Raw genomic sequence first — 45437 nt, 5'->3', positions numbered from 1 at the left:
GGGCGCGGCACCGCCGGCGGCGGGCCCCGCGCCCGGGGACCCGCCCGCCGTGTCGGCGGCTTTCGGGGCCGGTTTCCCGCCCCCGCGGAAATCGGTCTCGTACCAGCCGGAGCCCTTGAGCCGGAAACCCGCGGCCGTCACCTGCTTTTCATAGGTGTCCTGGCCGCAGGCCGGGCAGGTCTTGAGCGGGGGGTCGGAAATTTTTCGCAGCACGTCCTGCTCGTGACCGCAGCGGCTGCAACGATAGGCGTAGATAGGCACAGCTTTTCATTCCGAAATGATCGACGGCCTGGATTTTAATCCTTTCAGCTGAACGAGTTGGGCAACAGGAACATCACGGCGGCGATCAGCGTCGGCGCGGCGGCCGCCCCCAGCAGTTTCAACGGCGAAATCGAGCCGTCGCCGAAGCAACCCTTCAGGATGGAGAAACCGGCGGGGTTCGGCGCGTTGGCGATCACGGTCAGGCCGCCGCCCGTCACGGCGCCAGCGACCAGCATGTAACGCCAGAGCTCGCCGGTGCCCTCGACCAGCGACCCCAGATAGGTCAGCGCGGCATTGTCGGTGACCGCCGTCAGGACCGTGGCCCCCAGGTACAGGACGTAAGGCGACAATCCGCCCAGCAGGTCCTGGAGCCACCATTGCTGCAGGCCGCCCAGCACCACCAGACCCGCGAGGAAGAAGCCCACCATCAGGCCTTCACGCAGCAGCAAGGGCGACTGGTGCCGCTTGTAGGCCTGCGCATAGCCGATGAACAGCACCAGCAGGGCCATGAAGATCTGCATGTGATGCGAGGCCAGCACGACGCCCAGCAGGAACAGCACGTGCACGGCCATGACGACCGGGGGAGCCGGCGGACGGCGTTCTCCCTCGTCCTCCGGGACGCCGATGCTGCCGTTGAGCAGGAAAGGCCGGCAGATCAGGGTCAGGACCAGGCCGTTGATCAGTACGGCGATCACCGCGCGCCAGCCGAAGTGGGTCGCCATGAAGGCCGTATCCCAGCCGAAGGTATGGGCCACCATCAGCACCGGCGGCGCGGCGTAGGCCGTCAGCACGCCGCCGATGGACACGTTGACGAACAGCACGCCGACGGTCAGGTATTTGAAGCCGTCCTGGCCGGGCCGGCGAAAATAGGCCTGGCGCAGCAGCAGGGCGGCCAGGGTCATGGCGGCGGGCTCCGTGATCAGCGAGCCCGCCAGCGGCACCAGGGTCATGATGACGAAGAAACGCGACAGCTCCCGGGCCACCGGCAACAGGCGCGACACCCCGTCGACCAGCAGGCGGACCAGCTCGATGATGGGCCGGCTGGCCGCCACCACCATGATGACGAAAACGAAGGCCGGCTCGGTGAAGTTGCGCGTGTCGAGGTATTCGACCGCCCCCTTCAGCCCCAGGGTCAGCCCCATCCACACGAACAGCGCACAGGCCCAGACGCCGAACACGGCCTCGACCTCGGACAGCAGGTGCCACAGCCCGGCGTGCGGTCCGCCCTTGTTCGCCAGACGGGCGAAGACGGGAACGGAAAAGGTGTGGATGATGGCGATGGCAAACAGAATGCTTGCCACGACCTCGGTGTGACTGACCATGTCCGGGTCCTGTGTGAGAGGCTGAAGAGGGGATTCAGGCGCCGCCCAGAATCAGGCGCGCGCCCTTTTCGGCAATCATGATCGTCGGCGAATTGGTGTTGCCCGAAGTGATGCGCGGCATGATGGACGCGTCGATCACCCGCAGGTTTTCGAGTCCCCGGACGCGCAGTTCCGGATCGACCACGGCCAACGGATCGACGCCCATTTTACATGTCCCCACCGGATGGAAGATGGTGGTGCCGATATCGCCCGCCGCAGCCTCCAGGGCTTCCTGGGTCTGGACGGCGTCACCCGGCAGGTATTCGCCGGGGTGATAGCGCGCCATCGCGGGCTGGGCCATGATGCGCCGCGTCAGGCGCAGTGCATCGGCCGCCACGGCCCGGTCTTCAGGCGTCTGCAGATAGTTGCAGAGAATGTCCGGCGCGTCGGCGGCGTTGGGCGAGACGATGCGCACATGGCCCCGGCTGCCGGGCTGCAGATTGCAGACCGAGGCCGTCAGGGCCGGGAAATCGTGCAGCGGATCGCCGAATTTGTCCAGCGACAGGGGCTGCACGTGATATTCCAGGTTCGGGCGGGCGCGCGACGGATCCGAACGCGCGAAGGCCCCCAGCTGCGAAGGCGCCATGGACAGCGGCCCGCTGCGGAACAGGGCATATTGCAGGCCCATCGACGCCTTGCCCCACCAGGAGTGCACCAGGGTGTTCAGGGTGCGAGCGCCCCGCAGGCGATAGATCGTACGCAACTGGAGGTGGTCCTGGAGATTCTCGCCCACGCCGGGCAGATCCAGCACCATCGGGATGCCGAGCTTGCGCAAGCGATCGGCGGGTCCGACGCCGGAGACCTGGAGCAGTTGGGGCGACCCGATCGCCCCGGCCGCCAGGATCAGTTCCCGACGCGCCACGGCATGCAGGCGGACGCCGTCGACCACGCAATCGACCCCGGTGGCGCGGCGCCCCGAGAAACGGATGCGCTCCACCAGGGCGCCGGTCATCACACGCAGCGTGTCCCGATGCAAGACGGGGCGCAGGAAGGCCTTGGCCGCGTTCCAGCGCACGCCCCGACGCTGGTTGACCTCGAAATAATTGCAGCCGGCGTTGTCGCCGCGATTGAAGTCGTCGGTGCGCTCGATGCCCGCCTGCGCCGCCGCGTCGCGGAAAGCGTCCAGCACGTCCCAGCGCAGGCGCTGGGGCTCGACCCGCCAGGTGCCCGAGGCGCCGTGGAATTCGCTGGAACCCGCGTGGTGGTCTTCCACGTCGCGGAACAACGGCAGCACATCGGCCCAGGCCCAGCCTGGATTGCCCATCGCCGCCCAGCCGTCGTAGTCGGCGGCCTGGCCGCGCAGATAGAGCATGCCGTTGATCGAGGACGAGCCGCCCAGCACCCGGCCGCGCGGATAGCCCAGGGAGCGATAGTTCAGGCCCGGGTCCGGCAGGGTGTGATAGCACCAGTCCGTGCGCGGATTGCCGATGCAATACAGGTAGCCGACAGGGATATGGATCCAGCGCCAGTCGTCGGCGCCGCCCGCCTCGAGCAGCAGGACGCGGTGTTCGCGCGACAGACGGTTGGCCAGCAGACAGCCCGCCGAGCCGGCTCCTACGATGACATAATCGAATTCCAGCGCGGCGGCGTCCGGCGCTCCCGAGGTCATGGCGTGCTGTCTCCCGCGGGGCCGTCGGGCGGCCTCGTCGTTCTTTGCGATGGGATTCAGTCTATCCGCAACGCCGGTCCGGCGCCAGGCGGGCCGGAATCGCCCGCGGACCGGCGGCTACAGCCAGGGGCGCAAGACGGTGCCGGCCAGGGCGGCGACGATCAACAGCACGCCCACCTGCATGTTGGAACGGAACAGCCGCAGGCCGCGTTCCGGATGGCGCACATCGAAGACGCGCATCTGCCAGACGAAATGGCCGGCGATGACGGCCATGACCAGGTAGTAGGGCCAGTCCATGCCCATTCCCCAGCCCGCCGAGGTCCATAAGGCCGCCGTGGCGGCATACAGGCCGCCGATCCAGGCCCGGCCCTGGTCGCCGAAGCGCATGGCGACCGACTTCAGGCCCAGCATGCGGTCGTCGCGCAGGTCGATGTAGGCGTAGATGGCGTCATAGCCGATCTGCCACAGCACCGCCCCCAGCCACATCGCCACGGCGGTCCAGGGCACGATGTCGCGCGTATCGGACCAGGCCATCAGCATGCCCCAGTTGAAAGCGACTCCCAGCACCGCTTGCGGCCAGTAGGTGTAGCGCTTGCACAGGGGGTAGATCACCACCAGCGGCAGCAGGGCCAGGGCCAGCCAGCGGCTGGTGGCGTTGATGGCCAGCAGCAGCGTGGCGCTGACCAGCAGTTGCGCGACGGCGAACCACAGCGCCGCGCGCAAGGTGAGCTGGCCGCTGGTCAGGGGCCGGAAACGCGTGCGCTCGACGCGGTGATCGAAATCCCGGTCGAAGATATCGTTGAAGGTGCAGCCCACGCCGCGCATCAGCAGCGCACCCAGGGAGAACACCACCAGGCGCCACAGGGTCGGCAGGCCATCGGCCGCCTGCACCAGCGCGGCCAGCGCCGGCAGCAGGGTCAGCCAGGTGCCGACGGGCCGGTCCAGCCGGCAAAGGCGCGCATAAGGCCCCCAGGATACGGGCAGCCAGCGGGCCACCCAGTCGTCGAAACGCATGTCCGACAGGTCGGGCCCGGCCCGGCCCGGGCCGACGGGAGTGCCGCCCGTCGTCATCCGCGCGCGGGCGCCGGACCGATGAGTTCGCCCAGCGTGCGCACGCCGGCGCGGATCCGTTCCTCGGGCACGGTGACGAAGCTCAGGCGCAGGGTGTTGACCGGCGCGTCGACGGCGTAGAACGGCGCGCCCGGCACGAAGGCCACGTTGCGCTGGATCGCCGCCTGCAGCAATTGCGTGGTGTCGATGGACTCACGCAGCCGGACCCAGATGAACATGCCGCCTTCCGGGCGCGTCCAGTGCGCGTCGGAGGGGAAATATTCCTGCAGGGCGTCGAGCATGTAGCCGCACTGGCGGCGGTAGAGTTCGCGCACTTTCGGCAGGTGTTCGCGCAGAAACCCGCCGCGCACGGCTTCGTACACCGCCATCTGGGTGACCGTGGCGGTGTGCAGGTCGGTGGCCTGCTTGATCTGCACCAGCTTGGAGATGATGTGGCGCGGGGCCACGACGTAGCCCAGCCGCATGCCGGGCGCCAGGACTTTGGAGAACGTGCCCAGGCGGATCACGGTGGCGCCCGCCGGCCGGCCCAGTTCGAGCAGGCCGGGCTGCGGCTCGCCCGCATAGCGCAATTCGCCGTAGGGGTCGTCCTCGATGATGGGCAGACCCAGGCGGGCGCAGCGTTCGACCAGAGCCTGGCGGCGCGCGCGGTCCAGCGTCAGGCCGGTGGGGTTCTGGAAATTGGGCAGCACGTAGACGAAACGCGCGTCCCGGGCGAGGTCGTCGTCCAGGGCCTCGGGCACGAGGCCGCGCTCGTCCGTGGGCACGGTCCGGTATTGCGGCTGGAACTGGGAGAACGACTGCAGCGCCCCGAGATAGCTGGGCGCCTCGACCAGCACGGGCGAGCCCTGGTCGATGAACAGTTTGCCGAGCATGTCCAGCGCCTGCTGCGAACCCGACACGATCAGGACTTCCTCGGGGTCGATGTCCAGCCCGGGGCGGGACAGATCCCGCGCCACCCATTCGCGCAGCGGCGTATAGCCTTCGGTGCGGCCGTACTGCAACGCCGTGGCGCCCTGGGTGGCGAGCACCCGGTCGAAGGCCGCGCGCAATTCGGCGATCGGGAATCCTTCGGGCGAAGGCAGGCCGCCGGCAAACGAAATGACCTCGGGCCGTTCGGTGATCTTGAGGATTTCGCGGATGGCCGAACTGGTGAGCTGGTTGGCGCGTTGGGAAAAAAGCGTGCTGGGAACGGACATGTCCATGATTGATTCCGAATGGGAGCCTGCCTTGTGGGCCGGTCGATTGGAAACGCCGGCCGGCCCGGGTCCGCGGGCGGTCGGCGCAGGAGAAGTTTCCTATATTAAATCAAGCGCGCCCGGACGGCCACGCGCGTCCAGGCGCGGCATCCGGGCCGGGCACGATGCCCTACTAAGGCCGCTTCGCCGCGCCGATGAAAAGGGCGGGATCCACCCGCGCGTCGTTCAGGCTGACATTCCAGTGCAGATGCGGCCCCGTGGCGCGCCCGGTGGCACCCACCTTGCCCACGACGGCGCCGCGCGCGACTTCGTCGCCGGGCTTCACGTCGATCGCCGACAGGTGGCAGAACATGCTGACGAAGCCCTGCCCATGGTCCAGGAACACGGTCTTGCCGTTGAAGAAGTAATCTCCCACCAGCGCCACGCGACCGGCGGCCGGGGCCTTGACGGGCGTACCGGCCGGGACGGCGAAATCCAGCCCCGAATGCGGATTGCGTGCTTCGCCATTGAAGAAACGCCGCAAGCCGAACGGGCTGGACAGCCGCCCGCCGACAGGGCGGTCGAGCATGACGTTGCTCGGCACGACGCCTTCCCGATAGGCGCGGTAAACGGCCAGTTGCTGATCGAGTTCGCGCTCGATCCGTTTCAGGTCCTCGGGATCGGGCGAGACTTGCCGGCGGTTCTTCAGGGTGATGTGCTGCGTCGCGTATTCTTTGGCGCGGACCTCGAATGCGGCCGCCGGCCCGCCTTGCACCCGCAAGGCCTGACGGCCCGGTTTGGTGCCCAGCGGAATGCCCACCAGCGCGATCCAGCGTCGGTCGCTGTCGCGGATCACCATGACGCGTCGGCCCGCGTAACTGACTTGCGGCGCCTGAGCGGCGTCCCCCAGGGGCACCACCGCCACGCCGCCCGGCACGGGCACATTGAGCGTACGGCCAATAAAGCCCTGGGCGAGCGCCGGCACGGCCGCCAGGGCCGAGGCCAGCGCCAGCGCCAGGCACGCGGCCAGGCGCCGCGGATTCGAGTTACTGATAAGCATGTGCGCGCGGTATACCCTCTTGGGTGGGCATTGTATCGATCTCGTCGCTCCGGGGTGCGATCCGCCGGGCGATATGGGCCAGCGCCTCCTCGACCTGATCGATCAGGACCAGGCACAGATCGCCCGGCTCCAGGCCGTCGAGCGCAGCGTCGATGGCCAGCAATTCGCCATGGATCTCCTCCAGGCGACTCATGCGCCGGGCAGCGTCCAGGCCTTCGCGCAGCAGTGCCAGGACCTCGCCGTCGCCGCGGCCGCGCTGGCACTGGTCCTGGTACAGGACGACCGTGTCGAACACATCGCCCAGGATTTCCGTCTGGCGGCGGATGTCCTGGTCGCGCCGGTCCCCCGCCCCGCTGATCACCACGGCGCGGCGCCGCGCGGGCATGGATTCGACGGCCTCCACCAGCGCCAGGATCGCGTCCGGATTGTGGCCATAGTCGGCGATCAGCGTCGCACCCCGATACTCGAACACATTGAAGCGGCCCGGCACGGTCCCGGCATCGTTGACGAACGTGGCCAGGCCCGCCTGGATGCCCACCCAGTCCACGCCCATGGCCCAGGCCGCAGCGGCGGCGGCCATGACGTTCTCGACCTGGAAACCAATGCTCCCCGCGCGGGTCAGCGGCACGGCGGCCAGCTCGACACGCGTCTCGGCGCCGGCTTGCGCGAACACCAGGTCGCCCTGATCCACGAACACCACCCGGCCGCCCTGCGCCCTGTGGGTTTCGATGACCGGATGGCGGCCGTCGCGGGCGAAAAAGGTGACCTGGCCGGGACAGCCGGACGCCATCTGGGCGACGATGGGGTCCTGGGCATTGAGGACGGCCATGCCCGTCGGCGCCACGTTCTCGACAATGACGCGCTTGACAATGGCCAGGTCTTCGACCGTGTTGATGTAGCTCAGCCCCAGATGGTCGCCGATCCCGATATTGGTCACCACGGCCACGTCACAGCGGTCGAAGCCCAGACCTTCGCGCAGAATGCCGCCACGCGCGGTCTCGAAGACCGCCATGTCCACGTCCGGATGCAACAGCACGTTGCGCGCGCTGCGCGGCCCGCTGCAGTCGCCCGTGTCGATGCGCCGGCCGTCGACGTAGACACCGTCGGAATTGGTCATGCCCACGCAAGCGCCCGACTGTGCGCACAAGTGCGCGAGCAGGCGCACGGTCGTGGTCTTGCCGTTGGTGCCGGTCACCGCCGCCACCGGTATCCGGCCAGTTTCGCCGGGAGGGTACATCATGTCGATGATGGCGGCGCCCACGTCGCGCCCGGTGCCGAAGGATGGATTCAGGTGCATGCGCAGACCGGGCGCCGCGTTGACTTCGACGAAACAGCCGGTCTCCGGCGTCAGCGGCTGGTAGACGTCCCGGCTCACCAGATCGATGCCGCAGACGTCCAGCCCCACCATGCGCGCCGCCATGACGGCGCTGGCGGCCAGATCCGGATGCACGTGATCGGTCACGTCCGTGGCGGTCCCGCCCGTGCTCAGGTTGGCGTTGTTGCGCAGCACCACGCAGACGCCGGGCTGCGGCACCGAATCGGGACCGCAGCCCTGGGCGGCCATCGTGTTCAGGGCGATCTCGTCGAGCCGGATGCGCGTCAGGGACGTGCCGTGGCCTTCGCCTCGCAGCGGATCCTGGTTGATCTGCTCGACCAGTTCCGCGATGGTGTGACGACCGTCGCCCACCACCTGGGGTGGATCGCGCCGCGCCGCTGCCACCAGGCGGTCGCCCACCACCAGCAGACGAAAGTCGTGGCCGGGGAAATAACGCTCCACCAGCACGCCCGACCCGTGGGCGCGGGCCACGGCGTAGGCGGTCATCACCGGCTCACGCCCCTGCACGTTCACCGCCACGCCCTTGCCCTGGTTGCCGTCCAGCGGCTTGACCACGACCGGCCCGCCGATTTCCTGGGCGGCGGCCCAGGCATCCTCGGCATCCTCCACACAGCGGCCCCGGGGCACGGACACGCCAGCCGAGGCGAGCAGCGACTTGGTCAGGGCCTTGTCCTGGGCGATGGCCTCGGCGATCGCGCCGCTGGCGTCGGTCTCGGCCGCCTGGATACGGCGCTGGTGACGTCCCCATCCGAACTGCACCAGGCTGCCCTCGGTCAGCCGTCTGTACGGAATGCCCCGGCGCACGGCGGCCTGGACGATGGCGCCGGTGCTTGGACCCAGCCGGACGTCCTCGTACAGGGACTTCAGCTCGGCGATCACCGGCCCCAGGTCGAAAGGCTCGTCCCGCAGCGTGGCCATGCACAGCGCCAGCGCCCGCTCGAACGCCAGGCGGCCGACGGCCTCTTCGGTGTACTCGATCACCACTTGGTAGATGCCGGGTTCCAGGGTCTGCGCGATGCGGCAGAAAGCCACCGGGCACCCCGCCTGGGTCTGCAGCCGCAGAGCCGCGACCGCCAGGATGTGCGCCAACGAATGCGTGCCCTCCAGGCCCGGCGGCCGCGGCAGGTCGATGTCCGGGAATCGCGCCCGCAGGCGCGTCTCGAACGCCTCCATGTCGTCGATCGCGCTCTCGCTTTCGGAGCAGGCGACGATGGCCTCGATCGCCGTCTGGCGCGACCACAGGTTGGGACCGCGCAGGGCCCGGACTCGGGAGACTTCCATGATGACCAATGTCCTTGGAGGGTGGAGGCCCGGCGGCCTTCCCGCCGGACAAGGAAGGGGTGTGGGAATGGACGCTAGGCGATGAGCGGCGACTCGTCCGGAATCCGTCGGGCGTTCCAGGTGCGCAGACCGATGCGCATGCGCTCGACGTCCAGCCCCAGCGCCCAGGCCACCGCCAACGCCGCAAGCACCGGCGCCGGGCCGTCGGCGTCGATGGCCGGCGCGAGCTCGTCCAGGCCGATCACCGGGATCTGGATCCCGCCCTCGACCAGCACCGCCATGCCCCCATGCACGGACACGGCGCGGCCGCCGCCGCCCAGATGGGCGCGCAGGGTGTCCGCGTCGGGGTCCAGGCCGTAGCACAGCACGGTCCCGTCGCACAGCGGCGCCAGTTCCGCCGTCAGGGGATCGTCCGCGTTCAGGACGGCCGCCCCGCCCGGCAGCACGACATCCACCTGGGTGCGGAAGATCCGCGCCAGGTGTTCCGGCGTTTCCATGTAGAACTCCGGCCAGGTCACGCCCGGATCAATGCCGGTGACCACGCCGACCTGGCAGCGGTCGTAGGCCAGGCCTTCGCCCAGGATGGTGCGGCCGCCGTTCTCGATCACGGCATACTCGACCGCCTGGTTCAGCAGGACGCGACGCGCGGCTTCCCAGTGGGCGGAATCCTTCGCCGTCACCTGGGCCGCCCCCATGAACAGCCCTTCGGACGACGCCAGACCCACCATATGCCCGGTCAGACGCAGCAGATGGGCGACCAGATGCGCGACCTGCGCGGTGTGCCGGCTGCCGCTGATGCCGACCACCGGAATGCGCCCGTCCTCGGGCTCGGGAAACAGGTCGTCGATGATCGCCCGGCCGACCGGCCGGGGCGTGCCCACGGCGGGCTTCAAATGCATCAGCAGGCCCGGGCCGGCGTTGACTTCGACGATGGCGCCGGCCTGCTCGGCCAGGGGCCTGGAAATGTCGCGCGCCACCAGATCGACGCCGGCGATATCCAGCCCGACCACGCGGACCGCCAGCGACACCTGCGCCGCGACATCGGGATGGACCTCGTCGGTGACGTCGATGGATACGTTGCCGCTGCGCTGCACGAGCACCGCGCGGCCGCGTTCGGGGACGGCGTCGCCGTGCAGGCCCTGGCGCTCCAGTTCCAGACTGGCCGCCGAGTCCAGGCGGATGAAGTTCAGGGGATGGTCCTCGTCGCGGCCGCGGCGGGGATCGGAATTGAGCTGGGCTTCGATCAGTTGCAGCACGGTGGACGTCCCGTCGCCCACCACCATCGCGGCCTCGCCGCGCGCGGCGGCCACCACGCGGCCGCCCACGACCAGCAGGCGATGCTCGTCGCCCTGGATGAAGCGCTCGACCATGACGCCGCTGCCTTCTTCCACGGCCACGGCATAGGCGGCCTCGATCTGTTCGCGCGTATTCAGGCAGGTGAAGACGCCGCGTCCATGATTGCCGTCCGATGGCTTGACCACCACCGGCAGTCCCAGTTCCAGCGCCATGTCCCAGGCATCGGCGGCGCTGTCGACCAGCCGGCCCTCGGGCACCGGCACGCCGCAGGCCTGCAACAGCCGGCGGGTCAGATCCTTGTCGCGCGAAATACTTTCCGCGATGGCGCTGGTGCGGCTGGTCTCCGCCGTCCAGATCCGCCGCTGGCGGGCGCCGTAGCCCAATTGCAGCAGGTTGGCGTCGCTCAGGCGGATCGCCGGGATGTCGCGGTCGTCGGCCGCGTCCACGATGCACGCCGTGCTGGGCCCGAGGCTCAGGGAATCGGCCAGGTCCTTCAACCGCTCGAGCGCGCCGGCCACGTCGAAGGGCCGATCCTCGACGGCGGCCATCACCAGGTCGCGGGCGACCTGCAGCGACTCGCGCGTCAGGGGTTCGTGCCAGGCGCGCACGATCACCTTGTAGACGCCGCGCAACGGCGTTTCACGCGCGCGGCCCAGCCCGCCCGGCATGCCCGCCAGACTCTGCAACTCCAGCGTGACGTGCTCCAGGATATGGGCCGGCCAGGTGCCTTCGCGCACCCGCTTGAGGAATCCGCCCCGTTCGCCCACGCTGCAGCGGTGCTCCACCAGGGAAGGCAGCCAGGCGCTCAGACGTTCGTAGAACCCGGGGATGAGATTGGAAGGGAAGTCCTCGAGATCGTGGATGTCCACCAGCGCCTCGATGACGGGCCGGTAGGCCCAGATGTTCGGCCCCCTCAGATGCACCATATTGAGAAACTCAATATTTTTATTGTTCATGATCGAACCATGCGTCAAGGGGGTGCCGGGATCGGCGAGAACGGGGGCATTTTTCGGCCGCCGCTGAAAAACATCGGCACACATATTAATCTCGCCGTTATTGCGCGGCACGAAAAAAACGTTGAAAATTGTGACGCGATTTCCTGCGCTGACAGTATCCTGAAAATGCGCTGACAGGTCCCTGAACACCGCACCGATCACACGCTTCCCCGATCCGCGACCTTTCCCCTCCCGACCATCCTCGTTCATGCAGGGCCTCCCCTCCGATTCCTTCCCGGCCGGTCCGTGTCCGCCGGACCTGCCCGAGCCGTGGCGCCTCGTCCTGGCCGCTCAACTGGCCGCCGATGAGCGCGTGCTGGGCTGGCTGCGCACCGACCTGGACGCACACTTGCGCTACGGCGACGGCCTGGTCGTCCTGACCGACCGCCGCTGGCTGGCCTGTGCGGCGGACGCCCAGGCCAGCCGGTCCTGGCCGCTGCGCCCCGACCTCGAGGCGAAGCTGCAGGACCACGCCGGGGTGGGCAGTCTGGAACTGGCGGACGGCCACGCCCGACTGTCGCGCTGGCGCTATACGCTGGAACGCCAGCCCGAGGCCCAGCGCCTGGCGGCCGCCTGGCAGGCCTTGCGCGAACCGACGTCATCCGGCGCGCCGCACGACGCGCCCGCCGTCGGTCCGGCCCCGGCCGCCCCGCGCGCCAGTTCCCTGTTCCGCCTGTGGCGCTTCGCCCGTCCCTACGGGCGGCAACTGGCGGCAGGCCTGGTTCTGACGCTGGCGGCCACGGCGGCCTCGCTGGTACCGCCCTATCTGACGATGCCGCTGATGGATGACGTGCTGATCCCGTTCCAGAATGGCGTGCCGATCGACTACCACCTGGTGACGCTCTACCTGGGCGGCCTGCTGGCCTCTTCGGTCCTCGCCTGGGGGCTGGGCTGGGCGCGCAGCGCCATCCTGGCCTGGGTCAGCGAACGCATCGGCGCCGACCTGCGCACCGCCACCTACCAGCACCTGCAGCAACTGTCCCTGCAGTATTTCGGCGGCAAGCGCACCGGCGACCTGATCGCCCGCATCGGCTCGGAGTCCGACCGCATCTGCCTGTTCCTGTCCCTGCACCTGCTGGACTTCGCCACCGATGTGCTGATGATCGCCATGACGGCGGCCGTGCTGCTGACGATCGACCCGCTGCTGGCGCTGGCGACCCTGGCGCCGCTGCCGCTGATCCTCTGGATGATCCACTGGGTGCGGGACCGCCTGCGCCACGGCTTCGAGAAGGCCGACCGGGTCTGGTCCGAGATCACCAACGTGCTGGCCGACACCATCCCCGGCATCCGGGTGGTCAAGGCCTTCGCCCAGGAACGCCGGGAAGTCGCGCGTTTCCGCGAGGCCAACGACCGCAACCTGGCCATCAACGACCGCGTCAACGCCCTCTGGTCGCTGTTCACGCCCACGGTCACGCTGCTGACGGAACTGGGCCTGCTGGTGGTATGGATCTTCGGCATCTGGCTGGTCTCCAAGGGCTCGATCACCGTCGGTGTGCTGACCGCGTTCCTGGCCTACATCAGCCGCTTCTACGTGCGCCTGGACTCCATGAGCCGCATCGTCTCGACCACCCAGCGGGCCGCGGCCGGCGCCAAGCGCATCTTCGACATCCTGGACCATGTCTCCAGCGTCCCGGAACCCGCCACGCCCCATCGCGCCGAGCACATCCAGGGCCGCATCGAGCTCAGCCATGTCAGCTTCCGCTACGGCAGCCGCACCGTGATCCACGACCTGAGCCTGGACATCGCGCCCGGCGAGATGGTCGGCCTGGTCGGCCACAGTGGCTCGGGAAAGAGCACCCTGGTCAATCTGATCTGCCGCTTCTACGACGTCTCCGGCGGAGCGATCCGCCTGGACGGTACGGACATCCGACGCTACGCCACCGCCGACTACCGCCGCCGCATCGGCCTGGTGCTGCAGGAACCTTTCCTGTTCTATGGCACGGTGGCGGAAAACATCGCCTACGGCCGCCCGGACGCCACCCACGCGGAGATCGTCGCGGCCGCCCGCGCCGCCCACGCCCACGAGTTCATCCTGCGCCTGCCGCATGGCTACGATTCCCTGGTGGGCGAGCGCGGCCAGGCCCTGTCCGGCGGAGAACGCCAGCGCATCTCCATCGCCCGCGCGCTGCTCATCGACCCGCCCATCCTGATTCTGGACGAAGCCACGTCCTCCGTGGACACCACCACGGAAAACGAAATCCAGAAGGCGCTGGACAACCTGGTGCGCGGCCGCACGACGATTTCCATCGCGCACCGCCTCAGCACGCTGCGCGAGGCCGATCGGCTGGTGGTCATGGACCGAGGGCGGATCGTGGAGATCGGCCGCCACGAGGAACTGCTGGCCCGCGATGGCGCCTACGCCCGGCTCCACCGCGCCCAGCAGCAGGACCAGTCTCCGGCCGACCCTCCCTGGGATGAGGCCGACGACGACACCGACGAGGCCCTGGATGCGTCCTGACAGCATGCGCCCCGACGCCGCGCCGGCGGACGCCGGCACCCGAACCGACTGGTCCCTGGCGCGTGACGCCTTCGGCCGGCTGATCCTGATCCGCACCGGCCAGCCCGACACGCCGGTGACACCGGTCCGTGGCTTTCCCATCACCGCGCCCGACGAGGGCATCGCCCTGGTGGGCGCGCAAGGCCAGGAGCATGTCTGGATCGACCGCCTGGACGCGTTGCCGGCCGATCCGCGGCGCCTGATCGACGAAGAACTGGCTCAGAGGGAATTCAGGCCGGAAATCCTGCGCATCCGCCACGCCTCGACCTGGGCGACCCCCAGCCAATGGGACGTGGACACCGACCGGGGGCCGGCCCGCCTGACCCTGAAGGCCGAGGAGGACATCCGCCGCCTGTCGGCGGGAGCCCTGCTGATCGCCGACGCCCACGGCGTGCAGTTCCTGGTCCGCGACGTGGCGGCGCTGGACAAAGCCAGCCGCCGCATCCTGGACCATTTCCTGTAAGCCCCGCCGGGCGGTCGGGCGCGCCGACGCTCAGGCCGTGGCCGCCAGGATCGGCAGCCCCAGATCCCAGGTGCCGGGCAGCAAGCTGCGCAGCGCCTCGCGCGAGGCGTCGATGCACCCGCCTTCGGCGTACACGCCGCCCGGATCGCGCAGGCGCATCATGCGTTCCAGGATGCGGGCCGTCGTCGCCGGATCGGCCAGGGATCCCGCCACGCGGGCCTCGACCACGGACTCGTCCATCCATGGGCGGCCGCCGTCCTGGCGCAGGCCATCGCGCCAGTGATAGAGCTCCACGCATTTCGATGCCAGGGTGTAGGGCTGCCCGGGCTTCCAGAAGTTCGTGAAAAGACCCGAGCCCAGGTAAAACACCCAGGACCCCTCGTAGCCTTCGACCTCGGCCGAGGCGGCATCCGGATTGCGGAACCACAACCGGTCGCCCGGGACATAGTAGCGGGGCGGCAGCGGGGCCTGCAGGGATCCGTATTCCCGCAGGAACACATCGTGGAAGGCGCCCGACTGGATCGCCCGCGTCCGCCATTGGCGCTGCAGCGCGGCCAGGGCGGCGGGATGGCTGTCGGCCAGTTCCTGGGCCAGCGCCAGCAGGAGCACGTATTCCGTCGCCCGATAGCAGGAAAAGGAAAAAAGCCGGCCCGACCGGTCCGGCCAGAGCGTGAGTTCGAGCGAGGGGATCAGTGCGTGGCCCGGCTTCAGGACGAAGCCGGTCGCCTCGGTCCAGGACCAGCAGTCGGGACGCTCGGCCTGCTCGGTGTCGAAGGCCAGCACGGTGCGCCGGGCGGCCTGGACGATGCGGCGGCGCACACGAACGGCCGCGGCCAGTTCGCCCGCACTGGGAAAGTCGGCACGCACGGGCGAACACAGCAGGGCGACGAAGATCTCTTTTTCCAGGTCCGCCCGATGCGCGGCCGGATCCAGGGACAGCGCCCGCGCGAGCGCCATCGTGTCGCCGTCCGGGGCCCAGCGTCCGGCCACATCCCGCGCCAGGCGCAGATCCCGGTACGCGCCCAAGGCATCGACGCCACAGGTTTCCTCGACGGATCCAGCCCAGCGATCATCCGACAGCCAGTCAGACAGGCCCTCGGCACCCACGCCCGCCAGGGGGCCGTACACACGCACACCAGCAATCGGATTCACGGCGGACGCCTTCGCTCGAAAAGGAAAACCACCATGCTAAAGAGAAGCGGGCGGCACGAATGTAACCTATGGATACCGCCGCGGCCGGGCGCGGCAGCGAGCGTCAGTCGACCGGGTCGGCCTGCCGCGGGGCGGCCAGATCGCTCAGTTCGGGCAACGCCCGCCGCGCCGCCTGCTCGCCTTCGTCGATCGCGATCGACGCGCGGTGGTAGTCCATCAGGGCGAAGTCCGCGAGACGGGGCCGGATCAGCACGTCCGCCGGCTCGCCCGCGAGACGGCTGCGCGTGATGCGCACCTGCATGATGTTCAGGCTCATGCTCAGCACGTCGAAAATCGACGGCATGTCCGGGGCCTCCGGCGCCGCCCCCCTGGCGCCCCCCCAGCCCAGCGGCAGCCTGCTCAGCATCGAGGCGAGGGCGCCGGGCGCCGGCGGCTCGTCGGCCTCGGGCGGCACGTCCGGCTTGAAGCGCCGCCCGATCAGGTCCGAGTTCAGATCCACCGCGATGACGATGTCCGCCCCCATCGCGCGGCACAGCGACACGGGCACCGGGTTCACCAACGCGCCATCGACCAGCAGGCCCTCCGCGCGCCGCGCGGGCGTGAACAGTCCCGGCAGGGCCGCGGAAGCGCGCACGGCGTCGATGACGGAGCCCTCGCGCAACCAGACCTCCCGCCCTGTCGTCAGCTCGGTGGCAACGGCGCCGTAGGCCTTGGACAGGCTGTCGATCGACTTGTCATCCAGATGCGAGCGCAGAAAGGAAAACAGCTTCTCGCCAGGAATCAGGCCGCCGCTGACGGTGAAATCCAGCAGGCCCATCACACCCTGCCAGGTCAGCCCCCGCACCCAGGCCTCGAACTTTTCCAGCTGACCGTCCGCGTAGGCGGCGCCGACCAGCGCGCCGATCGAAGTGCCGCACACGATGTCCGGCGCGATGCCGGCCTCTTCGAGGACGCGGATGACGCCGATATGCGACCAGCCGCGAGCCGACCCGCTGCCGAGGGCCAGTCCGATCCGGGGCCGGGATGCGTGCATGGAAACTCCTTTTCAAGGGCCGGCTGGGGTGCAATCATTCACGTTGTAGCACACGCGATGGGGCCGTCGTGATCGTCCCGTCCCGCCGGCCCGACAGGAGGCATTGCATATGATCCGTTTCTACTTTCATCCGACCCCCAACCCCGCCAAGATCTCGCTCTTCCTCGAAGAGTCCGGGCTGGACTACGAGGTCGTGCCGGTGGACACCAGCAAGGGACAGCAGCACGATCCGGGGTTCCTGGCGATCAACCCCAACGGCAAGGTGCCGGCGATCGTGGATTCCGACGGACCCGACGGGCGGCCGGCGGCGGTCTTCGACTCTACGGCGATCCTGATGTACCTTGCGGAAAAGACCGGCCGCTTTCTCGGCCGGCCCCAGGACCGTCCGCAGCTTCTTTCATGGCTGCTGTTTCTCGGCACCGGCCTCGGCCCCTTCTCGGGGCAGGCCGTGCATTTCCAGTATGCGGCGCCCGCGGGCCTCGACTACGCCGTCAACCGCTACCGGCGCGAGGCCGAGCGGCATTACAAAGTCCTGGACGACCATCTCGCCAACCGGACATTCATCGTCGGCGATGAATACACCATCGCCGATATCTCCGCATGGGGATGGCTGGACAAGGCGCCCAAAGTGCTGAAGGGCGCCGAGGAGCCGCTGGCGCCCTACCCGAACATCGCGCGCTGGTTCCGGCTGGTCGATGCCAGGCCGGCCGCCGCGCGCGCGCGCAAGGTCGGCTCGGACATCGCGTTCAAGAAAGTGAATGACGAGGAAACCCGGCGCGCGTTGTTTCCCTCGAATTTTCCGCCGGCGTCCTGAACGGCCGCCCGCCGGTTCATCAGAACGGAATGTCGTCGTCCATGTCGGCCAGGTTGCTGGCCGGGGCGGCCGCCGGGGCGGCGGGACGCGGTTGCTGTTGTTGCGGCGCACGCCGGGCCGGCGGCTGGGAGAAGCCGCCCGAGTCACCGCCGCCCATCTCGCCGCCGCCTTCGCGCCCACCCAGCATCTGCATCTGGTCGGCGACGATCTCGGTGCTGTAGCGATCGGCGCCGGTTTCCTTGTCCTGCCACTTGCGGGTCTTCAGACGGCCCTCGACATAGACCGAACGGCCCTTTTTAAGGTATTCGCCGGCGATCTCGGCCAGGCGGTTGTAGAACACCACGCGGTGCCATTCGGTTTCTTCGCGGCGTTCGCCCGAGGCCTTGTCCTTCCATTGGGACGTGGTGGCGATCGACACGTTGCAGATGGCGGCGCCGTCCGGGCTGTAGCGGACTTCGGGGTCGCGCCCCAGGTTGCCGACGAGGATGACTTTGTTGACGGAGGCCATGGTGGAAAATCCTGTAGTTGAACGATGTGGCTGCCATTATCGTGGACGATGAACGCCCGCGCCGCATCGGAATGCGTCAAATGATCATTATCGCCCAGGCGGGTTTTCCACTACAAGCCGCCCTTGCCGGGCGGCGCGACACCTGGCGCCGGATGCGCGGGCGCGTCAGCGGCCATCCTTGAATCCGCGTGCCGTGTACAGCCAGACGGCGGCCAGCATGGCGCCCGCCCAGAACACCATGGACGGGCCGCCGCCGCGCGCCAGGAGGCCCCCCAGCACGCCACCGGCGAACACCCCCAGGGACTGGGAAGTGTTGTAGAACCCCAGCGCCAGGCCCTTGTAGGCGGGCGGCGCCACGCGCGACACCAGCGAGGGCTGGAGGGCCTCCAGGATGTTGAAAGCCACGAAAAAGGCCACGAACGCCGACACCACCAGCCAGAAAGAGCCGGTCAGCCAGGGCAGCGTCCCCAGCACCACGGCCAGGCCCAGCACCGCCCATTCGAGCGCGGGTTTGTGCGCCTTGCGCGTTTCGGTATAGAAGACGGCCGGCACCATCAGGACGAAGGACGCCAGAATGACCGGCAGGTAGACCTGCCACAAACTGGCGGAATCGTAGCCTCCCAGACGGCCCAGCAGGCCGGGCGCCACCATGAACAGCGACATCAGGATGAAATGCAGGCAGAAGACACCGAAATTCAGGCGCAACAGATCGCGGTGGCCGAGCACGTCGCGCGCCGTGGCCTGGACGATGTCGGCCTCGGAGCGCGGCACGTCGGGCACGAAGAACATCGCGATCAGGAGGCAGACGAAGCCCAGCAGGCTGATGGCCCAGAACAGCCCCGACAGGCCGAATTCGCCCACCAGCAGGGGCGAGAGCACCAGCGACAGGGCGAAGGAAATGCCGATGGACCCGCCCACCATGGCCATGGCGCGCGTGCGGACCTCGGGGCGGGTGGCGTCGGCGATCCAGGCGGTGATGGCGGCCGATACGGCGCCCAGCCCCTGGACAACGCGCCCGACCGTGACCCAGTCCACGTCGTTGGTCAGGGCGCAGATCACCCCGCCCGCCACGAACAGCAGCATGCCGAACACGATCACGGGGCGGCGCCCGTAGCGGTCGGACGCCATGCCCAACGGGATCTGCAGGATCGCCTGGGTCAGACCGTAGGCGCCCAGAGCCAGCCCCACGCGGGCGGGATCGTCGCCCCCGGCCAGGGTGCGCGCCGCCACGGCGAAGATCGGCGTCAACAGGAACAGGCCAAGCATCCGGGCGGCGAACAGGGTCGCGAGGGCGATGCTGCTGCGCCGTTCCAGGGGGGTCAGCCGGAGCGCGGGCGGGCGCGGACGGGGGGAAGCGGACATGGGGAAGGCCAAAAGAAGGAGAGCTGCGCGTTATAGTATCAAGTTGGCCTTTTAAGAACCTGAACTCCCCTATCGGCATGGACGCCATCAGCATCCGCGGCGCGCGCACCCACAATCTGAAGAACGTCTCGGTTGACCTGCCCCGGCGAAAACTGGTCGTGCTCACGGGCCTGTCCGGATCCGGAAAGTCGTCCCTGGCCTTCGACACGCTGTACGCCGAAGGCCAGCGCCGCTATGTCGAAAGCCTGTCGGCCTACGCGCGGCAGTTCCTGCAGATGATGGACAAGCCCGACGTGGACGTCATCACCGGCCTGTCGCCCGCCATCGCCATCGAGCAGAAGACCGCCGGCCACAATCCACGCTCGACCGTGGGGACGGTCACCGAAATCCACGACTACCTGCGCCTGCTGTACGCCCGGGTCGGCACGCCCTATTGCCCGGACCACGATCTGCCGCTGCGCGCACAAAGCGTCAGCCAGATGGTGGACCAGGTCCTGTCCCGCCCCGAGAACACCCGCGTGGCCATCCTGGCGCCGCTGGCCCGCGCCCGGCAGGACGACCTGGCGGCCGAATGCCGCCGCCTGCAGGCGCTGGGCTTCGTGCGGGTGCGCGTCAACGGCGCCATCCAGGCGCTGGACGGCGGCGCGCCGCCCGACGGACCGGACGGCCCCTGGGATCTGGACGTGGTGGTCGACCGGCTGCGGGTGCGCCCCGACAGCCGCCAGCGCCTGGCCGAAAGCTTCGAGACCGCGCTCGAACTGGCGCAGGGCCGCGCCCTGGCGCTGGATCTGGACACGGACCGGGAACAAGCCTTTTCCGCCGCCTACGCTTGTCCGGTCTGCGCGCGCGGCATGGGCGCACTCGAGCCGCGCCTCTTCAGCTTCAACAATCCGGTCGGCGCCTGTCCGACCTGCAATGGACTGGGCCAGGTGGAGTCCTTCGATCCGGCGCGCGTCGTCGCCTTTCCCGAGCTGAGTCTGGCCGCGGGCGCCATCCACGGCTTTGACCGCCGCAACGCCTTCAGCTATGCCATGATGGCCAGCCTGGCGCAGCACTACGGCTTCGATCTGGACACGCCGTTCCAGGCACTGGACCCCACCGTACGCGACCGCATCCTGTACGGTTCGGGCAGCCAGGAAATCGCCTTCCAGTATCTGGGCGAGAACGGCGTACCCGCCATCCGCCGCCACGCGTTCGAAGGCATCATCCCCAATCTTGAACGGCGCTGGCGCGAAACGCACTCAAGCGCCGTGCGCGAGGAGCTGGGCCGGCTGCGCCATCTGGTCCTCTGCCCCGAATGCCATGGCGCCCGCCTGTGCTCCGATGCCCGCAACATCCTCATCGGCCAGGATCCCGGCCGGGGCGAGCGGCGCGGCCGTGCCCTGTACGAAATCGAGTCGCTGCCGCTGTCGGACTGCCGGCAGTGGTTCCTGGACTGGGTGCCGGACGGCGCACGGCGGGACGTCGCGGACCGCATCATCCAGGAGATCCGGGCCCGGCTGGATTTCCTGGTCAACGTGGGTCTGGGCTACCTGTCCCTGGACCGGGGCGCCGACACCCTGTCCGGCGGAGAGGCCCAACGCATCCGTCTGGCCAGCCAGATCGGCTCGGGCCTGACCGGCGTCATGTACGTGCTCGACGAACCGTCCATCGGCCTGCATCAGCGCGACAACCACCGCCTGATCGAGACCCTGCGGCAACTGCGCGATCTGGGCAACAGCGTGATCGTGGTCGAGCACGACGAGGACATGATCCGCGCCGCCGACCACGTGCTGGACATGGGTCCCGGCGCGGGAGAACAGGGCGGCTGCGTGATCGCCCAGGGCACCCCGGCGGAAATCATGGCCCAGCCCCAGTCGCTGACCGGGCAGTACCTGTCCGGCGCCCGGCGGATCGCCATCCCGGAACGCCGCCCCGTCGGGCCGGACCAGGCTTGGCTGCGCGCCCTGGGATGCCGGGGCAACAACCTGCAGTCGGTCGACCTGTCCATTCCGGTGGGCCGCCTGACATGCGTCACGGGTGTCTCGGGATCGGGCAAGTCCACCCTGATCAACGACACCCTGGTCACGGCCCTGGCCCAGTCGCTGAACCGCGCCCAGGCCGATCCCGCCCCGCACGAGCGCATCGAAGGCCTGGACGCCTTCGATAAAATCATCAGCGTCGACCAGAATCCGATCGGCCGCACGCCGCGCAGCAACCCCGCGACCTACACGGGCCTGTTCACGCCGATCCGCGAACTGTACGCGGGGGTGCCCGAGGCCCGCCTGCGCGGCTACGATCCGGGACGTTTTTCCTTCAACGTCAAGGGCGGGCGCTGCGAGGCCTGCCAGGGCGACGGCGTGGTCCGCGTGGAAATGCATTTCCTGCCCGACATGTACGTACCCTGCGAGGTCTGCGAGGGTCGCCGCTACAATCGCGAAACCCTGGACATCCGCTACCGGGGCCTGTCCATCAGCGAAGTCCTTGACCTGACGGTCGCCCAGGCGCTGGAGTTGTTCCAGGCGGTGCCCGCCGTGGCCCGCAAGCTGCAGACCCTGGTGGACGTCGGCCTGTCCTACATCCGCCTGGGCCAAAGCGCCACCACACTGTCGGGCGGCGAGGCGCAGCGCATCAAGCTGTCCCAGGAGCTGGCCCGCCGTGGTTCGGAGCGCACCCTGTACGTGCTGGACGAGCCCACCACCGGCCTGCACTTCCACGACATCGAGGTGCTGCTGGATGTCCTGCGGCGCCTGGTGGACACGGGCAGCACCGTGCTGGTGATCGAGCACAACCTGGACGTGATCAAGACCGCCGACTGGGTCGTGGACCTGGGACCCGAAGGGGGCGCGGGCGGCGGCCGGATCGTCGCCCAGGGCACGCCGGAAACCGTCGCCGCCACACCCGGCAGCCACACGGGCCGGTGGCTCAAGGACGTGCTGGCGCCACGCGGCGCCTGACGCCCGTCACGCCGGCGGCGCCACATGTCCGTCCGGCCCCTCGGCCGCCCGGGCGGTCTCCACACGGTTGCGGCCCCCGGCCTTGGCCCGATACAGCGCCGCGTCCGCCCGGCCAACCAGGGTCTCGGCTCCATGCGCGTCGTCCAGGTCCATTTCCGCCACGCCGATGCTGATCGTGACCCGTCCCGACAGCCCATGCGCATGCGTGATGGCCAGTGCCTCGACCCGGGCCCGGATCCGCTCCGCCATCCCTTCCGCCTCATGGACGGCCAGGCCCGGCAGGATCACGGCGAATTCCTCGCCGCCGTAGCGGGCCGCCAGGTCTCCCGGCCGGCGCACGGACTCGAGCAGGATCCGGGCGATCTGGCACAACACGACGTCGCCCGCCGGATGCCCGTACTGGTCGTTGTAGGACTTGAACCAGTCCACATCCAGCATCAACAGGCTCATTGGCCGCCTGTCCCGCCGGGACCGTTCGCCTTCCCGCGCCAGCACCTCATCGAAATGGCGGCGATTGGCCAGCCCGGTCAGGCCGTCGGTCAACGACAGACCGACCAGGCGCTGATTGGCCTGCACGAGCGCCTGCGTGCGCTCGGCCACCTGGCGCTCGAGATCCTGGGCATGACTGCGTTGCCGGTCGGCCATGCGCTCCAGCGCATGCGCCAGGACCACGACCTCGCGCACCGGGCTGCGGACCGAAGGGCTGAACCGGCCGCCGCCGCCAGCGAGATCCTCCGCCCAGCGGCTGAGGGCGCGCAAGGGGCGCGACAGCCACCAGGCCGCCAGCAGGGCGGCCACGACCCCGACCACCCAGAAACCCAGGATCAGCAGGCCGATGCGGTTGAGGGCTCTTTCGGCCGGTTCGGCGTAACGGCTTTCCGGCAATGCCAGGGCGATGGTGAGCATGGGGCCATCCGGCAACTGGATCGACTGCCAGCGTGCCAGGTACCGACGGCCTTCGGATTCCATGGACTGCCGGCCCGCGACCCGGCCCGCATGGAGAATGCGCGCGCCCAGCAGGCGGATCTCGGGCGACTCGCTCTGGTCCGCCAGGACCCGGCGGGCCTGTCCGCCGTCCAGGTGATAGATCGGTTCGCCGCCGGAACTGGCCAGCAGCGCGCCGTCGGACTCCGTCAGAAAGGCGATGCCGCCGATCCGGGCCATTTCCGCGCGCAGGAACCGGCTGATCTGGGACAGCGCCACATCGGCCGTCAGCACGCCGGCCAAGCGGCCCGCCTCGTCGCGCAGCGCGACCGACATCCCCATGCCCATGCCCTCGAAGAGGCCGGCGGGGTCATTCACTGCATAGCGGTAGGCCGGATACCAGCGCAGGCTGTCCGCCTGCAAGGCGGCCTGGAACCAGGGCCGGACCCGCGCATCGTAGTGCGGATTGCCCGTCCCGGCCGATGTGCTGCGCCTGTTGTCGTCGTCGACCTGATCGATGCGCAGTGCCCCCCCGGGTACATCGGCCTGCAGGATGCGCAGGCCGCGCTCGGCCCCCATCGGCGGGCGGCCCGCCCCAAGATATCCGCCATCGGCCGTGCCGACGGACAGCAGCGTCAGCAAGGGCTGCTGGCGCAATTGCAGCAGGAAACTGCGCAACAGATCCTCGCGCCTGTCCAGGCTGGCCAGTCCGCTCTTGAACTGGCCGGCGTTGAAGGTCGCGGCCGCGCGCGGCACTTCGAAGAAGTCGATCACCTTGTTCCTGAGCTGATCGGCCAGTTCGTCGACCTGTTGATGCTCGAGATCCTCGACCGCCTGGATCGAGGCCGTGAACACCAGCCAGCCCGCCAGGCCGACCATCAGCGGCATGGGCGCCAGGGTGGCGATCAGCAGCAGCGTGCGCAGGGACGCCAGCCCGTCCCGGGCGGTACGCTCACCAGGCCGGAAACGCCACGCGCCGCCGTGATACAACACCGCCAGCAGCAGGAGCAGCGTCACGGTCGCCCCCACCCCGCGGATCAGCCAGGCCCGCGTGGGGTCGTAGGCCAGGCCTTCCTTGGGCGCCGCGGCCAGTTCCCAGGTGGCGTCCGGCAGCGCGATCACCGCCGGGACATGCGCCTGGTCGAACAGCGCCATGTCGCCGAACAAACCATAGGCGGGCCGGCCGTCCTCGCGGCTGCGTATCGCCAGGTCGAACAAGGTCTCCGGCCCGATCAGCCCGGCGCGGCGCAAGGTGTTTTCCAGATCGACCGTCAAAGCCGTCATGCCGCGGTAGCCGTCGCCTGCGGCATGCGCATCGAAGATCGGCGCGCGGAAGATCAGGCCAACGCGTCCGGTCTGCACCAGACGGGTGGATCCGTCGATCACGGGCACGCGATGCTGGATCATATAGGCGATCTTGGCCATGAACTGGGGGCGCAGGCCATAGTCCAGGCCGATGACGGGCTCGTTGCCGATGATCGGATAGACCTGCTCGATCCGCAGCTTGCGGACGAACACGATGCTGCGGATGTCGGGACGGGCCTGGACCATGCCGGGCGCGATCGAGGCGAACGGGCCCGCCTCGGCGCCGGGCGCGTCGGCCAGCGCGGCGGCCAGGCGCCCGTTCAGATTCTGCAGCGCCCGCAGATCGTCGTGAAACCGGGCGACGCGGTCGTCGAACTGCTGGCGTACACCGGCCATGACGCGTGCCGCGCTGCGGGAACGGTCATAGTGTTCCGCGCCCAGCACGGCGGCGACGCCCAGAAGGCACAGCAGGATCACGATGGACAACGTGCGTTTCAACCTGTACCTCCGGTGCCCAAGCCCTGTTTCCGGCAGTTTCTCATCCGCATACATTTTGCGCCACTAGGAAACATGCCCCCCACGCCGCGCAGCCTGCGGCCGCTTGCTGCCCCCCCGAGGGGGGTGCATTTTGCCTTGGGGCGGCCCGGCGGCAAAACACCGCCCCCCACGCCGCGCAGCCTGCGGCCGCTTGCTGCCCCCCCCGAGGGGGGTGCGTTTTGCCTTGGGGCGGCCCGGCGGCAAAACACCGCCCCCCACGCCGCGCAGCCTGCGGCCGCTTGCTGCCCCCCCCCAAGGGGGGCGCGTTTTGCCTTGGGGCGGCCCGGCGGCAAAACACCATGCTCCACCTCGCGGCTTGCAAGCCGCTCGGTCTATGATGGGCGATATGCGCATCCTGCTGATCGAAGACGAGTCCGAGCTGGCCTCGTGGCTGGCCCGCGGCCTGGCCCGCCACGGCGGATTCATGGTCGACTGGGCCGACGACGCCGAGCTTGCCGAACGCCGCCTGGCGGTCGAGGAGTTCGACGCCATCATCCTCGACCTGGGGCTGCCGGGAATGGATGGTCACGAATTCCTGCACCGCCTGCGTGGGCGCGACAACCGCTGTCCGGTGCTGGTGCTGACCGCGCGCGACTCGCTGTCCGAGCGCATCGGCACACTGCACGAGGGCGCCGACGATTTCATGCACAAACCCTTCGCCATCGAGGAACTCGAAGCCCGGCTCCATGCCCTGATCCGGCGCAGCAGGGGCCGCGAACACCCCCGCTGGACGCTGGGCGACCTGACGCTGGACATCGGCGGCCAGCGCTTCCTGCATCACGATGAGGCACTGAGCCTGTCGCCCCGGGAATACGCGGCACTCAAAGTCCTGATGCAAAAGGCGGGGGAGCCGGTGGCCAAGCACCACATCCTGGAACGCATCAGCCCGGACGACACGACGATCAACCTGGAGGCCATCGAGGTCCTGGTCCACCGGCTGCGGAAAAAACTGGCCGGCACCGGCGTGCAGATCGTCACGCTGCGCGGGATGGGCTACTGCCTGGAGCCGACGCGTGACGCACCCGGCTGAGCGCCGGCCCGGCAGCCTCCGGTCCCTGCTGCTGTGGATCCTGGTGCCGGCCCAGTTGCTCGTCCTGAGTCTGGCCCTGTGGTTTTCCAGCAGCCAGCTGCACCATCAGGTCGATCTGGCTTACGACCGGTCCCTGGCCGGCGCTCTGCGCGCCATCGACCACAACATCTCCACCGCCAGCGGCGGCCTGTCCGTGGAGCTGCCCTACCTGATGCTGGAATTCTTCGAACTCACCGCCAACGACTCGGTCTACTACCGGATCCTGACCGAGGACGGCCTGGCCGACATCGGCAACCAGAATCTGCCGCTGCCCGACACGCGGCTGGCCTCGAACGCACCGGTGTTCTACGACCGCGACTACCTGGGCGCGTCCATCCGCATCGCCGCCCTGGCCCGGCCCATGTCGCCACCGCTCTACGGCCAGAAGCAGGGTCGGGTCATCGTCATGGTGGGCGAAGACCGCGGCGGTCGTGACCAGATGATCCGCGACATGATGATCCGCAACATCGTGCGCGACCTGATCGAGGTCCTGGCCTCCACCGGCCTGATCGTCGTCGGCGTGCTGGTCGGCCTGCGGCCGCTGACGCGCCTGTACCGCAAACTGAAGGACCGGGCGCCCGACGACCTCAGCCCGATCTCCGCGCCGGAACTCCCCCGCGAAGTCCGGCCGCTGGTGGATGCCGTCAACCAGCATGTCGCCCGCCATGCCCGCCAGGCGCGCCGACAGCGCCAGTTCCTGGACGATGCCTCCCACCAGCTCCGCACGCCGCTGGCCATCCTGCATACCCAGCTGGACTATGCCTTGCGCGAATCCGACCCGGCCGAGGCGCGCGCCGCCCTGCTGGCCATGCGCGGCGGCCTGGACCAGGCACAGCGCACGGCCGCGCAGATGCTGGCGCTCGCCCGCGCCCGGGAGGCCGACACCGACGCCAGCCCGCCCCGGCCGGTGCCGCTCACACCGCTGGCCCAGGACGTCATCCGCCAGCTCTACAGCCTGGCGCGCCGGAAGCGGCAGACCGTCGCGATGGACGGCGGCGAGCTCGGCGCCACGGTGACAGGCATCGAATGGCTGCTGCGGGAAGCGCTCGTCAACCTGATGGACAACGCCATCAAGTACTCGCCCGAGGGGGGCGCCATCACCCTGAGGATCGAACGCGCGCCCGATGGCATCGTCCTGAGCGTGCGGGACACAGGCCCCGGCATGACCGAGACCGACATCCGCAAGGCGGGACGGCGCTTCCGCCGGGGACAGGCCGGCAAACGCGCGCACGGCGCTGGCCTGGGCCTGGCCATCGTCCATACCATCATGCGGCGGCATGGCGGCGTCCTGCGCATCGAGGCCGCCATGCCCGGCGTCCAGGTCTCGCTCATTTTTCCCGCCGCTCAGGGTTTTCCCGCGAAATCGTCTGTTTGAAAGCCGGCGGAAAGCTTGGCCGGCCTAAGGTGTCGCCAACGCGCGCCCCCGACATTCCATTCCAACAGCGCGCTCCCCGACATCCAAGGAGACCCGCCATGAAATCCCGTTCCCTGTCGCTGCTGCTGGGCGGCGCCCTGCTATCCCTGGGCCTGGCGGCCCAGGCCGCGCCGACCAAGCCGGAATGCATCGCGCCCGCCAACCCCGGCGGCGGCTTCGATCTGACCTGCCGCCTGGCCCAGGAAGGCCTGAAGGCCTCCGGCGCCCTGGCCGACCCGATGCGCATCGTCTACATGCCCGGCGGCATCGGCGCCGTCGCCTACAACCATGTGATCGCCCAGAAAGCGGACGATCCCAATTCCATCGTGGCCTTTTCGGGCGGTTCGCTGCTGAACCTGGCCCAGAAGAAGTTCGGCCGCTACAACGTGAACGACGTGCGCTGGCTGGCCGCGGTGGGCGCCGATTTCGGGGTGGCCGTGGTGCGCAACGACTCGCCGTACAAGAACCTGAAAGACCTGATGGCGGCCTTCAAACAGGATCCGAGCAAGATCGTCCTGGGCGCGGGCGGCACCGTCGGCAGCCAGGACTGGATGAAAGCGGCGCTGACGGCGCGCGCGGCGGGCGTGGACTATCGCAAGATGCGCTTCGTGGCCTTCGAGGGCGGCGGCGACGCGATCACTGCCCTGCGCGGCGGCCACATCCAGGCCTATATGGGCGACGCGGCCGAGGCCTTCACCATGCTCGAAGGCGGCGCCCCGATCCGCGTCCTGGCCGTGTTCAACGACGAGCGCCTGCCGGGCAAGCTGTCCTCCGTACCCACCGCCCAGGAAGAAGGCTTCGACATCCAGTGGCCCATCATCCGCGGCTTCTACGTCGGTCCGAAGGTTTCGGACGCCGACTACCAATGGTGGGTCGATGCCTTCGACAAGACCCAGGCTGACGCGTCCTTCGCCGCGATCCGCGACAAACAGGGCCTGTTTCCCTTCAACAAGTCGGGCGCCGAACTGGACAAATACGTCAAGGCCCGCGTCGCCGACTACACCAAACTGGCCAATGAATTCGGCCTGATCCGTCAATAAGCCAGGCTCCGGACCCCGCCATGAGCGATCGCACCCTGGGCTTCTGCGCCCTGATCTTCGCCGGCCTGATGGCGTGGTTCGGCCACGACCTGCAGGCCCCTTTTTCCTATGAACCGGTGGGCCCGCGGGCCTTCCCGATGCTGGTCGCCCTGATCATCGCCCTGTGCGGCGCCTGGCTGATGTTCAGGCACTGGCACGACCGCCGCGCGGGCGAGCCGATCGACTGGCCGCGCCTGCTGCTGATGGTGGCCTACGTCTTCGGCTACGCCCTGCTCTTCGAAACCCTGGGCTTCATCATCGCCACCGCCGTCGTCACCGTGCTGATCGGACGCCTGTTCGGCGGCGGCTGGGGCAAGATGATCATCGGCGGCGTCGTGATGGGCGTGCTGTTCTTCCTGCTGTTCGACCGGGCGCTGGACGTCGTGCTGCCCCTGGGCCCCCTGGAGTTCCTGTCATGAGCCAGATATTCGACCATCTGAGCATCGGCTTCGATGTCGCCTTTTCCTGGCTGAACCTGCTGGTCGCCGCCCTGGGCGCCTTTCTGGGCACCCTGGTGGGCGTGCTGCCGGGCCTGGGGCCGATCAACGGCGTGGCCATGCTCATCCCCATCGCCTACGCCCTGAACCTGCCCCCGGAAACCGCGCTGATCCTGCTGGCGGCGGTGTACGTGGGCGCCGAATACGGCGGACGCATCAGCGCCATTCTGATCAACGTGCCGGGCGAAGCCAGCGCCATCATGACCACGCTGGACGGCTATCCGCTATCGCGCAAGGGCCTGTCCAACGTGGCGCTGTCGCTGTCGGGCTGGTCGGCTTTCTGCGGTTCGCTGGTGGCCACCATCGGTGTGATCGTGCTGGCCCCCCTGCTGGCCCGCTGGGCGCTGGCCTTCGGTCCGGCCGAATACTTCGTGCTGATCGTCTTCGCCTTCTGCTGCCTGACCAGCCTGCTGGGCCGCCAGCCGGTCAAGGGCACGCTGTCGGCCATGCTGGGCCTGGCCATCGCCACCGTGGGCGTAGACGCCAATTCGGGGGTCTACCGCTACACCTTCGATTCCGTCCACCTGTTCGACGGCATCGATTTCGTGGTGGTGGTGATCGCGCTGTTTGCCATCGCCGAACTGCTGGAGCTGCTGGAATCCACCATCCGGGGCGAAGCACCCGAAGTCCCGCCCAACGAACGCAAGCTCTTCAACCTGAAGGAACTGCTGTTCACGAAATGGACCGTGCTGCGCAGCGCCGTCCTGGGCTTTTTCATCGGCGTGCTGCCGGGCGCGGGTGCCAGCGTGGCATCGGCCGTGGCCTACTCCAACGAAAAACGCTATCAGGAAAGCCGCGATCCGGACGCCTGCTTCGGCTCGGGCGACCTGCGGGGCGTGACCGCGCCGGAAGCCGCCTCGACCGCCTCGGCCGTCGGCTCTTTCGTGCCCATGCTGACCCTGGGCGTACCCGGTTCCGGGACCACTGCCGTGATGATGGGCGCGCTGACCCTATACAACATCACACCCGGCCCGGTGCTGTTCGACACCAAACCGGAGCTGGTCTGGGGTCTGGTCGCATCCTTGTTCATCGCCAACGTGCTGCTGTTCCTGATGAACATCCCCATGGTGCGCGTCTTCTCGAAAGTCCTGTCGTTGCCGAACTGGCTGCTGGTGCCCGGCATCCTCTGCATCAGCTACATCGGGGTGTACGCGATCAACGCCGGCACTTTCGACCTGACCATGGCCGCCTTCCTGGGCCTGGTCGGCTACCTGCTGCGCAAGGCCGGCGTGCCGATGGCGCCGATGGTGCTGGGGGTCGTGCTGGGCGACATGATGGAACAGAACCTGCGCCGCGCGCTGTCGATCACCAACGGCGAACTGCACATCCTGTGGGACAGCCCGATCACCCAGGGCCTTTGGATCGTCTCGCTGCTCATCGTCGTCGTCCCGCCCCTGCTGCGCTGGCGACGCGCGCGGCGCCGCGGGAAGGGCGAAGCCGTGGACGACGATCTGGTCGCCGCAGACGACTGAGGCCTGCTCACACGCCGCTCACCACCAGTCCGGAGGACCGCTGCGCAGCGGCCCCGCCGGCAGGTCCCACCCCCAGCGGGCGCCCGCGACATGGCAGGGCGCCCGCAGTCTTTGCACGGCCCCCCAGGCGGTCTGCTCGACCGCCGGATCATAGACCGCATCGGGTGCGTCCCCCAGGCCGTTCCGGGCCACCGGCGCGGCGCCGGCCGCCTCCTGCAGCAGGCGCGCCATCCGCGCCAGCGACACGCGCCAGCCGCCACCCAGGCCGGTCTCGCGCCGCAGCGTCAGGCCGCGCAGCGCACAGGCCGCCATCAGATAGCCCGCGGACTGGTCGAGCGCCTGAACAGGCAGTGGATCGGGCGCCGCATCCGCGCCCGCCCAGGCGATGCCCGCGCTCATCTGGACCAGACTGTCGAATCCCCGGCGCGCCCGCCAGGGGCCGGTCCAGCCCCAGGCATCCAGGCAGACATCCACCAGACCGGGCCGGATGGCCTGACGGGTCTCGGCGTCCAGCCCCAGCGCGTCCAGTGCGCCGGGCCGGTAGCCATGGACCAGCACGTCGGCCCGGGCCAGCAGTGCCCGGAACCGCTCCATCCCATCGGGACGGCGCAGGTCCAGGAAGGCGCAGCGCTTGCCCACGGTGACCTCGGGCACCATGCCCGGTTCGTCCCAGCCCTCGGGATCCAGGCGCAGGACCCGGGCGCCATAGGCGGCGAGGAAGCGCGTGGCCACAGGCCCGGCCAGCACGCGGGTCAGATCCAGGACCCGGATCCCCGCCAGCGGCCGCCCGGGGTCCGGGTCGTCCAGCCATCCGGCATCCGGCGTCCCGGCCAGGCCAGGCAGGCGATGGACCAGCGGCTCCGCCGCGACGGCGCGCCCCTGGGGATGGTCGAGCCAGGCCTGCGGCGCGCGCAGCGCGGCCGCGCAGCCACCCCGGTCCACGATGGCGTCTTCCAGCGCCCCGGCGGACTCGCGCCGGATCCGGTCGGCGACGACAGCATGGACAGCATCGTCCGGCAGTCCCAGCGCGGCCAACGCCCGACGGCGATGATGGGCCGCGTTGGCATGCAGGCGAATCCAGCCGTCGCGCGCCGCATAGTCCCCCGTGACGGCGTCCCGTACGTCCGGCAGCGTCCAGCCCAGCGGCCGGATGCCAAAGCCGAACCACCATGAAGCCAGTGACCGGTCGACGTCGGCCGCAGGCGGTTCCCCGGGCCGTGCCCACCGCGCCAGCATCAGCGCGGCTGCGCCGATGCCGGCGCAGGCCAGCCCGCTGACCGGATAGCGCGAGGCCAGGCTCGCCCGGCCCTCCACGCGCAGCGCGTCGGGCGGCGTGTCCGGGTCCAGCGCGGCCAGCAGCCGCCGCAGCATGTCCGTGTGATCCGAGGGTGCGATGACCATGATGCGTCCTCCTCTGTTCAACAGTCCGCAGGGGACTGCCCCAAACCGGGACAGCTCTCCACCTCGCAGTCTGCAGACTGCTCGGATTAGCCAGGCACGAAACAGTCCGCAGGGGACTGCCCAAGACCGGGACAGCTCTCCACCTCGCAGTCTGCAGACTGCTCGGATTAGCCAGGCACGAAACAGTCCGCAGGGGACTGTTTCGTGTCCAGGCTAATCCATCCGGTAGATGGCTCGGTGTTCGCGGATCGCGTAGCGGTCCGTCATGCCGGCGATGTAGTCGGCGATCGCGCGCGCCTGGTCCACCGGGTCTTCACGCCGGTATTCGTCCGCCAGCAGGCGGGGGTCCTCCTGGAACGCCCGGAACAGTTCCCGCACGACGCGGCGGGCCTTGCCCGTCATGCGCATGACCTGGAAATGCCGGTACAGATTCTTCAACAGGAACTGCTTGAGTGCGTCCGCCTGGACGCGGACCTCGTCGGAAAAAGCCGCCAGCGGTGGTCCCGCCCGGACCTCGTCCACCGATTGCGGCCGCAGACGGCCGAGACGGTCCGCCGTGGTGCGCGTCAAGTCCTGTACGAGCGTATTGATCATGGCGCGGATGACCTCGGACACCAGACGCTTGGGATCCACCCCCGGATGACGGCGCAGGACCTGCTCGTGATGCGCGGCGAAGATGTCCACGTCCAGCAGTTGCCGCACCGTGATCAGGCCCGAGCGCAGGCCGTCATCCACGTCATGATTGTTGTAGGCGATCTCGTCGGCCAGGTTGGTCAGCTGGGCTTCCAGGGACGGCTGAGTACCGTCCAGGAACCGCGCGCCCACATCGCCCAACCGCCGCGCATGGCCGCGCGAACAGTGCTTGAGGATGCCCTCGCGGGTCTCGAAGCACAGGTTCAGGCCATTGAAGGCCGCGTAGCGTTCCTCGAGTTCGTCGACCACCCGCAAACTCTGCAGATTGTGCTCGAAGCCCCCCGCCTCGGGCACCCGTTCGCGCAGGCAGGCGTTGAGCTCGTCCTGTCCCGCATGGCCGAAGGGCGTGTGGCCCAGATCGTGGGCCAGGGCGATGGCCTCGGTCAGATCCTCGTTCACGGCCAGGTTGCGCGCCAGCGTGCGCGCGATCTGCGCGACCTCGATGCTGTGCGTCAGACGGGTGCGGAACAGGTCGCCCTCGTGATTGAGGAAGACCTGAGTCTTGTATTCCAGCCGGCGGAAGGCCGAGCAATGGATGATTCGATCGCGGTCGCGCTGGAAATCGGTGCGGCCGGCGGGCGGCGGCTCCGGATGGCGCCGTCCCCGGGACACATCCGGGCGGCAGGCATACGGTGCCGGGCCGGCCATGTCAGGCCTCCGCGCCCGGCAGCAGCGAGCGCACCAGGTCGTCGTCGACCGCCCGGACCTCGGCCCGCCCCAGGGCCGGCAACAGCACATAGCGGATCCGCCGGCCTTCGTTCTTCTTGTCCACCCGCATCAGGTCCAGCCAGCGACCGGCACCCAGGGGGGGAGGGTCCACCGGACAGCCGATGGCCGCCACCAGCGCCCGGATGCGATCCACGTTCCCGGCGTCCAGCCCACCCACCCGGGCGGACAGTTCCGCCGCCATGACCATGCCGCAGCCCACGGCTTCGCCGTGCAGCCACTGCCCGTAGCCCAGGCCGGATTCGATGGCGTGACCGAAAGTGTGACCGAAGTTGAGAATGGCGCGCAGGCCCGATTCGCGCTCGTCCTGGGACACGACCCAGGCCTTGAGTTCGCAGGAACGGCGCACGGCGTGCCGGATGGCCTGGTCGTCGAGTGCACGCAAGGCGTCGACATGGGCTTCGCACCAGCCGAAGAATTCGGGATCGGCGATCATGCCGTACTTGATGATCTCGGCCAGCCCGGCGGAAATTTCCCGGGCCGGCAACGTCGCCAGGACCCCGGGATCGATTTCGACGGCCAGCGGCTGATAGAACGCCCCGATCATGTTCTTGCCGCGCGGATGGTTGATCGCGGTCTTGCCGCCCACCGAGGAGTCCACCTGGGCGAGCAGCGTGGTGGGCACCTGGACGAAGCGGATGCCGCGCATGTAGCACGCGGCCGCGAAGCCGCAGACGTCGCCCACCACCCCGCCGCCCAGGGCCACCAGCACGGCCTTGCGGTCCAGGGCCGACGCCAGCAGCGCGTCGAAGATGCGGTCCAGGGATTCCCATGTCTTGTACTGCTCGCCGTCGGGCAGTTCGATGGACAGCAGCGGCTTACCGGTGGCTTCCAGGGCCGTGCGCAGCCGCGCGCCATAGAGGGCCCCCACCGTGGTGTTGGTGACGATGGCGATCGCCGTGGCGTCCGCCGGAATGCTGTCCGCGACGGCGTCCAGCCGTCCCGCCCCGATCCGAATGGGATAACGCCCCCCGGGGGTCTCGACCTGGACTGTATGCATGGGTTCCTATTCCGTGAGTGGGGCCTGGGCCGCCGCCCGGTCCGGCAAGAGCGCCAGCAGGTTGCGCAGCACCTGGATGATCGGCTGGTCGCCCGTATCCAGCGTGACATCGGCCACGCTTTCATAGAGCGGCTCGCGCAGGGCCAGCAGGTCGACGATGCGTTGACGCGGGTCTTCGGCGCGCAGCATCGGCCGGCCACGATCACGGGCCACGCGCCGGTAGAGCTCGTCGACGCCGGCGCGCAGGTAGACGACGCAGCCGCGCTCGCTCAGCATGCGGCGGTTGGCCTCGGACAACACGGCACCGCCGCCCGTCGCCAGGACCAGGCCGGGCCGGCGCGTGTATTCGTCCAGCGCGGCCGTCTCGCGTCGGCGGAAACCCGCCTCCCCCTCGATATCGAAGATGGTGGCGATGCGCACTCCGCAGCGCGCCTCGATGGCCTGATCCAGATCGATGAACTCGCGCCCCAGCGCCGCCGCCAGCTGGCGGCCGATCGTGGTTTTACCCACACCCATCATGCCGACCAGGAAAATCGGTCGCGCGGCGGCCCGTCCCTCGGGGGGCGTCCGGGTCGGATCGGTGGCGCATTCCATCGTCATGGCGGGGCATCGGGCTGTTCGTTTGCATGTATTATCGCATCAGCCGGAAGCCGCCAGACTCCGGCCCGCCCCGCCCACGCGCATCATCCTGTTACACAGACTCCGCCCCCGCTTCCTGGGTCGATCCGGCCAGGGCTTACAATCGCCTCTGATGAAATCCTCCAATACCTCCTCCAAGCAGAAGCCCCCGGCGGGCCGCTCCTGGTTCACGCGATTGATCTTCAAGGCGATCGTGTTGTTCGCCGGCCTTGGCCTGTGCGGGGCGCTGCTCATGAGTCTGGCGCTGGCGCTGGCCTGGCCCAATCTGCCGGACCTGACGGCGATGATCGACTACCGGCCCCGTGTGCCGCTGCGCATCTACACGGCCGACAAGGTCCTGATCGGCGAATTCGGCGAGGAACGCCGCAACGTCCTGCGATTCGACGAAATCCCGGACGTGATGAAATCCGCCATCCTGGCGGCCGAGGACGACCGCTTCTACCAGCATGGCGGCATCGACTGGGCGGGCGTGCTGCGCGCCGCACTGGCCAACACCATCCACATGTCCAAGACGCAGGGCGCCAGCACCATCACCATGCAGGTGGCGCGCAATTTCTACCTGTCGTCGGAAAAGACCTACACGCGCAAATTCTACGAACTGCTGCTGACCTTCAAGATCGAGGCCACCCTGACCAAGGATCAGATCCTCGATCTCTACATGAACCAGATCTTCCTGGGGCACCGGGCCTATGGCTTCGCCGCCGCCAGCCGCGCTTACTTCGGCAAGCCGCTGGCCGAGATCACCCCGGCGGAGGCCGCCATGCTGGCCGGCATCCCCAAGGCGCCGTCGCGCTTCAACCCGATCTCCAACTTCGAGCGCGCCAAGTCCCGCCAGGCCTACGTGCTCGGCCGCATGCGCAGCCTGGGCTACCTGACCGACGCCGAATACCAGCACGCCATGGATCAGGCCATCGTGATCCGTTCGGCGGCGAACTCCCCCGGCGGTCGTTACGGCGTGCATGGCGAATACCCGGCGGAACTGGCTCGCCAGTTGCTGTATGGCGTCTACCAGGACGACATCTACTCGCGCGGCTTCAACATCTACACCACCATCAACTCCAAGGACCAGGAAGCGGCCTACCAGGCCGTGCGCCAAGGCATCCTGGACTACACCCGCCGCGCGCCTTACACCGGCCCCGAGGAAAACGTCGAGCTGCCCAAGGGCATCGAATCCGACCCCGAGGCGCTCAACGACCTGCTCGACGAACAACAGGACAAGCATCCCGACAACGGCGACCTGCTCATCGGCATCGTCCTGTCGGCCAGCCCGACCGAGGTGCGCGTTGCGCGCAGCGCCAGCCAGATCATCGACATCAACGACAAGCGCGCCCTGCGCGTCGTGGCGCGCGGCCTGGTCGCCAACGCCAAGGAATCCGTGCGCATCCAGCGCGGTTCGGTCGTCTACGTCCATGACACGGGAGACTACTGGGAACTCATCAACAAGCCCTCCATCCAGGCCGCCCTGGTTTCGCTGAGCACCCAGGATGGCGCCATTCAGGCCATGGTGGGCGGCTTCGATTTCGAGGAAGGCAAGTTCAACCGCGTCACCCAGGCCTGGCGCCAGCCGGGCTCGGCCTTCAAGCCCTTCATCTACGCCTCCGCCCTGGAGCGCGGTCTGACGCCGGCCACGCAGATCTCGGACGAACCCTTCTCCCTGACAGCGGAGCAGACTGGCTCCAAGGCCTGGAACCCCAAGAACTACGGCCGCGCCTACGAACCCATGCTGACCATGCGGCAGGGGCTGTACAAGTCCAAGAACATGGTCTCGATCCGCATCATGCAGGCCGTGGGCCCACAGTACGTCCAGGACTATGTCACCCGCTTCGGCTTCGACCGCGCGCGCCAGCCGGCCGTGCTGCCGCTGGCGCTGGGCGCCGGCAGCGTGACGCCGCTGCAACTGGCCGGCGGCTATGCGGTCTTCGCCAACGGCGGCTACCGCGTGCCGCCCTACCTGATCGACTACGTCACCGACAGCGCCGGCAAAGTCATCATGCGCGCGCGCCCGACCGTGGCCGGCGATACCCTGGCGCGCGTGATCGACCCGCGGACGGTCTACGTCATGGACGACATGCTCCGCGGCGTCGCCACCTACGGGACCGGCGCGCGTACCCACCGCGAACTCAAGCGCAACGACATCGGCGGCAAGACAGGCACCACCAACGACTCGCAGGACGCCTGGTTCGCCGGCTTCAACCCGAAACTGGTCGCCGTGGCCTGGATGGGCTTCGACCAGCCCAAGTCCATGGGCCAGGGCGAGACCGGCGGCGGCGCCGCCCTGCCCATCTGGGTGAACTATATGCGCACCGCACTGGCGGGCCAGCCGGAGATCCCGCCGGGCCCCATGCCCAGCGGACTGACGCGCATCGATGGCGATTTCTATTTCTCAGAATTCCCGCCGGGCACGGCCATCGCCCGGGTCGGCCTGCCCGCGCCGGGCGATCCGGCGCCGGGCGCGCCCGCCGACGGCCTGGACGGCATCGGTACGCTGCTGGACCGCCTGCACGGCGACTCCGGCGCCAATTCCGCTGCGGACTCCGGCGCCGCCATCCCCCAACCCGTCCGCGTGCCATTCTGATGACGTCCCACCCCCTGCTTCCACACGCCTCTCGCCTTCTGGCCGGCACGGCCCTGGCCCTGGCCCTGGCCGGCTGCGGCATGAAAGGCAGCCTGCGCCTGCCCGCGCCGCCGCCGGCCGACGCCGCGCTGGCGGCCCCGCCTTCCCTGACCCCGGCGCCCGCGCCGGCCTCGCAACCCCAGCCTTCATGACCGCCGATCTCCAGTTCCCCCTCCGGGACGGTATCCTGCATGCCGAAGACATCCCGCTGCCTGAACTTGCCGACCGCTACGGCACTCCCCTGTACGTCTATTCACGCGCCGCCCTGCATGCCGCCTGGCACCGCTACGAACAGGCCATCGCCGGCCACGACGCGCTGATCTGCTATGGAGTCAAGGCCAACTCCAACCTGGCCGTCCTGCATGAATTCCAGCGCCTGGGCGCCGGGTTCGACATCGTTTCGGGCGGCGAGCTCGAACGCATTCTCGCGGCCGGCGCCAGCCCCGATCGCGTCGTGTTCTCCGGCGTGGGCAAGCAGGGCTGGGAAATCCGCAAAGCGCTGGCCGCCGGAATCAAGTGCTTCAACGTCGAGTCGTCAGCCGAACTCGAACGCCTGGCCGACATCGCCCTGGAACTGGGCGTGCGCGCGCCGGTGTCCCTGCGCGTCAACCCCGACGTCGACGCGCACACCCATCCCTATATTTCCACCGGTCTGAAAGAAAACAAATTCGGCATCGACATCCGCCGGGCGCCCGAACTGTACCGTCAGGCGCTGCAACATCCCGGACTGGAGATCGTCGGCGTGGACTGCCACATCGGCTCCCAGATCACCCAGATCGCCCCCTACCTGGACGCGCTCGACAAACTGCTGGATCTGATCGACGTCCTGGCATCCGACGGCATCGCCCTGCGACATCTGGACCTGGGCGGCGGCCTGGGCATCCGCTACACGGACGAGACCCCGCCCGACCCGGCCGAACTCCTGGCGCCCGTTTTCGCCGCACTGACGGCCCGGGGCCTGGACCACCTGCAGCTCATCCTGGAGCCCGGCCGATCCCTGGTCGGCAACGCGGGCGTACTGCTGACACGGGTCGAATACCTCAAGCGCACCGAAGCACGCAATTTCGCCATCGTGGACGCCGCCATGAACGATCTGATGCGCCCGGCCCTGTACGAGGCCTGGCATGGGGTCGTGCCGGTCGCCCCGCGCGCCGGCACGACCGTCGAGACCTACGACGTCGTCGGGCCGATCTGCGAAAGCGGCGACTGGCTGGCGCGCGGCCGCGCACTGCCCCTGGAACAGGGCGACCTGCTGGCCATTCTTTCAGCGGGCGCCTATGCCTTCTCCATGTCCAGCCAATACAACACGCGCCCTCGGGCCGCGGAGGTCCTGGTGGATGGCCAGGATTCCTGGCTGGTCCGCCCTCGCGAGACCCTCCAGGAACTCTATGCCCAGGAGCGCATCCCCCACCGACCCTAAACTTCCGCCTCCTCCGGACGTCAATCGCCCATAGCCCCGGCCTGTGCGCCACGGACCCGGCCCGTTGTCCCACTCCATCGTTTCATGACGGTCAAGACGCTCCTTTCCCGCACATCCGGTCCATCCAGCCAATCCGCCGCGGGGCGCGTCTGGTCATTCCTGCTATACCGCGCCATTCCGATCCTGATCGGACTGGGACTGGCCGCGTCCCTGTTGCTGCAACCGCGCTACACGAATTCCGTTGGCCAGCCGCTGACAGCCCGTTTCCTGCACGCCGGCACAGGACTCGATCCGGCCCGGGCGCTGGAGCAGCTCCGGAGCCGACCCACCCGGCTCGCGGAATCCGCGCCGGCCGGTCCCGTGTGGCTGTTGGCCGACCTGCCCGCCGGCACCGGATCGGCCGACAGGACCTCCCTGCTGCTGCCTGCCCATCCTTCCGTCGCGCCCGACTGCTGGCTGGTTCACGGCCTGCCCGACCCTCACGGAACCGCCGCCGCGCCGTCGCTGGAAACCCTCGGGATCCGGAACGGCCTGCTCGGCCAGCAGATGCGGCTGCCGAATGCCTCAACAGCCAGCCAGGCCCTGTGCCGGCTGAATCTGTCCCTGCCCGCCCGACTCTCCATCGAGCAGTGGCCGAGCCGCGAACTGTCCGACACCACGGCGCACACCGCCCACGCCATCGGATTGCTGGAAGGCGGGCTGCTGATGATGGCGGCCTTCCTGATCATCATTTCGCTGACCATGCGCGAGCATCCCTACACGGTGCTCGCCTGCTGGATCCTGTGCAATCTGCGCCTGGGCGCCTGGGCCCTGGGCTGGGACCACCAGTTCCTGGGCGTCATCATCCCGCCCGACCTCCTGATCTGGCTCCGCAAGCTGACCGTCCTGATCTACTTCGTCCTGACGATCCAGTTCTTCACCACGCTGTTCCAGCCCAGCCTGGACGCCGCCACGGTGCGCCGCCTGCGCCTGGTCGGCCGGACGAGCGCGGCCTGCCTGCTGGCGGCGCTGCTGGCGCTGCCCCACGACTGGTTCCAGCTGACGATCTTCCTGACCGCCTGGCTGGCCACGGCCCTGGTCTCGGTCACACTCATCCACGGCCTGTTCCGCTTCAACACGCGCTCCCAGCTCTGGCACACGATCGGAGTCTGCCTGGCGCTGGTGATCCTGCTGACGGGCCTGGTCCTGGCCGGCCTGGCACGCACCGCCCTGGTCGGACCTTTCCAGGGCGCGGCCGCGCTGCTGCTCTGCAACCTGCTGATCGCCCTGGCGGCCGCCGACAAGATGCGCGAAGATCGCCAGATCCGGCTGCGCCAGCGCAATGACCTGATCGCCCGCGACACGCTCACGCCGCTGGGCCTGTTCACGCTGGGCGCCACCCGGCACTTCGAGCACTTGAATCCGAACGCGCGCGAAATCCTGGACATCCCGCCGGAATCGGACCTGCACGCTCTCGCCTGGAGCGACTTCTTCCCCAAGCTCGACTGGCTTGAAATTTCCGTGGCCACGGAACAGGGTCGCGACACCGAGATCCAGCGCATCCAGGCCACGCCGGACACGCCGGCCCGAAGTTTCCTGCTGCGCGCCACGCTGGTGGGCAGCCGCATCGAAGGTTCCCTTCAGGACATCAGCGCCCGGACCGAAACCATCCGCAAGCTGCGCCTGATGGCCGACAACGACCCTCTGACCGACACACTCAACCGTCGAGGGATCGAGAAGACGATGCAAAAGGCCATCGAGGACCTGCAGCAGGCCAACACGCCCTGCGCCCTGGCCTTCCTGGATCTGGATCACCTCAAGCGCGTCAACGACCTGTTCGGCCACTCGACGGGCGACACCTTGCTGCAGATGGTCTGCGAACGGCTGAAATACTCGCTGTCCGAGGAGCAGTCCCTGGGCCGCATCGGCAACGACGAATTCATCATCCTGTTCCCCGGCATGCGGGCCGGCGATGCCCGCCGCGCGGCCCAGGACATGATCGAAAGCCTGAACGGCTCCGCCTTGTACGTCGGCGAACGCGCCTTCCAGCTCAAGAGTGCCATGGGGCTGATCGACATCGACCGCAACATGACGCCCAAGGACGCCATCGCCGCCGCCAGCCGCGCCTGCCGGGACGCCCGCAAGCAGCACCAGGACGTCGTCCTGTATGAGGAGAACGCCCGCGAACTCTTCGACCACATCGACGAGCTGCACCTGTTCGAACAACTGGAAAGCACCGGCACATCCGAGGACATCTTCCTGGAGATGCAACCCATCATGTCGTTGCGCCATCCCCTGCAGACCCTCAATTTCGAGGCGCTGCTGCGGGTGCGCAACACCGGCGCGCGGCCGCTGCAGACCGGTAAAATCATCCAGGCGGCCGAAGACAGCGGCATGGTCACCGCCATCGACAAATGGGTGTTCACGACCCTGCTCGAATGGATGTCCAAGCACCACCTGAAACTCGGCCAGACCCGCCAGGTCAACGTCAATCTCAGCGGGGTCTCGCTGAACGACGACCGTTTCATCAACGTCCTGTTCGGCATCCTGAACCAGCAGCCGCAATTCACCCGGCGCCTGTGCGTGGAGATCACCGAGGGCGTGGCCTTGCAGGATCTGGAACGCACCCGCCAGTTCATGCGGCGTCTGCAGCGCATGGGCGCGCGCGTGGCGCTGGACGACTTCGGAGCCGGCTACACCTCGTTCTCGTACCTGAAGGAACTGCCGGCCGACATGATCAAGATCGACGGCACCCTGATCCGCGACATGCTGGCGAGCGAGGCCAACATCGCCATCGTCAACAGCATCGTCGATCTGGCCCACAACCTGGGCATGGAATGCATCGCCGAATGGGTCGAGGATGTCGCCACATTGCGCGCGCTGACCGACATGGGTGTGGACTACGTCCAGGGCTACGTGATCTCGGGGTCGCGGCCCCCGCTGGAAATCCTGGCCTGCGACAACATCCTGCCGCTGGTCGGAGACCCGGCCACCCGCGCCTTCATCGAAGAGATCAGCGGACGGCGCCTGTCGTAGGCGCCGCTTCCGGAAATCGGCGGGACCGTACCGGGCCTCGTCGGCGGCACGGTCCGTGGCGGATCATAGTTCGCCGTACGAATGCAGGCCCGACAGGAACATGTTCACCCCCAGGAAGGCGAAACTGGTCACGAGCAGGCCCGACAGGGCCCAATAAGCGGACATGGCGCCACGCAGGCCTTTCATCAGGCGCATGTGCAGCCAGGCGGCGTAATTCAACCAGACGATCAGCGCCCAGGTTTCCTTGGGATCCCATTGCCAGTAAGTGCCCCAGGCGTCGGCCGCCCACAGCGCCCCCAGGATCGTCGCCACGGTGAAAAAGGCGAAGCCCACCGCGATGGCCCGATACATGATGTCGTCGAGGATTTCCAGCGAGGGCAGCCGCCGGGCGATCGGCGCGCGGAACGCCAGGATCGTGCCCACGATCAGCGCGCCGAAGCCGAAATACAGCATCCAGGTGGCCGACAGCTCGCGCGAACCGAAGATCAGCGGCTCGGCGCACAGGACCGCCCCGAGGACGAACACCGGCACCAGCGGCTTCCAGGTACGGGTCTCGCCATGCGCCTTGACCAGATAGGCGAAGCCCACCATGGCAGCCAGGCTGAAGGTGCCGTAGCCGATGAAATTCGCCGGGACGTGCAGCTTCATCCACCAGCTCTTGAGGGCGGGGACCAGCGGCTGGATCTGGTAGGCGTCCCGGGTGAAGGAATACCACAACAGGAACACCACCAGGGAACTGATGACCAGCAGCACGAAACCGCCGAGGGCGCGCGTGGCGTAGCGACGTTCGTAATACAGGTAGAACAACGCCGTGACCAGGCACAGGAGCACGAAGACTTCGTAGAGATTGCTGACGGGAATATGGCCGATGCCGGGGCCCAGCAGATGGCCCTCGCGCCAGCGCACCAGCAGCCCGGTCAGTCCGGCGTAGACCGCCGACCAGGTCAGGACAGTGCCCAGCCAGGCCGCCGTGCGGCTGGCGAAACCGGCCCAGTAGCAGATCGTCGCCAGGGCGAACAGGGCGCACATCCACAGGATGGCGGACTGCGAGGAAATCAGATATTTCAGCAGGAAAACGCTTTCGACCCGCGACAGGTCGCCCTGCAGCAGGACGCCCGTCGGACTGTAGAGCCAGATCGCCAGCAGCGCCGTCAGGCCCGCCGCCGCCATCAGGGTGCGCAACGGCCGCCACAGCCAGCCCATCCAGCTGAACAGGCCGACCGCGCCGATCAGGATCAGCTTTTCGTAGTAATCCATGAACGTGCCGTATTCGGTCAGCACGTGGCCGGCACCCGCCGCCAACAGCAGGAAAAAGCCGAAATCGGTCCAGTCGGGCCTGCCTCGGCGGCCCCGGTGGTCGCCGCTGGCGTTCATGTCTTGGGGCCAGGCGGCTGCGGCACGCGCGGCGATGGAATCAGACGTCATGATCGTGTCCTCCGGACAGGCGGCGCAGGGCATCCCGCAGCCGTTCGAATTCGTGGTTGAAATCCAGGGTGCGCCGCTGGGTGGTCATGGCCGCCAGCCAGGCGCTGCCGCCGTCCCGCGGCCGGATCCAGACCCAGACGCGGCGTTCACGGATGAAGAACATCGAGAACACCCCGAGCACCAGCAGCAGGCAGCCAATGTAGACGATGGTCTTGCCGGGGCTTCGAGCCACCTGGAAGACGCTTGCCTGGACCTGGTCAAAGCCGGTCAGCTGCAGAACCACGGGAGCAGGATAATCCGGCAGCGTCGCCAGCGCCAGCACGGCCAGGCGCATCCATTGGCGTTCGCGTTCCGCGTCGCTCCCCCGGGGGGCGATCGCGGGCTCGCCCGCCCGCGCCCGCGCCAGATCGCGCAATTCGGTCAGGCTGAGCTGGATCATGGGCACGGCGAAATTCAGGATCTTTTCCCGCTGATCGGGGGGCGCGGCGTCGACGATGCCGTTGAAGCCTTCGCGCGCGAAGGTACGCAGCGCCCCGCGCGCGGCCTGGAACATCAGGTCGCGCTGCTCGCCCTCGGGCGCGTTCCGGTCCGCGAATCGGTGCGCGGCCTGCTCGCGCAGGTTCGCATCGTCGAGCGCGGCGCGCAGCCGCATGAATTCCGCCATCGACCCCTGACCATCCACGGGGACGCGCAGATAGCGGTATGGCTGCGCGGCGGTGTCGCGCACCCCCAGCAGGAACACCGGTGCGTCGTCGATCTTCACGGGCAACAGGTACTGGTTGAATTCATGCGCCTGGCCGTCGGCGCCGATCAGCCGGTACTGCACGCTGGGCCCGACGTTGCGCAGGTTGTCGTTGCGCGGCCGGGCCGCGCTGCCGGTCACGGCGGCCACGTGGGCGACCATGTCGGCCGGCTGCGGATCCCGGCCCTCACCCATGTTCTCGACGTTGATCACGCGCAGGCCCGTATAGTCCACCGTCAGGCCGCCCAGGCTGGCGGGCAGCCTGGATTCGCGTCCGACCGTGCCGGAGACATCCACCGGCTCCGCGGCGGCGCCCCTCAGGGGCCAGGCCCTCAGTTGCAGGCCGCTGCCGCCGTCGTCGAAGCTGGACTGATAGACGGTGACGCCGCGATAGTGCAGCGGCTCGTTCACCTGGATCGTGCGATCGAAGGTCTTGCCGGTCGCCAGGTCCGTCACCGTCACATCGCTGCGGAAATCGCTGGGCATGCCGGTGTCGTAGTATTCGATGTGAAATTTGTTGAGCTTCAGTGTGAACGGCAGGGGCTGCAGCAGCACGCCCTGGCCAGCCGCCACGATGCCGACGCTGCTCTGCTTGCCGTCGGGCACCAGCATGTTGGCCCGGAAGCTGGGATTGCGCGCCGACAGGCGCCCGGATTCGGGCACGTCGGAAATCAGCATGTTGCCGGTCACCGGCTGCTTGTCGAACAGCCAGGTCTGCAGCCGCACCGGCAATTCGCTGTCCAGCAGCCCGCCCAGGCAGATCACGACGATGGCCACGTGCGCGAAGATATAGCCCAGGCGATTGGCCGCGCCTTTTTTAGCGGCCACCATGCGGCTGTCGCCGTCTTCGCGTACCCGGTAGCGGAAGCCCTGGGTCTGCAGCAGTGCGCCCACCTCGGCGCAGGCCTGGTCGGGCGTCCGGTCGCTGTCCAGTTCGACGCGATGATGGAAGGCCTTGAGGCTGGAGCCGCGCACGTATTCCCGGAACGAGCGCATGTCGCGCAGCATCTTGGGGGCGTTGCGCAGCACGCACAGCGTGGTCGACACCACCAGGAAGGCCATGATGAGCAGGAACCACGCGCTGTTGTAGACATGCCAGATGGAGAACTGATCGAAGACCGCGAACCAGAAGGGTCCGAACTGGTCGACGTAGGTGTTGGTCCCCTGGTTCTGGGGCAGCACGGTGCCGATCAGGCTGGCCACGCAGATGAACACCAGCAGGCTGATGGCGAAGCGCATCGAACCCAGCAGTTCG

At 68.5% G+C, this 45437-nt stretch carries 32 protein-coding genes and 1 pseudogene; 14 read left to right on the top strand and 19 right to left on the bottom strand.

The window, feature by feature from the left end:
• The 8 genes and pseudogenes from O4H32_RS02620 to O4H32_RS02585 all read right to left on the bottom strand — a co-directional run.
• Positions 1-261: FmdB family zinc ribbon protein (locus tag O4H32_RS02620; protein ID WP_269356423.1), on the bottom strand; the 261-nt coding region annotated here is incomplete at its 3' end.
• Positions 262-305: 44 nt separating this feature from the next.
• On the bottom strand, positions 306-1583 hold the full coding sequence (locus O4H32_RS02615) for a putative Na+/H+ antiporter (RefSeq protein ID WP_269356421.1): 1278 nt from the start codon (positions 1581-1583) through the stop codon (positions 306-308).
• A 34-nt stretch (positions 1584-1617) separates the two neighbouring features.
• Positions 1618-3231 carry a GMC family oxidoreductase gene (locus O4H32_RS02610; RefSeq protein WP_269356419.1) on the bottom strand — a complete coding sequence of 538 codons (1614 nt, stop codon included), beginning with the start codon at positions 3229-3231 and terminating at the stop codon, positions 1618-1620.
• Between the two features lie 117 nt (positions 3232-3348).
• Entirely contained in the window at positions 3349-4302 is a 954-nt protein-coding gene (gene ubiA, locus O4H32_RS02605) for a 4-hydroxybenzoate octaprenyltransferase (RefSeq protein WP_269356418.1), read from the bottom strand.
• Positions 4299-5498, bottom strand: coding sequence for an aminotransferase-like domain-containing protein (locus tag O4H32_RS02600; RefSeq protein ID WP_407932605.1), 1200 nt, complete (start codon positions 5496-5498; stop codon positions 4299-4301). The genes ubiA and O4H32_RS02600 overlap by 4 nt, the downstream gene beginning before the upstream one ends.
• A gap of 172 nt (positions 5499-5670) precedes the next feature.
• Positions 5671-6537 (bottom strand): peptidoglycan DD-metalloendopeptidase family protein, encoded by an 867-nt coding sequence (locus O4H32_RS02595; RefSeq protein ID WP_269356414.1) that lies wholly within the window; start codon positions 6535-6537, stop codon positions 5671-5673.
• Positions 6524-9154 carry a cyanophycin synthetase gene (gene cphA, locus O4H32_RS02590; protein WP_269356412.1) on the bottom strand — a complete coding sequence of 877 codons (2631 nt, stop codon included), beginning with the start codon at positions 9152-9154 and terminating at the stop codon, positions 6524-6526. The genes O4H32_RS02595 and cphA overlap by 14 nt, the downstream gene beginning before the upstream one ends.
• Positions 9155-9255: 101 nt before the next feature.
• Positions 9256-11406, bottom strand: a pseudogene (locus tag O4H32_RS02585) (cyanophycin synthetase); the annotation flags it as partial.
• A 247-nt stretch (positions 11407-11653) separates the two neighbouring features.
• Between O4H32_RS02585 and O4H32_RS02580 the strand changes: the two are divergent.
• Both O4H32_RS02580 and O4H32_RS02575 read left to right on the top strand, forming a co-directional pair.
• Complete coding sequence (locus tag O4H32_RS02580) at positions 11654-13903, top strand: cyanophycin metabolism-associated ABC transporter (protein ID WP_269356409.1); 2250 nt, start codon at positions 11654-11656, stop codon at positions 13901-13903.
• Positions 13893-14405 carry a cyanophycin metabolism-associated DUF1854 family protein gene (locus O4H32_RS02575; protein ID WP_269356408.1) on the top strand — a complete coding sequence of 171 codons (513 nt, stop codon included), beginning with the start codon at positions 13893-13895 and terminating at the stop codon, positions 14403-14405. The genes O4H32_RS02580 and O4H32_RS02575 overlap by 11 nt, the downstream gene beginning before the upstream one ends.
• Positions 14406-14435: 30 nt before the next feature.
• Here the strand turns inward: O4H32_RS02575 and O4H32_RS02570 are convergent, their stop codons facing one another.
• Positions 14436-15557 carry a hypothetical protein gene (locus O4H32_RS02570; protein WP_269356407.1) on the bottom strand — a complete coding sequence of 374 codons (1122 nt, stop codon included), beginning with the start codon at positions 15555-15557 and terminating at the stop codon, positions 14436-14438.
• 103 nt (positions 15558-15660) lie between these two features.
• Positions 15661-16590, bottom strand: a complete 930-nt coding sequence (locus O4H32_RS02565; protein ID WP_269356405.1) for a patatin-like phospholipase family protein — start codon at positions 16588-16590, stop codon at positions 15661-15663.
• 109 nt (positions 16591-16699) lie between these two features.
• On the opposite strand from O4H32_RS02565, the gene O4H32_RS02560 reads away from it, so the two are divergent.
• Positions 16700-17404, top strand: coding sequence for a glutathione S-transferase family protein (locus O4H32_RS02560; RefSeq protein WP_269356404.1), 705 nt, complete (start codon positions 16700-16702; stop codon positions 17402-17404).
• A gap of 19 nt (positions 17405-17423) precedes the next feature.
• Here O4H32_RS02560 and ssb read toward each other — a convergent pair whose 3' ends face one another.
• On the bottom strand, positions 17424-17912 hold the full coding sequence (gene ssb / locus O4H32_RS02555; protein WP_269356403.1) for a single-stranded DNA-binding protein: 489 nt from the start codon (positions 17910-17912) through the stop codon (positions 17424-17426).
• Between the two features lie 17 nt (positions 17913-17929).
• On the opposite strand from ssb, the gene O4H32_RS02550 reads away from it, so the two are divergent.
• Positions 17930-18094: a hypothetical protein gene (locus O4H32_RS02550; RefSeq protein WP_269356401.1), complete on the top strand. Its 165-nt coding sequence runs from the start codon at positions 17930-17932 to the stop codon at positions 18092-18094.
• Here O4H32_RS02550 and O4H32_RS02545 read toward each other — a convergent pair.
• Entirely contained in the window at positions 18078-19274 is a 1197-nt protein-coding gene (locus O4H32_RS02545) for an MFS transporter (RefSeq protein ID WP_269356399.1), read from the bottom strand. The two genes, O4H32_RS02550 and O4H32_RS02545, sit on opposite strands and share 17 nt — an antisense overlap.
• A 77-nt stretch (positions 19275-19351) precedes the next feature.
• Between O4H32_RS02545 and uvrA the strand changes: the two genes are divergently transcribed.
• Positions 19352-22210: an excinuclease ABC subunit UvrA gene (uvrA, locus tag O4H32_RS02540; protein ID WP_269356397.1), complete on the top strand. Its 2859-nt coding sequence runs from the start codon at positions 19352-19354 to the stop codon at positions 22208-22210.
• Between the two features lie 6 nt (positions 22211-22216).
• Here the strand turns inward: uvrA and O4H32_RS02535 are convergent, their stop codons facing one another.
• On the bottom strand, positions 22217-24937 hold the full coding sequence (locus tag O4H32_RS02535; protein WP_269356395.1) for a diguanylate cyclase: 2721 nt from the start codon (positions 24935-24937) through the stop codon (positions 22217-22219).
• 385 nt (positions 24938-25322) lie between these two features.
• On the opposite strand from O4H32_RS02535, the gene O4H32_RS02530 reads away from it, so the two are divergent.
• The 5 genes from O4H32_RS02530 to O4H32_RS02510 all read left to right on the top strand — a co-directional run bounded on the left by O4H32_RS02530 (position 25323) and on the right by O4H32_RS02510 (position 30507).
• Entirely contained in the window at positions 25323-26006 is a 684-nt protein-coding gene (locus O4H32_RS02530) for a response regulator (protein ID WP_269356393.1), read from the top strand.
• The gene (locus tag O4H32_RS02525) at positions 25990-27420 is read left to right on the top strand and encodes a sensor histidine kinase (RefSeq protein WP_269356391.1); all 1431 of its coding nucleotides are present in this window, start codon (positions 25990-25992) and stop codon (positions 27418-27420) included. Before O4H32_RS02530 ends, O4H32_RS02525 begins: the two co-directional genes overlap by 17 nt.
• Before the next feature lie 98 nt (positions 27421-27518).
• Positions 27519-28499: a Bug family tripartite tricarboxylate transporter substrate binding protein gene (locus O4H32_RS02520; RefSeq protein WP_269356390.1), complete on the top strand. Its 981-nt coding sequence runs from the start codon at positions 27519-27521 to the stop codon at positions 28497-28499.
• A gap of 20 nt (positions 28500-28519) precedes the next feature.
• Positions 28520-28957, top strand: a complete 438-nt coding sequence (locus tag O4H32_RS02515; RefSeq protein WP_269356388.1) for a tripartite tricarboxylate transporter TctB family protein — start codon at positions 28520-28522, stop codon at positions 28955-28957.
• Positions 28954-30507, top strand: a complete 1554-nt coding sequence (locus O4H32_RS02510) for a tripartite tricarboxylate transporter permease (RefSeq protein ID WP_269356386.1) — start codon at positions 28954-28956, stop codon at positions 30505-30507. Before O4H32_RS02515 ends, O4H32_RS02510 begins: the two co-directional genes overlap by 4 nt.
• 18 nt (positions 30508-30525) lie before the next feature.
• On the opposite strand, the gene O4H32_RS02505 is transcribed toward O4H32_RS02510, so the two are convergent.
• The 4 genes from O4H32_RS02505 to O4H32_RS02490 all read right to left on the bottom strand — a co-directional run bounded on the left by O4H32_RS02505 (position 30526) and on the right by O4H32_RS02490 (position 34921).
• Positions 30526-31911 carry a CoA transferase gene (locus O4H32_RS02505; protein ID WP_407932604.1) on the bottom strand — a complete coding sequence of 462 codons (1386 nt, stop codon included), beginning with the start codon at positions 31909-31911 and terminating at the stop codon, positions 30526-30528.
• A gap of 210 nt (positions 31912-32121) precedes the next feature.
• On the bottom strand, positions 32122-33249 hold the full coding sequence (locus O4H32_RS02500) for a deoxyguanosinetriphosphate triphosphohydrolase (protein WP_269356382.1): 1128 nt from the start codon (positions 33247-33249) through the stop codon (positions 32122-32124).
• A gap of 1 nt (position 33250) precedes the next feature.
• Complete coding sequence (gene aroB / locus O4H32_RS02495; protein ID WP_269356380.1) at positions 33251-34327, bottom strand: 3-dehydroquinate synthase; 1077 nt, start codon at positions 34325-34327, stop codon at positions 33251-33253.
• 6 nt (positions 34328-34333) lie between these two features.
• On the bottom strand, positions 34334-34921 hold the full coding sequence (locus O4H32_RS02490; protein ID WP_269356951.1) for a shikimate kinase: 588 nt from the start codon (positions 34919-34921) through the stop codon (positions 34334-34336).
• Positions 34922-35075: 154 nt separating this feature from the next.
• Between O4H32_RS02490 and O4H32_RS02485 the strand changes: the two genes are divergently transcribed.
• From O4H32_RS02485 to O4H32_RS02470, 4 genes are all read left to right on the top strand, one after another.
• Positions 35076-37541, top strand: coding sequence for a penicillin-binding protein 1A (locus tag O4H32_RS02485; protein WP_407932603.1), 2466 nt, complete (start codon positions 35076-35078; stop codon positions 37539-37541).
• Positions 37541-37732, top strand: coding sequence for an LPS translocon maturation chaperone LptM (gene lptM / locus O4H32_RS02480; RefSeq protein WP_269356377.1), 192 nt, complete (start codon positions 37541-37543; stop codon positions 37730-37732). Before O4H32_RS02485 ends, lptM begins: the two co-directional genes overlap by 1 nt.
• Entirely contained in the window at positions 37729-39000 is a 1272-nt protein-coding gene (lysA, locus tag O4H32_RS02475) for a diaminopimelate decarboxylase (RefSeq protein WP_269356375.1), read from the top strand. The genes lptM and lysA overlap by 4 nt, the downstream gene beginning before the upstream one ends.
• Positions 39001-39084: 84 nt before the next feature.
• Positions 39085-42015, top strand: a complete 2931-nt coding sequence (locus O4H32_RS02470) for a putative bifunctional diguanylate cyclase/phosphodiesterase (protein ID WP_269356373.1) — start codon at positions 39085-39087, stop codon at positions 42013-42015.
• A gap of 63 nt (positions 42016-42078) precedes the next feature.
• Here the strand turns inward: O4H32_RS02470 and ccsB are convergent, their stop codons facing one another.
• Both ccsB and O4H32_RS02460 read right to left on the bottom strand, forming a co-directional pair.
• The gene (ccsB, locus tag O4H32_RS02465; protein ID WP_407932602.1) at positions 42079-43389 is read right to left on the bottom strand and encodes a c-type cytochrome biogenesis protein CcsB; all 1311 of its coding nucleotides are present in this window, start codon (positions 43387-43389) and stop codon (positions 42079-42081) included.
• 40 nt (positions 43390-43429) lie between these two features.
• Positions 43430-45421 (bottom strand): cytochrome c biogenesis protein ResB, encoded by a 1992-nt coding sequence (locus tag O4H32_RS02460; RefSeq protein ID WP_269356949.1) that lies wholly within the window; start codon positions 45419-45421, stop codon positions 43430-43432.
• Positions 45422-45437: the final 16 nt, after the last annotated feature.

It is taken from the genome of Castellaniella denitrificans, assembly GCF_027214045.1.
Classification (GTDB): Bacteria; Pseudomonadota; Gammaproteobacteria; order Burkholderiales; family Burkholderiaceae_B; genus Castellaniella; species Castellaniella denitrificans_A.
Note: the sequence above shows the minus strand (reverse complement) of the source record. Positions and strands in the feature narration are given on the sequence as shown.

Excerpts from the sequence above, each read along its gene's own strand:
- O4H32_RS02615 (WP_269356421.1), bottom strand. The coding sequence starts at position 1,583 with ATGGTCAGTCACACCGAGGTCGTGGCAAGCATTCTGTTTGCCATCGCC.
- O4H32_RS02610 (WP_269356419.1), bottom strand. The coding sequence starts at position 3,231 with ATGACCTCGGGAGCGCCGGACGCCGCCGCGCTGGAATTCGATTATGTC.
- ubiA (WP_269356418.1), bottom strand. The coding sequence starts at position 4,302 with ATGACGACGGGCGGCACTCCCGTCGGCCCGGGCCGGGCCGGGCCCGAC.
- O4H32_RS02600 (WP_407932605.1), bottom strand. The coding sequence starts at position 5,498 with ATGTCCGTTCCCAGCACGCTTTTTTCCCAACGCGCCAACCAGCTCACC.
- O4H32_RS02595 (WP_269356414.1), bottom strand. The coding sequence starts at position 6,537 with ATGCTTATCAGTAACTCGAATCCGCGGCGCCTGGCCGCGTGCCTGGCG.
- cphA (WP_269356412.1), bottom strand. The coding sequence starts at position 9,154 with ATGGAAGTCTCCCGAGTCCGGGCCCTGCGCGGTCCCAACCTGTGGTCG.
- O4H32_RS02580 (WP_269356409.1), top strand. The coding sequence starts at position 11,654 with ATGCAGGGCCTCCCCTCCGATTCCTTCCCGGCCGGTCCGTGTCCGCCG.
- O4H32_RS02575 (WP_269356408.1), top strand. The coding sequence starts at position 13,893 with ATGCGTCCTGACAGCATGCGCCCCGACGCCGCGCCGGCGGACGCCGGC.
- O4H32_RS02565 (WP_269356405.1), bottom strand. The coding sequence starts at position 16,590 with ATGCACGCATCCCGGCCCCGGATCGGACTGGCCCTCGGCAGCGGGTCG.
- O4H32_RS02560 (WP_269356404.1), top strand. The coding sequence starts at position 16,700 with ATGATCCGTTTCTACTTTCATCCGACCCCCAACCCCGCCAAGATCTCG.
- ssb (WP_269356403.1), bottom strand. The coding sequence starts at position 17,912 with ATGGCCTCCGTCAACAAAGTCATCCTCGTCGGCAACCTGGGGCGCGAC.
- O4H32_RS02545 (WP_269356399.1), bottom strand. The coding sequence starts at position 19,274 with ATGTCCGCTTCCCCCCGTCCGCGCCCGCCCGCGCTCCGGCTGACCCCC.
- uvrA (WP_269356397.1), top strand. The coding sequence starts at position 19,352 with ATGGACGCCATCAGCATCCGCGGCGCGCGCACCCACAATCTGAAGAAC.
- O4H32_RS02530 (WP_269356393.1), top strand. The coding sequence starts at position 25,323 with ATGCGCATCCTGCTGATCGAAGACGAGTCCGAGCTGGCCTCGTGGCTG.
- O4H32_RS02520 (WP_269356390.1), top strand. The coding sequence starts at position 27,519 with ATGAAATCCCGTTCCCTGTCGCTGCTGCTGGGCGGCGCCCTGCTATCC.
- O4H32_RS02515 (WP_269356388.1), top strand. The coding sequence starts at position 28,520 with ATGAGCGATCGCACCCTGGGCTTCTGCGCCCTGATCTTCGCCGGCCTG.
- O4H32_RS02510 (WP_269356386.1), top strand. The coding sequence starts at position 28,954 with ATGAGCCAGATATTCGACCATCTGAGCATCGGCTTCGATGTCGCCTTT.
- O4H32_RS02500 (WP_269356382.1), bottom strand. The coding sequence starts at position 33,249 with ATGGCCGGCCCGGCACCGTATGCCTGCCGCCCGGATGTGTCCCGGGGA.
- aroB (WP_269356380.1), bottom strand. The coding sequence starts at position 34,327 with ATGCATACAGTCCAGGTCGAGACCCCCGGGGGGCGTTATCCCATTCGG.
- O4H32_RS02490 (WP_269356951.1), bottom strand. The coding sequence starts at position 34,921 with ATGGAATGCGCCACCGATCCGACCCGGACGCCCCCCGAGGGACGGGCC.
- lptM (WP_269356377.1), top strand. The coding sequence starts at position 37,541 with ATGACGTCCCACCCCCTGCTTCCACACGCCTCTCGCCTTCTGGCCGGC.
- lysA (WP_269356375.1), top strand. The coding sequence starts at position 37,729 with ATGACCGCCGATCTCCAGTTCCCCCTCCGGGACGGTATCCTGCATGCC.
- O4H32_RS02470 (WP_269356373.1), top strand. The coding sequence starts at position 39,085 with ATGACGGTCAAGACGCTCCTTTCCCGCACATCCGGTCCATCCAGCCAA.
- ccsB (WP_407932602.1), bottom strand. The coding sequence starts at position 43,389 with ATGAACGCCAGCGGCGACCACCGGGGCCGCCGAGGCAGGCCCGACTGG.
- O4H32_RS02460 (WP_269356949.1), bottom strand. The coding sequence starts at position 45,421 with ATGCGCTTCGCCATCAGCCTGCTGGTGTTCATCTGCGTGGCCAGCCTG.